Source organism: Serratia sp. TSA_7, from assembly GCF_052692135.1.
In genome coordinates this window covers 56032-113702 of the sequence record NZ_JBQZFU010000008.1, presented here as the reverse complement: position 1 = coordinate 113702, position 57671 = coordinate 56032, and the positions used below count along the sequence as shown (strand labels likewise).

Here is a 57671-nt window from a genome sequence, read left to right as displayed (position 1 = left end):
TACACCCGCTAAAACTATCACTACACGGGGAACACCATCATGATGCTTTGCGATCTGCAGGACTGGGCGCGGGAAAAACACGCGTTTCATCCGATTATTCACCAGGCCATCGCGTTTATTGAACGCACTGATTTTGCCACGCTGCAACCCGGTAAAATCGACATTATTCCCGGCAAGATGTTTTGTCTGTTGCAGGAAATGAGCACCGTGCCGGCGCAGCAAATGCGCCCTGAGTCGCACTTTGACCACGTTGACGTGCAGTACCTGTTGCAGGGGGAAGAAACCATCGGCGTGGCGCGCCGCCGGGGCGATGAACCCGTGGCGGAAGAGCGGCGCCACCACGACATCGTGTTTTACCGACAGGTGCAAAATGAAATGGCGGTCCCGCTGCTGCCAGGCACCTTTGCGGTATTTTTCCCGCACGATCTGCATCGCCCTTGCTGCCAAACCCACGGTGAGTGTTTTATCCGCAAAGCCGTGATCAAAATTCACCTCAGCCTGTTTACGGAGCCGCAATCATGAAAGAGGCGACTTCTGCGCTGCATGCATCGGCCGCCGCACCGGCGGCGCCGATCTCCCGTTTGCGCTGGGGCATTATCCTGATCCTGTTGATTGCCGCAGTAGTGAACTATCTCGATCGCGCCAACCTGAGCATCGCCAATACCACTATCGCCCGGGAGTTTGGCTTTTCCTCGACCGAAATGGGCCTGCTGCTGTCGGCGTTTTTGTGGCCTTACGCGCTTGCCAACCTGCCCGCCGGCTGGCTGGTGGACAAACTGGGGCCGAAGAAAATGTTTTCCTGGGCGCTGGGGTTGTGGTCGGCATTTACCGTGATGGCGGCGTTCGTCAACAGCTACTCGATGTTCTATGGCCTGCGGATGCTGCTGGGCGTATCGGAATCCCCGTTTTTCACGTCGGGGATCAAGATCACCCATCGCTGGTTCTCGGAGAAAGAGCGTGGCCTGCCTACGTCGATCATCAACACCGGTTCGCAGATTGCCAACGCCATAGCTCCGCCGATCCTCACCGTGCTGCTGCTGACCCTGGGCTGGCGCGGCATGTTTATCGCCATTGGCCTGGCGGGCATTCCGCTGATGCTGGCCTGGCTGAAGTTTTACCGTGATCCGACTGCGCGGGAAGAGGCGATGATCCACGCCGAAAAACGTGCGGCGGCAAAAGCCGTCAGCCAGGCGCAGGGGGGGAGCTGGGGTTCGCTGTTCCGCCATAGAACGACCTGGTTCATGATTTTGGGCAACTTTTCCATCATGTTCACCATCTGGGTTTACCTGACCTGGCTGCCGAGCTACCTGGAGAATTCGCTGGGCTTTAGCCTGAAGCAGACCGGTTGGATCGCCTCGATCCCGTTCTTTGCCGGCATTCTGGGGGTATTGTGCGGCGGGGCGATTTCCGATCGTTTGATTCGCCGCGGGGTGAAAGCGATCACCGCACGCAAGATCCCGATCGTCTGCGGTGCCGCGCTGGCGGCCTGCTGCGTGGCGCCGATCGCCTTTGTCGACAGTACGCCGCTGTGCATTTTATTGCTGTCGCTGGGGTATTTCTTCTCGCAGCTGCCTTCCGGCGTGATCTGGACGCTGGCGACGGATATCGCACCGAAACAGCAGGTGGCTTCGTTGGGGGCGATTCAGAACTTTGGCGGTTTCCTCGGTGCGGCGATGGCGCCGATTGTCACCGGGGTGATCCTCGACCTGACCGGGCAGTTCACCAACGTGTTCTTGCTGGGGGCGGGTTTGCTGATGCTGGGGGCATTGAGCTACGGCCTGTTTGTCAAACGGCCGATGGCGGCGGAGTAACAAAGGAAGAGGGCGCAGGATGCGCCCTGATTTTTACGCTGAAGTTTCAACGTCCTGCGGGTACTGGCGTGCCCAGGCTTCAAAACCGCCATCAATGCTGTACACCGCATCAAACCCCTGATTCAGCAGGTATTGCGCCGCGCTGCGGCTGCTGTTGCCGTGGTAGCACATCACCATCACCGGCCGGTCAAAGTCGTTGTGCTGCATGAACGTTTGCAGGCTGGCGTTGGTGAGGTGAAAGGCACCCGGCGTGTGCCCGGCTTCAAAACTCTGCGGATCGCGGATGTCGACCAGAGCGGCGCTGTCTTCTTTCCAGCGCGCGTAGGCTTGTTCAACGTTGATCGCTTCAAACTGTTCCATGACTTCTGACTGCCTTGTAATGAGAATATGCCGCCATTGTAACCAACTCTGCGGCAATTAAGACCAGAGCAACGCTGTGGTTTTTAGGCGCCGTAACCCATCATCTTCAGCAGTTGCTGCGCCTGCTGTACCGCTTCCTGACGGTGGGCCACGCCCAGCTTCTGGTACAGATTGCGGATATGGGTTTTGATGGTGGTGGCCGCCACGTCCAGCTCGCCGGCGATCTGGTCGTTGCTGTAACCGGAATAAATCAGCCCCAGCACCTGCCATTCGCGCTGCGTCAGCGGGCTGGTACGGATCAGTTCCGGCACCTGCGGGTGCGTTAGCAGCTTATCGACGAAGTTCTCGTCAAAATGCGCGAATTTATGCCGATGATGCTGGTTGATGTCGCGCAGAATGCGCTGAGCGCGATGGTGCTCCAGCTCCGGCAGCGTATTGAGCTGAATCAGCTGACGCAGCTGCTGCGCCATCACTTCGCCCTCGATGACAAAGTGGCTGATAAATCCGGTGCGGCTGGCCAGGGACAGCGCCTCCATCAGGACCTTTTGCGCATCGCCTTTACGTTCCATCTGCCAGTAAAGCTGGTTGCTAAGCAGCAGGTTGCGGTTCAGATCGCTCACCAGCCGCAGGCGGCGGGCGTTTTCGTTCAGTTCATCCAGCACCACTTCGGCTTCTTCGTATTGGCCGAGCATGATTTGCACCCGGGCGATATTACGCCACTGGCCCTGCATAAAGTGGTTATCCGCCATGCCGGGTTTTTCGGTCTGGCGCAGCCATTGGGCGGCGGCGGCGGTGTCGCCGGTCATCTGCCAGTGGATCACCCGCGGTTTGTCGGCATTGGTCAGCCAGTCGCGATGGTATTGACTGCCGTGCAACAGCGCTTCGCAACGCTGCAGGTGCGCATGGGCGTTATCCAGATCGCCGCGCGCCAGCGAGCATTTGGCCAGCATGGCGATGCACTGCAGTTGCTGCTGAGGTTGGAAGTTGGCCAGAATTTTCAGGCCCTGACGCGCCGCGTCTTCCGCTTCGTCCAGCCGTGACCAGGACCACAGGATCTGCGAACGGATACGCAGCAGGAACTCATGCATCGGCAACTGTTCCAGATGCTGTTCGCGCACCAGCTCAAACGCCTTGTCCTGCGTCTCATAGGCGGCCTGCAGGAAACCCTGGGCAATCAGGATTTCGCTCTGTTGCAACAGCGCCCACAGCGCATAGTGATAAGCCTGATGGCGTCGCGCCATCTGCTCGGTTTGTTGCATCATCGGCAACGCGCGGGCCAGCTCGCCCTTGCAGTGATGGACTTCGCCGGTTACCGAGGTGGCGACGATGCGGCTGTAATAACTGGAAAGCGGCAGAAACTTCAGCGCCTCGGTGGCCAGGCGTTCGGCCTCTTCCGGCTTGCCGGCGTTGATCGCCACCTGTGCGCGCAGGGCGTCGAATTCGGCATGCAGGGTCCGATCGACGTCGATTTTTTGATCGCGCATCGCCTGTTCGGCGCGTTCCAAGAGGGTATTCACTTCGATGTAGCGGTGTTGGCTCTGCGCCAGCCAGGCCTGCAACAGCGCCAGCTTGGGATTTTGGATCAAGCGTTCATACGGCAGCGCATTCAGGCACTCTTCCAACAGGGCCAGCTCGCTGTGATGGAACAGCGACCAGGCGTGTTGCAGCAGGATATCGCGCAGCATGCTTACGTCGCTGGCCGCCAGCGCGTGGTGAATCGCCTCCGCCGGGTAACCCAATGCCAACCAGCCTTCGGCTGCGGCGCGGTGCAGCCCCGGCAGCTCCAGCGCCAGCTCCCATTGGCAGCGTTGGCGCAGGAAAGTGGCGAACAGCGGATGGAAGCAGAACCATTCGCCGGTGTCGTCCATGCGGTGGATAAACAGCCCCTGGCGCTCCAGCTCTTCCAGCCGTTGCTGGCCGTTATCTTCGCCGGTCAGGCGCACGATCAGCGCATCGTTCATTGAACGCAGCACCGAGCAGCGCAACAGGAAAGCGCGCGCCCCGGCATCGACGTGATCCAGCACTTCGTCCACCAGATAATCGGACAGGTGGCTGGCGTTCAGACCGGCCAGGCGTTTGGCGGATTGCTGTGCAGACGAGGTGGACTGCCGGGCAGACAGTGCAATCAGCTGCAACGCGGTGGCCCAACCTTCGACTTCATCGCACAGGCGGCTGCTGTCATGCTGTTCCATCGGCGCGGTCAGGCGGCAGTCGAAGAATTGTTTGGCTTCCTGATGGGTAAACGCCAGTTGCTGCGTGCCCATCTCCAGCAGTTGATCGCGCACGCGCAGGTTGGCGATGCCCAGCGGCGGCAGGGTACGGGACAGCAGGATCAGCGTCAGGTTTTCCGGCTGGTGACGCAGGAAGAAGCGCATGGCTTCATGGATGACGTCATTGGTGATCAGGTGGTAATCGTCAATCACCAGGTACAGCGGCTGATGCCAGTCGGACAGCTCAATGAACAACTGGGCGAACAGCGCCGACAGGCTGGCGTACTGATGTTTTTGGCTCAACGCTTCGCTCTTCACGCAGTGGCCGCCGCTGGCATGTTGCAAGGCGGCGATCAGGTAGCTGGCAAAGCGCTCGGGTTGGTTGTCGCTTTCATCCAGCGAGTACCAGCCCAAATCTGATTTGCCGGCTGCCCATTGTGCGACCAGCGTCGTTTTTCCGTATCCCGCCGGGCAATTAACCAATGTCAGGCGATAGTTTGCCGTGCCGGCTAATTTGGCCAGCAGGCGATCGCGGATCACGGTATTTTGCAGCCGTACCGGACGGCTCAGTTTTGATGGGATCAGCATAGTATTCCAGAGTGAAAATCGCGGCTCCCGTAGCCGTTGGCCTGCCCGAAGGGGTTCATCTCATCGCGACTCCTGCCGGGATCGGAGTAAAACTAATTATTTTATGGCTCGTAATTAATCACCCTCCTAACTTCTGACAACGTTAAACGTATTGCAACAAGGTTCATCTTCGGCTTGGAGTTAAATTGCTATTGATCACACTTTTTTACGTTTGCAGGCAAATCATTGCGCAATTGCGGCGTTGTGGGGCGGTTTGGTAACGCGGTTGAGGGAAAGCATTTCGATGCATGTACAAAACTTCATCAGCTGCATTAACTATGCTAATTTCATAGCGGGGATTTTCTGCTTATTCTCAGTGCTCGCGGCGTTCGTCGGCGGGCTTTTTTGCATCATGCAAGGGAGTCAAAAAGTGCCTGAGATCACAATTTTAGCTACGCCCCAATCCTCCTCCCCAGCTAATCCCCGGGCGGGATGATGCCTTCAACCTTTCTCCCCGGCACGATAACGGTAATTTGACCCACTTACTGGATAGAGAGTTTCCCTTATGTCACAGCCTATGCTTAAAAAGGATGCTTTTCTGGCGGCACTGACCCGTCAGTGGCAACGGTTTGGCCTCAGTTCTGCACAACAGATGACCCAGCACCAATGGTGGGAGGCGGTAAGCCGCGCGCTGGCCGAGCAGCTTGCTGCGCAGCCTGCGCCACGCAAAAGCGCCAAGCCGTTGCGCCATGTGAACTATATTTCGATGGAGTTTCTGATTGGCCGCCTGACGGCGAATAACCTGATTAACCTGGGCTGGTACGACACCGTCGAACAGGCGCTGGCGGAGCAGGATATCAAGCTGGCGGATCTGCTCGAGCAGGAAACCGATCCGGCACTGGGCAACGGCGGGCTGGGGCGTCTGGCGGCCTGTTTCCTGGATTCGATGGCGACGGTGGAGCAACCGGCCACCGGTTATGGCCTCAATTACCAATACGGGCTCTTCCGCCAGTCGTTCAGCGAAGGTCAGCAGCAAGAAGCGCCGGATAACTGGCAGCGCGAAAGCTACCCGTGGTTCCAGCACAATGCCGCGCTGTCGGTGGATGTGGGTATCGGCGGGAAACTGGAAAAACTGGCCGATGGCCGCGAACTGTGGCGTCCGGCGTTTACCCTGCGTGGCGAAGCCTGGGATCTGCCGGTGCTGGGCTTCCGTAATGGAGTGACCCAACCGCTGCGCCTGTGGCAGGCGACCCATCAGCACCCGTTCGATCTGGGGGATTTCAACGACGGCAAATTCCTGCAGGCGGAGAAGCAGGGCGTAGAAGCCGCCAAGCTGACCAAGGTACTGTACCCGAACGACAACCATCAGGCGGGCAAGCGTCTGCGCCTGATGCAGCAATATTTCCAGTGCGCCTGTTCGGTGGCGGATATCCTGCGCAAACACCATCAGGCCGGCCGCAAGATTGAAGACCTGCCTAAGTACGAAGTGATTCAACTCAACGACACTCACCCCACCATCGCCATCCCGGAAATGCTGCGCATTCTGCTGGATGAGCATCAGTTGGAATGGGATGCCGCCTGGGCGATCACCAGCAACACCTTTGCCTACACCAACCACACCCTGATGCCCGAGGCGCTGGAGTGCTGGGACGAGAAGCTGGTGCGCAGCCTGCTGCCGCGTCATTTCTCCATCATCAAGCAGATCAACGCCAACTTCAAAAAGCTGGTGGATAAACGCTGGCCGGGCGACAAGGCGGTGTGGGCCAAGCTGGCGGTACACCATGACAAACAGGTGCGCATGGCTAACCTGTGCGTAGTCAGCGGCTTTGCGGTCAACGGCGTAGCGCAGCTGCACTCCGACCTGGTGGTGAAAGACCTGTTCCCGGAATATCACCAGCTGTGGCCGAACAAATTCCACAACGTCACCAACGGCATCACGCCGCGCCGCTGGCTGAAACAGTGTAACCCGGCGCTGTCGGGGCTGATTGACGAGACGCTGAAGGTCGAGTGGGCCAACGATCTCGACGCGCTGAAAGGGCTGGAGAAATATGCCGACGACGCAGCGTTCCGTCAGCGTTATCGGCAAATCAAGCGCGATAACAAAGTCGCCTTGGCAAACTACGTGCACGGCGTAATGGGCCTGACGCTGAACCCGGACGCCATTTTCGATGTGCAGATCAAGCGCCTGCACGAATACAAACGCCAGCATTTGAACCTGTTGCACATTCTGTCGCTGTATCGCCAACTGCGTGACAACCCGAATCTGGACATCGTGCCTCGGGTATTCCTGTTCGGGGCCAAAGCGGCGCCGGGCTACTATCTGGCGAAGAACATCATTTATGCGATCAATCAGGCGGCTTCGGTGATCAACAACGATCCGCTGGTGAAGGATCGGCTGAAAGTGGCGTTTATTCCCGATTACCGCGTTTCCGTCGCTGAACTGATGATCCCGGCCGCGGATATCTCCGAACAGATCTCTACCGCCGGCAAAGAGGCGTCCGGCACTGGCAACATGAAGCTGGCGCTGAACGGCGCGCTGACCGTCGGTACGCTGGACGGGGCCAATGTGGAGATCGCCGAGCAGGTGGGCGAAGACAATATCTTTATCTTCGGCAATACCGTCGATCAGGTGAAGGCGCTGCTGGCCAAAGGCTACGACCCACTCAGCTACCGCAAGAAGGACAAACACCTGAAGGCGATCCTCGACGAGTTGGCGAGCGGCGCCTTCAGCCATGGCGACAAGCATGCCTTCGACATGATGTTGCACAGCTTGCTGGAAGGCGGTGACCCTTATCTGGTGCTGGCCGACTTCGCTTCGTACTGCCAGGCTCAACGGCAGGTAGACGAGCTGTATCGTGACCAGGACGAATGGACACGCCGCACTATTCTTAACACCGCGCGGGTCGGTATGTTCAGTTCGGATCGTTCGATCCGCGACTACCAACAGCGCATCTGGCAAGCCAAGCGTTAAGGAGAGCGAATGGATCGCAAGCGCATCGATCAGGCGGCCGCTCAGGCGGGTATTGCCGCTGATTATATTAACGCCCATGGGAAACAGCAGGCGATCGCGCAGGACACCAAGCGCAAACTGCTGGATGCCATGGGGCGGACTGCCGCGCCGCTGGAGGCTGCGGTGACGCCGCTGCCGGCGGTCAAGGTATTCTATCAGGGCGCGCCGGTGGCGTTGCCGCTTGCGGGCAGCGGCGAGTATCTCTGGACTCTGCTGCGTGAAGACGGTGGCCGGCAGCAGGGGCGCGCCGGCGCGCGTAAAACCCTTACCCTGCCGGGCGAGTTGCCGGTGGGTTATCACCAACTGACGCTAACCCAGGACGAACAGCAGTGGCAGTGCCGGTTGATTGTTGCGCCGAAACGCTGCTTTGAGCCGGACGCGCTGCTGACCGGACAAAAACTGTGGGGCGCTTGCGTCCAGCTTTACACCCTGCGCTCCGATCGTAACTGGGGTATCGGCGATTTTGGCGATCTGCGGCAGATGGTGGAGCAGGTTGGGGAACGGGGCGGCGCTTTTGTCGGGCTGAACCCGATCCACGCGCTGTATCCGGCGAACCCGGAAAGCGCCAGCCCGTACAGCCCGTCGTCGCGACGCTGGCTGAACGTGGTGTATATCGATGTGAACGCGGTGGAAGAGTTCCAGCGTAGCGATGCGGCGCAGAAATGGTGGCTGAAGCCGGCAACGCAAAAACAGCTGATCAAAGCGCGCAGCAGCGAACGGGTGGATTACAGCACGGTGACGCAGCTCAAGCTGGCGGCGCTGAAGCTGGCGTTCCCGTTGTTCCAGGGGCGTAAAGCCGGTGACGAACAGCGCCAGGCGTTCGAGCAGTTTGTTGCCGACGGTGGCGACAGCCTGTATCAACAGGCGGCGTTTGACGCATTGCATGCTCATCTTGCCGCCGCTGACGGCAGCCTGTGGGGTTGGCCGGCCTGGCCTGAGCAATATCGGCAGGGCGACAGCGCCGCAGTGAAGCAGTTTTGCCGGCAACAGCAAGATTCGGTGACCTTCTATCTGTGGTTGCAGTGGTTGGCCGCCAGCCAGTTCGCCGACTGTTTCCGCCGGAGCCAGCAACAGCAAATGCCGATTGGCCTGTACCGCGATTTAGCGGTAGGCGTGGCGGAGGGCGGTTCGGAAACCTGGTGCGAGCCGGATCTTTATTGCCTGAAAGCGTCGGTTGGCGCGCCGCCGGACATTCTGGGCCCGCTGGGGCAAAACTGGGGGCTGCCGCCGATGGATCCGCACGTGATGGCGGCGCGGGGCTACCAGCCGTTTATCGATCTGTTGCGCGCCAATATGACCAGTTGCGGTGCGCTGCGCATTGACCACGTAATGGCGTTGCTGCGCCTGTGGTGGATCCCCTACGGTGAAACCGCCGACCATGGCGCTTACGTGAAATACCCGGTGGATGACCTGTTGGCGGTGTTGGCGCTGGAGAGCCAGCGTCACCGCTGTATGGTGATTGGCGAAGACCTCGGGACCGTGCCGGTCGAGATTGTCGCCAAGCTGCGCGACAGCGGCGTCTATTCTTATAAGGTGCTGTATTTCGAGCGTGACGGCGAGAACCACTTCCGTGCGCCGCAGGCCTACCCGGTGCAGGCGATGGCGACCATCACCACGCATGACCTGCCGACGCTGCGCGGTTATTGGCAGAGCGGCGATCTGCAACTGGGCAACCAGCTGGGGCTGTATCCGGATGCGGAGATCCTGAAAGAATTGTTTGCCGATCGTGAGCGCGCCAAGCAGGGGTTGCTGGACGGATTGCATCATTATGGCTGCGTGCCGCAGAAGGTGGGCAAGAAGGCGGCGTTGCTGAACATGAGCCCGCTGCTCAACCGTGGCTTGCAGCGCTATGTTGCCGACAGCGCCAGCGCACTGCTGGGCCTGCAGCCGGAAGACTGGCTGGACATGGCCGAACCGGTCAATATTCCCGGCACCAGCGATCAGTACCCAAACTGGCGGCGTAAACTGAACAAAACCCTCGAGGAGATGTTTGCCGATCAGCAAGTTAACCGGTTGCTGAAGGATCTGGACAAGCGGCGGCGAACGGTGTCGGTGGGGTAATTGTCATAAAAATGCCGGAGTTGGCGAAGCCAATCCGGCATTTTTCTTTCCGTATTGCCTGGAGAGCGGGATCAGTAGTAAGAGTGCTCGCCGCGTTGATGCTCGGTCAGATCGCGCACGCCTTTCAGCTCAGGGAACTTCTGCAGCAGTTCTTTCTCGATCCCTTCTTTCAGCGTTACGTCGACCATTGAACAGCCGTTACAGCCGCCGCCGAACTGCAGGATCGCCAAACTGTCGTCGGTGATTTCCATCAGCGTTACGCGGCCGCCGTGGCCTGCCAGCTGTGGGTTGATCTGCGATTGCAGCACGTATTCGACGCGCTCCATCAGCGGGGCGTTGTCGTCGACCTTGCGCATTTTGGCGTTTGGCGCTTTCAGCGTCAGCTGCGAACCCAACTGGTCGGTGACGAAGTCGATTTCGGCGTCTTCCAGATAAGGTTTGCTCAGCTCGTCAATATAGGCGGACAGCTTTTCGAATTTCAGCTCGGTGTCTGTCGCTTCCACGGCATCCGGCGGGCAATAAGAGACACCGCATTCGGCCGTAGGCGTACCCGGGTTGATCACGAATACGCGGATTTGGGTGCCTTCTTCTTGATTTGCCAGCAGTTTGGCAAAGTGTTCCTGTGCGGTATCTGTTATACGAATCATAGCATTAGCTCAGTAGTTGACTTCTATTGTCGGTTATAATACGCCCATTGCGGTGGCACTACAATGTGCGGCAAACGCACCAGATTTGTATCGATGCCGCCCCTTGACGCAGCAAGAGCCTGGTGATTTCCGCCACCGTGCTGCCGGTCGTCACCACATCATCCAACAGGGCAACGTGTCGGCCTGCCAGCGGCTCATGGCAACGAAAGGCGCCACGCAGGTTGCGCCTGCGCATACGGGCAGGCAGCCGCTGCTGTGGAGCGGTTTTTCGTACCCGCCTCAGGGCGGCAGGGCGATAATCGCAACCCAGCCAGTGCGCCAGCGGCCGCGCCAGCAGATCGCTCTGGTTATAGCCGCGTCGCCAGCAGCGTTTAGCCTGCAAGGGTACCGCTAAAATCATATCGGGTCTGTTCAGATACTGCTCTCTGTGCGCCCGTTGCCAGTTTAGCAATATCAGCCGTGCCAGCAGCGGCGCCAGTTCCGGTGCGTGCTGAAACTTGAATTTTTTGATCAGTTGACGAAGCGGCGCGACGTAGTCGCCGACGAACACCAACGCCTGCCAGGGCGGCGGCCGTTGCAGGCAGCGGCCGCAGGGGCGTGCGGCGTCGCCGGCGGGCAGGCCGCAGCAGGGGCAGCACAGCGGTTTGGCCGGCAGATGGCGCAGGCAGTAACTACAGATGCCGTGGCGGCTGAGGCATAATGGCTGCCGGCATAGCCAACAGCGGCTGTGGATTGATAGCATGGCCGTCCTCCCTGACGGATGAGAATGAAAGGACAATAACTGATGGCAGCGCTGTACTGGCAAACAATAGGTGAAGGCGAACACGATCTTGTGCTGCTGCACGGATGGGGACTGAATGCGGAGGTATGGGGTTGCACGCTCGAGCGGCTGACGCCGCATTTTCGCCTGCATCTGGTCGATCTGCCGGGCTATGGCCGCAGTCAGGGATTTGGCGGCATGTCGCTCGCGCAGATGGCGGAGATCGTGCTGGCCGCCGCACCGCCACAGGCCTGGTGGTTGGGCTGGTCACTCGGCGGGCTGGTGGCCGGCCAGATTGCGCTGACGCAGCCTCAGCGGGTACGCGGATTGATCACCGTGGCTTCCTCGCCGTGCTTTGCCGCGCAGGACGACTGGCCGGGGATTCGCCCAGAGGTGCTGAGCGGTTTTCAGCATCAGTTGAGTCAGGACTTCCAGCGCACCGTAGAACGCTTTCTGGCATTACAAACCCTGGGTACGGCAAGCGCACGGCAGGACGCACGCCTGCTGAAATCGGTGGTGTTGAATCAGCCGATGCCGAGCGTCGAGGTGCTGAACGGCGGCCTGGAGATGCTGCGCACCACGGATTTACGCCTGCCGATGGCGGAACTGACCCTGCCGCTGCTGCGTATATACGGTTATCTGGACGGGGTGGTGCCGCGCAAGGTCGCCGGGCTGTTGGATGTCAGTTGGCCGCATTCATCGTCGGTGGTCATGGCGAAAGCCGCTCATGCGCCCTTCATTTCTCACCCTGATGAATTTGCCGAGATTATTCGTACCTTTGTGACCGAAGGTGGCATTCCGCGCTAAAACGCACAATAAAGCGCTAAAGAAATGGCCGCTCAGTGGATAAAAAAGAAACCTGTTCGATACTTAGTGGGGTAGATGCGTTGGCTGAAAACTGAAAAACCGCTCGCGGATTTTTTCGCTTTGACGTTTCGTCTCTGGGAAAAGGATTCTCGTCAGGGAAAGCAACGAGGTCTGAAGATGTCACGGCAGCCGGTGTTATTACGCATGTACCCCTGGACGGCTTTCATAACAAATAAATGTTCCCTTGAGAGGTATGGTAATGAAATCTTTGAAAATGATTATTGCAGCGTTGGTCGTCGGTTCCGTGTCTTTCAGCTCCCTGGCGGCAACCTTGCTGACCAAAGAAGATCTGGACAAGAATCCGGGTAAATACGAGAAGATCGGTACGGTTACCACCACCGCGCAAACCACATCACCGATGGATGCGAAAGAAGAACTGTCGAAGAAGGCCGATGAAAAAGGTGGTCAGTATTATGTGATTATCTCCGGCCGCGAACACGGTAAGTTCAGCGCAACAGCCGAAGTGTATAAAGACAAGTAATCATTCTTGATTTAAGCAGGGGCGCATTTCGTACCGCGCCCCGGTTTTTAGCGCTTTAACCGATACACCACCGTATCGCACCCCTTGCCCTCCGGGCAGCTTTTGCAACTGCCGCTCAGGCAGGCGCTGTTGTCCTGCTCAACCCGCTCCACTTTTCCCATCGCCGTTAAACGTTCCAGCATCGCCAGCACCAGCGGCAGTGGGGTCGCCAACTGGCGGCTGAGTTGTTGCGCCTGAGCGCTGCCATGCAGCGCCAACGCATCGCGGATCTGCAGCAGGCCGGCCATCAGTGGCAGTTACCCTGAGCACCCTGGCAACAGGCGGCAGGCGTAGCCTTGCCCAGACGTACCGTTACCCGGCTGCGCGCCCGGCGCAGGCAGAACAGGATCAGCAGATTAAACAGCGCCACGATGGCGATGGCCGTCAGGCTGTACCGCGGATGCTGGCTGAAGGTGGCTGTCTGGTAAAACAGCGTGGCCAACGAGTAGGCGACGTTCAGCCCCCAGAGAATGGAGAAAGTCATCCATCCGCGGCTGGATTCACGGGCGATTGCGCCCATCACCGAGACGCAGGGCACGTACAGCAGCACAAAGATCAGGTAACTGTAGGCGGAGATGCCGGAACCGAATTTGCTGCTCATCATGCCCATGGAACTGACGCCCATTTCCCCGTCGCCCTTGCTGGCCTCGATGGGGTTGGACAGCACGCTCAGGCTGAAGGTGCCTTTCAGTCCTTGCCAGGTGGCTTCCACAGCACCGCTCAGCTCGTCCAAAAGGTTAAAGTTGGCGGCATCAAACTCGGTGTTATTGATGTGTTCAGCGGTGTACAGGGTGTTCAGCGTGCCGACCACCACTTCTTTCGCCATGGCCCCGGTTACCAGCCCGACGGTGGCTTGCCAGTTGTCGCTGTGCACGCCCATGGGTTGCAGCAGCGGCGTCAGCATTTTGGACACCGACGCCAGCGCGGAATCGTTGATGTTATCGACCGGTTTGCCGCTGAACGTAAAACTGTTCAGGCCGCCGATGAAGATGCTGGCGATCACGATCACTTTCCCGGCGCGCAGCACAAAGCCTTTCAGCCGCTGCCAGGTTTGCAGCAGCAGGCTTTTCAGGTGCGGCACGTGATAAACCGGCAATTCCATGACGAACGGCGAAGCTTCGCCGCGCATGATGGTGTATTTCAGCACCAGCCCGGTGAGGATCGCCACCACGATGCCGAGCATATACAGCGAGAACACCACGCCTGCACCGTCCTGGCCGAAGAAGGCGGCGGCAAAGACGGCGAAGATCGCCAACCGGGCACCGCAGGACATGAACGGCGCCATCATGATGGTAATCAAGCGTTCACGCGGGGCATCCAGCGTGCGGGCGCCCATGATGGAGGGGACGTTGCAGCCGAAGCCGACAATCAACGGCACGAAGGATTTACCGGGCAGCCCGAGTGCCTGCATCAGGCGGTCCATGACAAATGCCGCACGCGCCATGTAGCCGGAGTCTTCGAGAAAGGACAAAAACAGGTACATCATGCCGATTTGCGGCACCAGCGGCAGCACGGTGTTGATGCCGCCGCCGACGCCCTGCGCCAGGAAAATCGTCAGCCATTCAGGGATGTGCAGGCTGTAGCCCAGCCATTGAATGCCCTGGATAAAGATCGCCGCCGAACCGATATCAAATATCGGTTGCAGCGCGCCGCCGAGGTTAATCGCCAGCAAGAACATCAGGTACATCACCAGCAAAAAGATGGGCACCCCCAGCCAGCGGTTGAGGATCACCTTGTCCAGCGCTTCGGTCAGGCGGTTTGGCATCGCCTGCTGCGAGTTGCTGACCGCATCACACAGGGTGGCTATCGACTGATAGCGCGCATCGGCAATCACCAACGCAGGATCTTCTTGTTGCTGCCGTTGCAGCGCTAGCCTGGCGGCAGGCAGCAGGGCGGTGGCGTTGCCGGCCAATTGGTGGCCGTAGATGTCGCCTTCCAGCATTTGCAGCGCCAGCCAGCGGCGTTGTTCCGTCGGCAGATCCTCCGGCATGGCATCGCTCAGGGTGGCCATTTCCTTCAACAGTACCGGTGGATAGTCCACCAACGCTTTCAGATCGTTAAACCGGTGATGGTCGATTATTTGCTTCAATGCGCCGATACCGTCGGCCTTGGTGGAGACCAGGGGCACCACCGGGCAGCCGAGGCGTGCCGACAGCGCAGCGATATCAATGTCGATTTGCTGGCTTCTGGCGATATCCAGCATGTTCAGCGCGATGATGCAGGGGATACCCAGTTCCAGCAGTTGCAGCGTCAGGTAGAGGTTGCGCTCGAGGTTGGAGGCGTCGACGACGTTGATCAGCAGATCGGCATCGCCGCTCAGGATGTAGTGGCAGGCGATTTGCTCGTCGAGCGAGGTTTGCTCCGAGATGGTGGTCAGCGAGTAGGTGCCGGGCAGATCGACCAGTTTGACCTGGGATTGCGGCGTGGTGAACTGGCCTTCTTTACGCTCTACCGTCACGCCTGCCCAGTTGCCGACCCGCTGGCGAGCCCCGGTCAACTGATTGAACAGCGTGGTTTTACCGGAATTGGGGTTGCCTATTAAGCCAATAGTGAGTTTTTTCATCGTTTCGCGTGATATCAGTCAATGGACATTGAGCCGGGCGGTGGGGCGCGGCCGGGGCAAGAGGGCGCAGAGTCAGGATTGGCCGTCGAGCAGGATCAGGGCCAAATCTTTCCTGCGCAGCACCAGGCTGACGCGGCGGGTTTTTATTTCTATCGGGTCCCCCAGCGGCGCGACGCGCACCACTTCGAACGAAGAGCCGGGCAGCATGCCGAGCGATAACAGTTTCTGGCGATAGGCCGGGCCGATGTCGTTGGAGAAACCGGCAATCTTGTAAGAGCGTTTAGGTTGAAGATGCATATAACCTTCTCAGAGCCCCTGGTCTTGGGCCGATGACGATAAAAGAACGTTCCAGACGAAGCGCCGCGATGAGGATCGCAGGCTGCCGACGTTTTCAATCCATGAGGTAATGCAGTGAACACGCAACGCAATAATAGTGAGAATAGTTATCGTATTCAATACAAAAAGTAGGGGTATTGGTAACCAAAGGTTATGGCACCGACACTTAACGATCGGGTTGCCTGATGCCTTTATTTCTATCACCGGGTCTGCAGGGGTGCAAATGCGAATGGCGAGTTAAATCAGTTACGTAATTGCGGCGATTTTTTCCGGTTTGCAAAACTTAGCGACAGATTGAGAGGTTTTTAGAGGGTATGGCAGCGAGCCGGCGTTTATTCGGCAACATCTTGTCTGCGGAATACGAGCGCTAACCATTTGTGTTTCGCCAGGAAATGCCAAAATGAAAACGCCATGTTAATAACGGTGTTAATGAAGCGGGATTCGACGTTATTTTCAGGCTTAAAAACCGGGCGTTTATCGCTCAGGAAAAATAAGCGGGTTTATTGAGGCGGGTCAAAAAATAGCGACGCTATTTTTTGAGAAAGGACGGAGCCGGCTCCACCCTGTGTACTTTTGGCCTTTCAGTATGCAGCACTGCGCCAGTGACCGGGGCGAATGTATTCGCCCCGGCCATGCCGGGTACCTGCTATTTCTTACCGAATGCCGCAGCCAGCGCATCACCCATGGCGCTGTTGCCGGCCGGTGAACTGTTGCGCGGTTTAGCCTTATTGGCCGGCGCGCGGGAGGGGGCATCCTTCGCCGGTGCATTGCCGCCGCCGCGACGTGGCGAACCTTCACCCGGTTGCTCGTCCAGACGCATGCTCAGTGCGATGCGCTTGCGCTGCAGATCCACTTCCATCACCTTCACTTTGACGATGTCGCCGGCTTTCACCACGGTGTGCGGATCTTCGACGAATTTGTCCGCCAGCGAGGAGATATGCACCAGGCCGTCCTGATGTACGCCGATATCCACAAAGGCGCCGAAGTTGGTGACGTTAGTGACCGAACCTTCCAAAACCATGCCCGGTTGCAGATCGTTGAGGGTTTCCACACCCTCGGCAAAGGTGGCGGTTTTGAATTCCGGGCGCGGATCGCGGCCCGGTTTCTCCAGCTCTTTCAGGATGTCGGTGACCGTCGGTACGCCGAATTTGTCGTCGGTGAAGTCGCTGGCCTTCAGGCTGCGCACCGCCGCCGGGTTGCCCATCAAATCCTGCAGCGCCTGCCGGGTGGCGGCCAGAATGCGTTCGACCACCGGGTAGGTTTCCGGGTGAACGGTAGAGGCATCCAGCGGGTTGTCGCCGTGGTTGATGCGCAGGAAGCCGGCGCACTGTTCAAAGGCTTTCGGCCCCAGGCGGCTGACTTTCAGCAGTTGTTCGCGGTTGCTGAAGCGCCCGTTCTCATCACGCCAGGTGACGATGTTCTGCGCCATCATGCGCGTCAGGCCGGCCACGCGGGTCAGCAACGGCACTGAGGCGGTGTTCAGATCGACGCCGACGGCGTTTACGCAGTCTTCCACCACCGAGTCCAGCTTCTTCGCCAGTTGGCTTTGGCTGACGTCGTGCTGGTACTGGCCGACGCCGATGGATTTCGGGTCGATTTTGACCAGCTCGGCCAGCGGATCCTGCAAACGGCGGGCGATGGAAACGGCCCCGCGCAGCGAGACGTCGAGGTTCGGGAATTCCAGCGCCGCCAGTTCGGAGGCGGAATACACCGAGGCGCCCGCTTCGCTGACGATCACCTTCTGCGCTTTGACTTCGCTGAACTGCTGCTGCAATTCAAGGTAAAAACGCTCCGTCTCACGCGATGCTGTGCCGTTGCCGATAGCGACCAGCTCCACTTTGTGTTTGATGCACAGTGCGGCGACGATGGCGGCGGCTTTCGCGGCCTGGCCGGTGTGCGGGTAGACGGTATCGGTGGCAACCAGCTTGCCGGTTGCATCCACTACCGCCACCTTGACCCCGGTGCGCAGACCGGGGTCCAGGCCCATGGTGGCGCGCATGCCGGCCGGTGCGGCCATCAGCAGATCCTGCATGTTACGGGCGAAAACGTTGATGGCTTCGTCTTCCGCGCGTTCGCGCACCGTGCCCATCAATTCGGTTTCCAGATGCAACAGCACCTTGATGCGCCAGGTCCAGTTGACCACCGCTTTGCGCCAGGCGTCGGCCGGGGCGTTATTCAGGCGCAGATCGAGGTGGCTGATGATGATTTGCTCCGCCTGGCTTTCGCGCGGGGCTTCTTCAAACTGCGGATCGGCGTTCAGCGCCAGCTGCAGCACGCCTTCGTTGCGGCCACGGAACATCGCCAACGCACGGTGTGAAGGCACCTGGGCAATAGGCTCATGGTGATCAAAGTAATCGCGGAACTTGGCGCCGGCTTCTTCTTTGCCTTCCACCACTTTGGACACCAGGTGGGCATGCTTCCACAGGTAGTTACGTACCTTGGCCAGCAGCGCGGCGTCTTCGGCGAAGCGCTCCATCAGGATGTAACGCGCGCCGTCGAGGGCGGCTTTGACATCCGCCACGCCCTTGTCGGCGTCAACGTAGCCTTCGGCCAGCTGTTCCGGCTGTTGCTGCGGATCCTGCCACAGGGTGTCGGCCAATGGTTCCAGACCGGCTTCGATAGCGATTTGGCCACGGGTACGACGTTTGGGTTTGTACGGCAGGTAGAGGTCTTCGAGCTCGGTTTTGCTTTGCGTGGCGTTGATCGCCCCCGCCAGCTGTTCGCTCAGTTTGCCCTGCTCGTCGATCGATTTGAGGATGGTCTGACGGCGGTCTTCCAGTTCACGCAGATAACCCAGGCGGGTTTCCAGCTGGCGCAGTTGGGTGTCGTCCAGGCCCCCGGTGACTTCCTTACGATAGCGTGCGATAAAAGGCACGGTATTACCTTCATCCAGCAGACGGATGGCGGAGTCAACTTGCTCCGGCCGGGCCTGCAGTTCTGTTGCAATAATGCGGCTCAGTGGGTCATTCATAGGTCTGGTATCTGTTGAGAACGGTTAGGAAACAGGGGGACAGTTATACGGATTGATCGGCAAAAATGCCAGTGGCGCTGCCCCTCTTTGCCCGATGCGCCGAGGTTACGCGGGTGGCCGTTGCCGCAAGCTCCGCGGGACAGCGGCCACCTGCGCGGCCGCTCGGAAAAAACCGAATCTTACTTCACGTACTCGATCTCATTCACATACCACAGCGCATCGCCCACCGGGGTGTTGACGGTGGCGGCATCCCCCACCTCTTTTTTAAGCAGGGCGCGGGCCATCGGCGAATCGATGGAGATGTAGTCCCGGCGGCCAAAAATTTCGTCGTAGCCCACGATGCGGAAGCGCTTACACTCGCCATTCTCATTTTCCACTTCCACCCAGGCGCCGAAGAACACCTTGCCTTCCTGTTGCGGCGAATAGTCGACAATCTTCAACTGCTCGAGGCATTTGGTCAGGTAGCGGACGCGGCGATCGATTTCCCGCAATCGTTTTTTGTTGTACTGGTAATCGGCATTTTCACTTCTGTCGCCGAGACTGGCGGCCCAGGTCACTTTCTTGGTGACTTCCGGTCGTTCTTCACGCCAGAGAAAGTCCAGCTCTTGCTTGAGATTGTCGTAACCCTCGCGGGTTATCAGCTGCGTTCTCATTGTTTTCTGCCTTTATGGGGATATCAAAGGTTGCATGACGGTGCTTTGGCTTGGCGTTGCTGGATGCAATAAGCGCTCAATAAAGCATTGGCTCGCAAAATTGCCGACCGCTGACGTTTTTTATCGCCTCGCCTGAGTTACACTGCCGAACCAGCCGCCCGGCTGCAACTTGAAATTCATGGGGCATCGCCCTTGGTCGATTAACGGCGTTATCCCAAATTCAGTCTAAAAATATCGGGATTTTGACGAATGGTCGCCGGCATTTTGATGAAAATTGTTGATAAATGGGCAAAAGAATAAGCTTTGTAACAATTTCGTCTAGAATATATACCATTAAACGCTGTCCGAAATGACAGGGTTTTTTAACAATATTCACGTCAGGCAATAAAGCCTTTGGGAGTAATACAATGCAAGAGAATCATAAGATTCTGGTCGTCGATGATGACATGCGCCTGCGTGCGCTTTTAGAGCGTTATTTAACCGAACAGGGTTTTCAGGTTCGCAGCGTCGCCAACGCTGAGCAAATGGATCGCTTGCTGACTCGTGAATCTTTCCACCTGATGGTGTTGGACCTGATGTTGCCGGGTGAAGATGGGCTGTCCATCTGCCGCCGTCTGCGTAGCCAGAGCAACCCGATGCCGATCATCATGGTGACCGCCAAAGGCGAAGAAGTCGACCGTATCGTTGGGCTGGAAATCGGCGCCGACGACTACATCCCAAAACCTTTCAACCCGCGTGAACTGCTGGCCCGCATCCGTGCGGTATTGCGCCGCCAGGCCAACGAACTGCCAGGCGCCCCTTCGCAGGAAGAAGCGGTGATTGCCTTCGGCAAATTCAAACTGAATCTGGGCACCCGTGAAATGTTCCGCGAAGATGAGCCTATGCCATTGACCAGCGGTGAGTTTGCGGTGCTGAAGGCGTTGGTGAGCCACCCGCGTGAACCGCTTTCGCGCGACAAGCTGATGAACCTGGCGCGCGGCCGTGAATACAGCGCGATGGAACGCTCCATCGACGTGCAAATTTCCCGTCTTCGCCGCATGGTTGAAGAAGATCCGGCACATCCACGCTATATCCAGACCGTTTGGGGTCTTGGCTACGTCTTCGTCCCGGACGGCAGCAAGGCATGAGACGATTGCGCTTTTCACCGCGTAGCTCGTTTGCCCGAACCCTGCTGTTGATCGTCACCTTGCTGTTCGTCAGCCTGGTGACGACCTATCTGGTGGTGCTGAACTTCGCCATCCTGCCCAGCTTGCAGCAGTTCAACAAGGTATTGGCCTACGAAGTCCGTATGCTGATGACCGATCGGTTGCAGTTGGAAGATGGCACGTTGTTGGAAGTGCCGCCGGCGTTTCGCCGTGAAATTTACCGCGAGTTGGGGATTTCTCTGTACACCAACTCGGCGGCGGAGGAGAGCGGCCTGCGCTGGGCGCAGCACTACCAATTCCTCAGCCAACAGATGGCGCAGCAGCTCGGCGGGCCGACCGACGTACGGGTGGAAGTGAACAAGAACTCACCGGTGGTGTGGCTGAAAACCTGGCTGCAACCTGATATCTGGGTGCGGGTTCCGCTAACTGAAATTCACCAGGGCGATTTCTCGCCGTTGTTCCGCTATACCCTGGCGATTATGCTGTTGGCTATCGGCGGCGCCTGGCTGTTTATCCGCATCCAGAACCGGCCGCTGGTGGAGCTGGAGCACGCGGCCTTGCAGGTCGGTAAAGGCATTATCCCGCCGCCGCTGCGTGAATACGGCGCTTCGGAAGTGCGTTCGGTGACGCGGGCCTTTAATCAGATGGCATCGGGCGTCAAGCAACTGGCCGACGACCGCACGCTGCTGATGGCCGGCGTTAGCCACGATCTTCGCACGCCGCTGACGCGTATCCGCTTGGCGACCGAGATGATGAGCGCCGAAGATGGCTATCTGGCGGAGTCGATCAATAAAGATATCGAAGAGTGCAACGCCATCATCGAGCAGTTTATCGACTATCTGCGCACCGGCCAGGAGATGCAAACCGAGCTCAGCGATCTGAACTCGATTCTGGGCGAAGTCGTGGCGGCCGAGAGCGGCTATGAGCGGGTGATCGAAACCGCCATTGCGCCGGGTGAACTGATGATGAATGTGCATCCGCTGTCGATTAAGCGTGCGGCGGTGAACATGGTGGTGAATGCGGCGCGTTACGGTAACGGCTGGATCAAGGTCAGTAGCGGGCGTGAACTGCAACGCGGCTGGTTCCAGGTGGAGGACGACGGCCCGGGCATCAAGCCTGAAGAACTGAAACACCTGCTGCAGCCGTTTGTCCGCGGCGACAGTGCGCGCAGCACCAGCGGAACCGGGCTTGGTCTGGCTATCGTACAGCGCATTATCGACGGCCATCACGGCGCGTTGGATATCGGCACCAGCGAACGCGGCGGGTTGTTGATCAGGGCTTATATTCCGTTGCCGATGGAGAAAAAAGAGTCGGCCAATGGGCATCAGGCGGCGAAAGAGAACGCATGATACCTGCTGACAGAGGGCCGCCTCGCTGCGGCCTCGTCAGGGTTTTCTGCTCATCACGTAGTATTCCGCCGCTTCTTCATGCAGGCGACGGCCGGTAGCGGCCTGCCAAGGATCAATCAACTCAATTCCGCAATGGGCGAAGCCTTTGGTGTTACGAGTAGCTAATGTGGCGCCATAATGCAGGCAAGTGGCAGCTATTTGCGTATCGGGTGTGCTCATTACCCTTCCCAAACGCTGGTTTCTACCCATCAATTCCCCATATCGCATGGCGCAAAGCGCATCAAATGGCAGAATTTGTTCGTCAAACCTTATCTGCATTGCTTCGGTCAGTTTATGTTTTAACTCAAGCTGCCGTTTCCCATCAGGCATGCAGGCGACGCCGCTGAACAGCTCGGCAACGACAATTGCACTCAGATAAAGCTCGTCGTTGTCTTTTTCATTCAGCCATTTGATCACGTTGTAATGTGGGCCGGGACGCAGTGTCTCCGAAATCACGTTAGTGTCGAGAATGATCATGGTTGGTCATCTTCATCGTCAAAGGTGACAATGCGCGGCGGTGTTTTATCACGCGGTGGGATCACCAGCTCAACGCCACCCAACTCGGCGAAATGTTGATGCATCCAGGTGCCCAGCCCATAGCGAGGCGGTTTTTTCACCAGAGCCTGTTTCAAAATCATGCGTGCTTCCTCCTCCATGGAGTGGCCGTTTTTCGCTGCCGAAATACGCAGCAATTCCTTTATGTCATCGTCCAGATTTCTGACGGTTATGGTAGCCATTGAAATCTCCTTTGCTGTCAATGATTGCACTGCATTATCATCGCGCTTATCTGGATAAAAAACAACCGTTAAAAATAAAAAAAGGCGTGGAATCCACGCCTTAGCTGAAGCTGTAAAAAGAGAAGGTTACAGTTTTGGACCGGCGCTGACCAGCGCTGCGCCCGCAGGCGTATCGGTATATTTGTCGAAGTTGGTGATAAACCGCTCGGCCAGATCCTGCGCTTTTTCCTGCCACTGCTCAGGGTTGGCGTAGGTAGCGCGTGGATCCAGAATCGCCGGGTTGACGCCCGGCAGTGAGGTCGGCATCGCCAGATCGAAGATTGGCAGAGTAATGGTTTCCGCCTTATCGATTTCACCGTTGAGGATGGCGTCAATAATGCCGCGGGTATCCTTGATGGAGATGCGTTTGCCGGTGCCGTTCCAGCCGGTGTTCACCAGGTAGGCTTGCGCGCCGGCGGCCAGCATGCGTTTTACCAGCACTTCAGCATACTGCGTTGGGTGCAGCGTCAGGAAGGCTGCGCCGAAGCAGGAGGAGAAGGTCGGGGTTGGCTCGGTCACGCCGCGCTCGGTACCGGCCAGTTTGGCGGTGAAACCGGACAGGAAGTGGTACTGAGTCTGGTTCGCGGTCAGGCGAGAGACCGGCGGCAACACGCCGAAGGCGTCCGCAGTCAGGAAGATCACCTTGGTGGCATGACCTGCTTTGGAAACCGGCTTGACGATGTTGTGGATGTGGTAGATCGGGTAGGAAACGCGGGTGTTCTCGGTTTTCGAACCGTCGTTGAAGTCTATGGTGCCGTCTGCCAGCACGGCAACGTTTTCCAGCAACGCATCGCGCTTGATGGCGTGATAGATTTCCGGCTCGGCTTCTTCAGACAGCTTGATGGTTTTGGCGTAGCAGCCACCTTCGAAGTTAAATACGCCATCGTCATCCCAGCCGTGTTCGTCATCGCCAATCAACTGGCGTTTTGGATCGGTGGACAGGGTGGTTTTGCCGGTGCCGGACAGGCCGAAGAACACGGCCACGTCGCCTTTCTCGCCCACGTTGGCCGAGCAGTGCATGGAAGCGATGCCTTTCAACGGCAGCAGGTAGTTCATTATCGAGAACATACCCTTTTTCATTTCGCCGCCGTACCAGGTGCCGCCAATCAGCTGCATGCGTTCGGTCAGGTTGAAAGCGACGAAGTTTTCCGAGTTCAGACCCTGCTGCTGCCAGTTCGGGTTGGTGCACTTGGCGCCGTTCATCACCACGAAGTCCGGCTCGAAATCCTGCAACTCTTCGTCAGACGGGCGGATGAACATGTTTTTCACGAAGTGTGCCTGCCAGGCTACTTCAGTGATAAAGCGTACTTTCAGGCGGGAGTCGGCGTTGGCGCCGCAGAAAGTATCTACAACAAACAGACGTTTGCCGGAGAGCTGCGTGGTGACCAGCTGTTTCAGGTCTGCCCAGATTTCAGGGCTGAGGGGTTTGTTGTCGTTTTTGCCTTTACCTTGATCGGCCCACCAGACGGTGTCGCGGGTGATGTCGTCACGGACGATGTATTTATCTTTCGGGGAACGGCCGGTAAAAATACCGGTGTCGACGGATACGGCGCCCAACTTGGTCACGACCCCACGTTCAAAACCTTCCAGAGACGGGTCTGTTTCTTCCTTGAACAGCAGTTCATAACTCGGGTTGTAAACGATTTCGCCGACGTTATGAATGCCATAAGCGGCCAGCTCCTGAGGGGTTATACCTTTAACACGCATGTCACTACTCCTTGGTCACAGAATTTCTGGCGCCAATTGTAGGGATTCAGCAGTGCGTAACCGCGATAGGTATCAAATAATTAACGTTTTAGGCGGTTTTTCGTTACGATCTGAGAGATAGTCCACGGAAAAAAGCAAGCGTGCAAACGGGGAAAACCGGCAGGTGCAGGGTGCACCCGCCGATACGAGGTATTACTTAGTGCAACTGTTCGCTTTCGCCGGTGTTACCGGTGTACAGCGCTGCAACATCCACGGCGTCAAAGACATAGTGATTGCCGCAGTAGTCACAGTGCATATCGATATTGCCGTCCTGCTCCAGCATTTGAGCCACTTCTTCGGCCGGCAGCGTAATCAGGGCGTCAGCGCAGCGCTGGCGTGAACAGGTGCAACGGAAGATCACGTCCTGCGGTTCGTAGAGGGTGACTTCTTCCTGATGGTACAGGCGATACAGCACCTCATTGGCCGGCAGGCCGAACAGTTCTTCGCTTTTCACCGTGTTGGTCAGTTGCACCAGATGATCGAAATCATCGGCATTGCCGTCTTGCGCCGGCAGTACCTGCAACAGCATACCGCCCGCAGCCGGTTTGCCTTCTGACTCGCCGGTACGAATGAACAGGCGGGTTGGCAACTGCTCGGACTGACGGAAGTAGGCTTCAAGGCACTCGGCCAGAGTTTCGCCTTCCAGCGCGACCACGCCCTGATAGCGTTCGCCTTCGGTAGGCGCGATGGTGATCACCATGACGCCGTTGCCAATCATCTGATGCAGCGTGCTGTCGTCGGCAATGTCGCTTTGCACGCGCGCCACGCCCCGCATTTCCTGGCGATTGTTGCCGTTAATCACCGCCAGCTTCAGTGGACCGTCGCCCTGCACTTGCACGGTGATGTCGCCGTCGAACTTCAGGGTTGCCGTCAGCAGGCTGGTGGCGACCAGCAGTTCACCCAACAGCTTTTGTACCGGCGCCGGGTAGTCGTGATTGTTCAGAACCTGCTGATAGGTTTCGCTGACGGTAACCAGCTCACCGCGCACCGCGTAGTTTTCAAACAGGTAACGGTGCAATTGGTCATGGTTGGACATAGTTTTCTCTCATTGCGGCGAGGGGTTATTCCTGCTCACCAAATTTAAATTTAATCAGGTCGCGCCGCTCTTTCTTGTCCGGACGGCGGTCCGGGTGCGGCATGGTCAACGCATTCATCTTGCGCGCGATCGCCATTTTCTCTCGGTTGGCGATACTGGCCTCGGTTTCCTGATACATTTGCTGCGCCTCGTCGGCGCCGCGCCGTTGGCCGGTGAGGGCCAGCACGATCACCGTGCGTTCTTCATTGCCCTGGCGCAGTCTGATCTCTGCATCGATCTCGACAATTTTGCTCGGCTTGCCGCGCTGTCCGTTGTAGTGCACCTTGCCGCCGTCGATCATGTCCCGCGCCAGCGCGCGGGTCTTATAGAAACGAGCCGCCCAGAGCCATTTGTCCAGCCGGACCGCGTCGTCCCGCGTTGCTTTTTCTTTCATCGTTTGCCCTTTTCCAGCGCCGGTATCAACAGGCGGTAGTCGCGCATCGACGGATAGTGCCGGAAGGTTTTCTCCGCCATGCTGGAATCCGGGTTCTGTACGCCCAGGCAGTAGCGAATGCCAAAACTGCGGGCGGCGTCCAAAATAGGCTCGCCGTCATCGATAAACAGCGTGCGCTGCGGATCAAAACCGGTGTGCTGCTGAACGGCCTGCCACAAACGCTGATCTTCTTTCGGATAACCAAATGTGTGGGTGGAAAGCAATAAATCAAGGTGCTTATCCAAACCGGTATGCTCGATTTTTACCGCCAGGCTGTGCGGATGGGCATTGGTCAGCAAAATAGTCTGATGGCCGGCCGCGCGTAAGGCCTGTAAAAAGGGCTCGGTATCCTCGCGCAGACGAGCGCGGTTGCCCACTTCGCTGGTCATGCGATAAATGTCCAGATCGAGCCGTTCGCTCCAGTAATCGAAGCAGTACCAATTCATGGTGTGCTGCACCGCCACATATTCCTGATGAATAATCTGGCTTGCTTCGTCGAGCGGGATAGCGCGTTGTTCGCTTAATGCCTGTGGCACGAGACGCAACCAAAAATGGCTGTCGAACTCCAGATCGAGCAGGGTGCCGTCCATATCCAGCAGGACGGTGTCGATCTCATGCCAGTCAAACTCGGGAACCATGAAAACTCCATAGGCGAACCGTCGGCGGTCCGCAGGATAAGGATAATAGCGTTAGCGTAGCATAAGCTGATGACAGGGCCGAAATCGGCGAGTGACTCAGGCCATCGGCCGCAATGACATTGGGGTAAGCTGCGGGTTAAAGCAACTTTCGTAGTAGCGCTGGATATCGGCGATGCGGTGCTGGTTGAGACGATAGCGCTGCGCGAACCGCCAGGCGTTGTAACCCAGAATGACCGTGACCGCCAGCAACAGCAGGCTGGTGCCCAGATAGCGCCACAGGGTGATCATATCCGGTTCGCTATGCAGCGCGATGTGGCGGGTGCCGTTGGCGTCGACGCTGATGTTGGTGATGACGCCCTGGGCTTCGAATGGCGTATGCAACAACATGCCGGCAAGGCGTTGCAGTTCATTCCACTGCTCAAGCGCATTGTATTCGTTTAACGGCACTGCCGGCTGCGGGTGGTTCACCAACTGTTTGCCTTCATCGCTGCTGATCAGGAAACCGCCCGGTGGCGGGCTGTTAAGCGCCGCTGCGGCCTGCCGGGTTTCGTTGTACACGAACGAGGAGGCGGCAACTTTGGTCAGACTTTCCAGCGATTCGGCGCTCACCGGCCGCAGCAGGACGTTAACCCCTTGCAGCGAGCCTGATTTGGCGCGTTTCACCAGGGTATTCCAGTTTTTGACGTTGCCCAGGTTCACCAGCGCATTCTTGAGCCGGACACAGTCATTTTCCGCTTGGCACAGATCCTGCGTTTTCAGCACGATACCGGAAAAATCATCCAGCAGTATCATGCCCGACTTTTCAATTGCGCTGGCCAGTTGCGGGTTGAGCTTCTGTTCGGCAACTTCAGGATGCAACTGGGTATTCACCGCCGCCAGCAACGCCGAGGCCTTGTCGATGACTTCCGACTCCGGTTGCGGCAGCGGTGCGGCGGTGTTCCAGTAAATCCCCGAGCAGTCGAAAGGCATAAAGTTGGAGGCGTTTGTGCCGTTGGCCAGCGGTGGCACATAACACATACCGTTACCCTGGGCTTTCAATTGGTCCCCGATGCGCAAGGTTGTGCCTTCCAACGCTTGCACATTGGTCACCTCAATTTTTTGCGCGCCTTGCAGCCAGGCCGTACTCAGCTTCAGCGGCAGGCTCAGCGGGATGTAGGTCAGCAGTAACACCAGTATCAGCAACGAACTGGCCATCAGAACCGCGTTTTTGCCCCATTGCTGCAGCGGGAAGTTTTTCACCTCATCGTGCAGCGAAAGGAAGCGCCCCTGACGCACCACCTGACGGTTAAGGTAGATATCTACGTCGGTGGTTTTCCCCAGATCCTGGGTGATGTAAGGCTGCCAATGCGGCGGGTAAATCAGATCGATGATACCGAGCGAGATGTTGCTTATCTGCCCCTGATTGGATTCGCCAAACAGTCCCCAACGTTTTGGGGTGCCGCGCAGGCAGTGCACTTCTTTCAGTTCACGCGCGGCCGGCTGGCGGAACAGGTTCCAGCAACCCCAGGCGATGGTCAGCACGGCGACGAAAATCATCCAGGGGATGACCAACACCGGGCTTATCAGGCTGAAAAACAGCAATAGCAGGGCGGCGGAGATGATGCCGGCTTCCTTGATGCCGTTCGGGCGATTCAGCGTGTGTTCTTCGGGGGTTTCCTTGCGGATGTTCACCAACTCGACGTGTTCGCTTTCTTCCTTGCGGATCGAGGCGTTTTTGGTTGGCGTTGCCGTCACTACCGGCGGTTGCGGCCGATCGTGGATATGATCTTTCAGCGAATGCCCATTGAGTGAAATGACCAGTGGCAGAGTCTGGGTTTTTATCACTTCCACGTGGTTATCGGCGCTGATGTATTGTTCCCAGAACGGCGGCAGATGCACTTCTTCGGCATCGAGATAATAGCGCCACTTATTGGGTTCATCGCTGGCCAGCCCATAACGGGTAATGGCGTGGGTGACGGGATAAACGTTATCGCTCTGCGGGGTCAGCGCCAGTTTGGCGGACGGCAGCGACGGGCTGCTGCCGGGCAACAGCTTGTTGCTGAGCATATTCTGCAGGCTGAGGTAGTGCTCAACAGCCATGCGTTCTTCGCCGGACAGTTTGCGGTGCGTGGGTTTGATAAAGGGCAGGGCTCGTGTCAGCATCGGCTGATTGCGGGCTTTAAACCAAAGATACAGGCCGGCGGCAATCAGGCAGGCAAGCACTAAGGCCAATATCAACACTATTGTGCTCATGCTATCCCCATCTTGCACCCGTGAACCTCACCAACCTGATGAAACGTTGAATATTATACGGAGTAAACGGCCGGCAGGCACTTAGAACAATGAGGGAGGAACAGATTTTCTGTCGCGATCTCATTTATCGATGCAATATATCTGCTCAGTTGCCGTGTCTCCTCTACGCGATGATAGCAACCGGGGGGGGCAGTCGATATCGGCATTATCCTATTTTAATGCTCTCTTTTTGCTGAATGGGTACAGAAAATCGGCGGGTAGCTGGCTAGGTTTGTTAAAAAAAAGTAAATTACAGCTTGTGCTCGTTGCGACAAAGGTTCTCATTAACGCACAATGTGATCAAGATCGAATTTGGTCAGCGTTTGAGCGCATCTGCGCCACGCCAATCATTATTCTGGGTATCCGCGTCATCATCTCTGATGCTGTGGCGCACCGCCGGATAACTCATTTGAGGCAATCATGGATAAACACCTGCAAAAACCTAAAATTCTGAAAGTGGAAACGGTCGCACGTTCGCGTTTATTTAACGTTGAGTCGGTCGATCTGGAGTTCAGTAACGGTGTACGGCGGGTGTATGAGCGGATGCGGCCTTCGGAAAGGGAAGCCGTTATGATTGTCCCGGTGATTGGCGACGACCTGTTGCTGATTCGCGAATATGCGGTGGGCACCGAATCTTACGAGCTGGGTTTCCCCAAAGGGTTGATCGACCCGGGTGAAGGCGTGCTGGAGGCGGCCAACCGCGAACTGATGGAAGAGGTGGGTTTTGGCGCCAAACGCTTCGATTTCCTCAGCCAACTGACCATGGCGCCGTCCTATTTTTCCAGCAAAATGAATATCGTGCTGGCGAACGATCTCTATCTGCAGAGCCTGGAAGGTGACGAGCCTGAGCCGTTGCCGCAGGTGCGTTGGCCGATAGCCGACATGATGTCATTGCTGGCGGAGCCGGATTTCCGCGAGGCGCGCAATGTCAGTGCGCTGTTCCTCACCGAGGCATTTCTGCGCGGCTCGCGTTAGGCATCAATCCCCTATCTTCTCGATAAAAAAAGGGCCAGATTTCTCTGGCCCTTCTCTATTAGAACAGTTCGTGGCTTTCGCCGCCGGGGTCCGTCAACGTAGTGCCGGTATCCCGCGTCGGGTAGCTTGTCGGCTGAGTACCTTCGATAAAGTATTCAGAGCGACTGCCGCCGCCGCCGCCGGAAAGCTTGCCGCTGCTTTTGTCGATGGTGACGCTGATAATACCCGGCGGTGGGGTGACCTTTTGCTCCGGAATGCCTTCCAGCGCGACCTTCATAAAATCATCCCATGCCGGTTGCGCGCTCTTCGCACCGCCTTCACCGCCGGAGATTTGATCTTCGATGGCGCCGGAAGCCGTTGCACGGCCGAGGTCGCGGCGATGATCATCGAAACCAATCCATACCGACGTGACGGTATCGGGGCCATAGCCGGAGAACCAGGCGTCTTTTGAACTGTTGGTAGTCCCGGTTTTGCCGCCGATATCATGCCGCTTCAAATCGCGTCCGGCGCGCCAGGCGGTCCCCATCCAACCCGGTTCGCCAAAGATGTTGCTGTTCAGCGCATCGTGCATCAGGAACGCCAACTGGGTACTGATGACATGCGGCGCATACTGCTGATCGCCATCCTGCTGAACCTGAGCCGGCGTAACCTGTTCCAGTTGCGGCATCGGTACGTTACCGTTACCACCTTCCTGCGACGTCGCGACGTTTTCGACGTTATCGTCGGAAAGCACGGCGGAACGATGGGTATCGCCATAAATCACCGGCAGATTGCAGCTGTCGCAGACCACTTTGGGTCTGGTTTCAAACACGGTATTGCCGGTTTCATCTTCGATTTTGGTGATGAAATACGGGTCGACCAGATAACCGCCGTTCGCCAGTACCGCATAACCGCGCACCAGTTGCATTGGGGTGAACGAAGCCGAACCCAGCGCCAGCGATTCGGTGTGCACGATGTTTTGCGCCGGGAAACCGAAACGTTGCAGATATTCCGCCGCGTAGTCGACACCCATTGCACGCATGGCGCGCACCATCACTACGTTCTTCGACTGTCCCAACCCCTGACGCAGGCGAATAGGGCCGTCGTAGGTTGGCGGTGAGTTCTTCGGCCGCCAGTCAGTACCGGCACCGGCGTCCCAGCGGGTGACCGGCAGATCGTTCAGGATAGTGGCCAGGGTCAGGCCTTTGTCCATCGCCGCGGTGTACAGGAACGGCTTGATGTTGGAGCCGACCTGACGCAGCGCCTGGGTAACGCGGTTGAACTTGCTCTGATTGAAGTCAAACCCGCCGACCAACGCTTTCACGGCGCCATCATTCGGGTTGATCGACACCAACGCCGAGTTGACGTCCGGCACCTGCGACAGCCACCAGCTTTCGTTCACCTTGCGTACCCACACCTGCTGGCCGGCCTGCACCACGTCGGTCACGCGTTTTGGCGTTGGGCCTTGCTGCGTATCGGACTTGAACGGCCGCGCCCAGCGCATGGTGGCCAGTGGCAAGGCAACATTGCTGCCATCGGCCAGCATGGCCGTCGCTTCATCGGCGGTCGCTTTGGTAATCACCGCAGGCGCCAGCGGGCCATAATTCGGCAGGTTTTTCAGTGAATCGACGATCTGTTTTTGATCCCAGGCCGCCTCACCCACTTTCCACAGCACGTTGGACGGGCCGCGGTAGCCGTGACGCATGTCATACGCCAGCACGTTGTTGCGTACCGACTCCTGCGCCGCCAACTGCAGCTTTTTGGTGACGGTGGTATAGACCTTGTAACCGTCGGTATAGGCGTTCTCACCGTAACGCTTGATCATCTCCTGACGCACCATCTCGGAGAGATAGGGTGCGGAGAAGTTGATTTCCGGCGCATGGTAGTTGGCCACCAGATCTTCGCTACGGGCCTGATCGTACTGAGCCTGGGTGATGTAATGCTCATCCAGCATGCGCGACAGCACCACATTGCGGCGAGCCACGGCGCGATCGTGCGAGTAAAGCGGGTTGAAGGTTGATGGCGCCTTAGGCAAGCCGGCGATGGTCGCCATTTCGCTCAAGGTCAGTTGGCCGACGTCCTTGCCGAAGTAGACCTGCGCTGCAGCGCCTACGCCGTAAGCGCGGTAACCCAGGTAGATCTTGTTCAGATACAGCTCGAGGATTTCGTCTTTGGTCAGCATCTGTTCGATGCGTACCGCCAGGAAGGCTTCCTTGATCTTGCGCATCAGGGTGCGTTCCGGGCTTAAAAAGAAGTTTCTCGCCAACTGTTGGGTAATGGTACTCGCCCCCTGTGACGCATGGCCGGAGACCAGTGCAATAGAGGCGGCACGGAAGATACCGACCGGATCGACGCCGTGATGTTCATAGAAACGGCTGTCTTCGGTGGCGATAAACGCATGCACCATGACCGGCGGAATTTGGTTCAGCTTCAGCGGAATACGACGTTTTTCGCCGTATTGGGCGATCAGTTCGCCATCGGCGCTGTAAACCTGCATCGGTATCTGCAGCCGTACGTCTTTCAGCGTTGCAACGTCAGGCAGCTGCGGCTCGACATATTTGTACAAGCCAAAAATCGAGGCTGCCCCCAACACGATGCAACACACTGCAAGGATTAGTAAATACTTTACGAACTTCACCTGAGATTTCCCATTTTCATGTCATTTGGGCAGTTTATAAACAACCGCGCGGTAGTATAAAGGCAAGCCTGCAACATGGATATGTTCTTTTATCATCTGACGATATGGAGGTCGGGCGAAATATGTTATCTCAAGCATGGCAGGTGGGGCTGGATATACAAAGTAACCGCATTTGCGCCCTGGCGGCACAGCGCCGCCGCAACGGTTGGCAACTGCGTCACTGGTGGCAGCAAACGCTGCCGCAAGCGGTGCTGCGCGAGGGGTGTCTCGAACAACCCGAGGTGCTGACTCACGCACTGCGGCAATGGCGGGTCCAGTTGCCAAGACATATTTGCTTACGCATTGCTTTGCCTGCCCAGCGAGTTTTGCAGCATCTGATGCCGATGCCGGATGCCCGGCTGAAAGAGCCGGCGCGCGGTGATTATATTACCCGTCATGGCCTGAAGCAGTTCCCGCTGGATAGCCAGACATTGGCGCTGGACTACCGCCAATCTCCGCCTGACTCTGCCGCTTTGTTGCTCACCGCCGCGCGCCAGCAAGAGTTGCAGCAGTGGCTGCATTGTTTGCGTCAGGCCAATTTACGGCCGCAGGTGGTCGACATCACTCCTTGTGCCTTGCACATGATGGCATTTGCCGCAGGCGTACCGGCTGAAGCCGGTTTGCTGCACCGCCTCGATCGGGAGTGGCTGTGGACCGCCCCGCGCCGCGCGGCCTTTGCCTATGGCATTTTGCCGGAGGGCGAGGCAAGCCAGGCGTTGGCGGCGATGCATGCAGCCTGCCCGTCAATCGGTGAGCGGCCGATTTATTACAGCAGCGTGGTGGACGAGCCGCCTCCTCAGGGGTGTTTGCCATGGTCACCGTTCAGCGCGTTCAACCAATTGCGGCCCCCGTTACCCCGATTGCCGGGGGCATTTGTGTTGGCCGGGGGGCTGGCGCTGCGCAGCGGGGATAACTGATGTATCAGGTCAACCTTCTGCCCTGGCGCAGGCTGGCCCAGCGCCGCCGCTGTGCCTTCTGGTTACGAATTTTCGTCTTGCAACTGGCGTTGATGCTGGCGGCAATGGCGGTTGTTTTTGCCCTGATGAGTCATCAACAAACACAGCGGCATGAGGCTTTGTCGACGCTGTCCCGGCAACAGGCGGCGTTGGCGGAACACTATCAGCAACTCCAGCAGGCGATGGCGCGTTTGGCTCGCTTAACCGCGCAAGCGGATCAGCAGAAGAAGAACCAGGCGCACAACCGGCGTTATCTGCAGCTGTTACAGCAGTTCGCGGTCATTCTTCCAGCGCCGATGTGGCTTACCTCGTTGGAAAGCAACGCACAACATATCACGCTGCGGGGCCTCAGCCGCCGATATGGGGCTGTCGTCCAGTTTGAGCGGCAATTGGCGGCACTGCCGCTATTGCAGCGCTGCCGGTTGGCGGACGTGGCACAGCGCCAGGATGGCCTGTTCTCATTCACTCTGATGGCGCAATGGGGGCTGAATGGATAAGCCGTTGCCACTCTGGACAAGGCACTGGCTGAACCTGCCGGGTTGGAAGCTGCTGGTTGCGCAGGGGATGGTGTTGGGCTGCCTGGCTTTGCTGCTCGGCATGCTTTTTCTGCACGGGAAATGGCAGCAGCGGGAGCGCACATTGGCGGAGCAACAGCGTCTGATTGAGCAGATTGAGCCGTTAAGACAGCAGTTGGCCCAGATGCCAACGTTGGAGGAGATTAATCTTCGCCTGCAGCAGAACGCGCTCAAGCCCGTCGCCCATGGCGATTTGGCGCAAGTGCTGCCGTTGGCGGGCGCTGCAGTGCAACGCTGGCAGCAGCAGGAGAAATCGCAGCGTCAAACCCTGAGCCTGAACATTCATTACGGCGGTTTATTGCGGCTGCTGGAGGCGTTGCCTCCCGCATTTCGCCTCGATCAAATAACCCTTGAAGCACAGGCTGACGATCTGACGGTGCACTTCGTTTTACACGACGCGCCGGCAGACGCCGCTCCGGTAAATGCGGATGAATAAAGGTTATGGGGTTTGGTGGCTGTTGCTGCCGTGGGCGTTGATGGCGCAACCGCGCAATCCCTTTATGCCGCCACCCGTGTCTGACTGCCTGACGCAGAGAGAATCGCCGGCAAACTGGCTTTTGAAGGGGACCGTCGGGCAGGCAGCGTCGCGCCATGCCTGGGTGGTCACGCCCGCAGGGCAGTGGCTGCGTTTAGCGTCTCGGCAAAGCCTGCTGGGGGGGCGCTGGCGAGTGGAACAGGTATTTGAGGGGCGGCTGGTGTTGAAAGCGGGTCCTGAAGATCCGGCTTGTCCGGCGGCTGACAATACCCTGGTGCTGACATTGGGAAACCATAAGGAAGAAAAAAAATGAAAGGAGGCATTTGGCTGGGCGCGGTGCTGTGGGGTATTGCTGCCTCCGGCATGGCGACACAGAACAAGGAACCGATATCGATGGCGTTTCAGGACGCGCCGGTAACCCTGGTATTGCAGGCGCTGGCGGATTATCAGCAACTCAATGTGGTCACCGCGACTGGCGTGGGCGGCAACCTGACGTTGCGGTTGGATAACGTGTCCTGGCAGCAAGCGCTGGCGGTGATCCTGCGTATGGGAAAGCTGTCGATGACGCTGGAAGGCAACGTCATGATGGTGTTTCCCGAACCGGATGAACAGGAGAAACAACGGCAACAGTTGGCTTTGGCGCAAAAACAGCCGCTGGAAAGCGTAACCCTGACGTTAAATCATGCCGATGCGGTTGAGATTGCCGAAAATCTGAATGCCCAGGGCAGTATTTTGCTGAGCGAGCGCGGCAGCGTGGTGGCGGATAAACGCACTAACGCGCTGCTGATACGCGATACGGCCCCAATCGTGGCGTTATTAACCAAGCGCATTGCGGAAATGGATGCGCCGTTGGCGCAGGTACAGCTGGCGGCGCATATTGTCACCATTAACAGTGAAAGTTTGCGCGAGCTCGGCGTGCGTTGGGGCTTGGCCCCGGATGAAGGTGCTGCAAAGCCATTGCGGATGGGGGATTTTAACGTGAGCTTGCCGCTGGAACGCAGCGCGGTCAGCGCCGGTTTCCACCTGGCGCGCATCGGCGGACGGCTGCTGGATCTGGAGCTAATGGCACTGGAGCAGGAGAACCGGGTTGAAATCATCGCCAGCCCGCGCTTGCTGACCGCGCATCAGCAAACCGCCAGCATTAAGCAGGGTACGGAAATTCCGTATGAGGTGAAGAGCGGCAGCAGCGGGGCGACATCGATGGAGTTCAAGGAGGCTGTATTGGGCATGGAGGTGACGCCGAAAATTTTGCCGAACGGCCGCATTACGCTGACGCTGCAAATCAGCCAGAACATGCCCGGGCGTTCCATCAGCCGGGCGGATGGCGAGGCGCTGGCGATCGATAAGCAGGAGATCAAAACCCAGGTGACGGTGAAAGACGGTGAAACCATTGTATTGGGCGGCGTATTTCAGCGCCAGAGCGCTCAGGGGGCGGACAAGGTACCGGGGCTCGGGGACATTCCTCTGCTGGGTTCCTTGTTCAAACAGAGCACCAAACAGCATAAACGACGCGAGCTGGTGATATTCATTACTCCGACATTGATTAAGGCATGAGCAGCAAGCTGTCAGGTTCGGTGGAAATCACCTAAAGTTGATGAGCAGATGCACTTTTTTCTCACCTTGGGGGCATCTGCGTTTGACGCTGCGGCCGATTTAGCTTACAAGGGTTACCGAATTGAGCACCGAGGTTTTTTGTTAACGCCAAGACGCCGTTAAAAACGTATGGTTTCCCTCCTGCGGCGTGGATTGCGATTTATTCGGTTGCCAAACTACCAAGAGTGTTGAGATAATTTTCCGTCTGATCTCGCACTATCGCTCATGAGGTTTCAGTTTAGGTCCCGCCGCTGATTTGATTGGCGGGGCGGGTTAACATTAACGAATAGTCTTAGTAATACCAAAAACATGGCAGAGAAACGCAATATCTTTCTGGTTGGGCCTATGGGTGCCGGCAAAAGCACTATTGGCCGTCAGTTAGCTCAGCAACTCAATATGGAGTTCTTCGACTCCGATCAAGAAATTGAGCGACGTACCGGAGCTGACGTGGGCTGGGTATTCGACGTGGAAGGTGAAGAAGGTTTCCGCGATCGTGAAGAAAAAGTCATTAATGAACTGACGGAAAAGCAAGGGATTGTGCTGGCTACCGGCGGTGGTTCGGTTAAATCGCGTGAAACGCGTAACCGTCTGTCGGCGCGTGGTGTCGTGGTTTATTTGGAAACCACCATCGAGAAGCAGTTGGCCCGCACTCAGCGCGACAAAAAGCGTCCGTTGTTGCAGGTTGATTCTCCTCCGCGCGAAGTGCTGGAAGCGTTGGCGAAAGAGCGCAATCCGTTATACGAAGAAATTGCAGATGTCACCATCCGCACCGACGATCAAAGCGCTAAAGTGGTTGCCAACCAGATTATCAATATGCTGGAAAGCAACTGATTGCGGTTTCCGTGTTCGCCACGGCAAATGCGGAAAGACTGATTGTGTTCCCCGCAACAGCGGGGATAAACCACACATTGAGAACTGAGCGCGACATGGAGAGAATTACCGTAACGCTTGGGGAGCGCAGCTACCCGATTACCATAGCCGCCGGATTGTTTAACGATCCGGCTTCTTTTATGCCGCTAAAGGCGGGTGAACAGGTCATGCTGGTCACCAACCAGACCTTGGCGCCGCTCTATCTGGACCGGGTCCGGAAGGTGCTTGAGCAGGCGGGCGTAATGGTGGATCAGGTGATTTTGCCTGATGGCGAACAGTATAAATCCCTTGCCGTGCTTGAGCAGGTGTTCTCGGCGCTGCTGCAAAAGCCTCACGGTCGCGATACCACATTGATCGCGCTCGGCGGCGGCGTGGTGGGCGATCTTACCGGTTTTGCCGCGGCTTGCTATCAGCGCGGTGTCCGCTTTATTCAGGTTCCTACCACCTTGCTTTCGCAGGTGGACTCTTCCGTTGGCGGCAAAACCGCCGTCAATCATCCGCTCGGTAAAAACATGATCGGCGCATTCTATCAGCCTGCTTCAGTGGTGGTTGATCTGGACTGCCTGAAAACCTTACCGGCGCGTGAGCTCTCCTCTGGTCTGGCTGAAGTGATCAAGTACGGGATCATTCTCGACAGTGATTTCTTCGTCTGGCTGGAAAACAACATCGATGCTTTGGTTGCGCTGGATATGAATGCCCTGGGCTATTGTATCCGCCGTTGCTGTGAACTGAAGGCCGAGGTGGTTGCCGCTGATGAACGCGAAAGCGGTCTGCGCGCGCTGCTGAATCTGGGCCATACTTATGGCCATGCGATTGAAGCAGAAATGGGCTATGGTGTATGGCTGCACGGCGAAGCCGTTGCCGCCGGCATGATGATGGCGGCGGAAACCGCGCATCGTCTCGGCCAGTTCTCCGCCGAGGATATTGAACGCATTAAAACACTGTTGTTGCGCGCGGGTTTACCGGTGTGCGGGCCGCAGGAAATGGCGCCGGAATCTTATTTGCCGCACATGATGCGCGACAAGAAAGTGTTGGCCGGCGAACTGCGTCTGGTACTGCCGACGGCCATTGGTCAGGCGGAAGTTCGTGGCGGAGTCGGGCATGATGTGGTGCTTGCTTCTATCGCGGCTTGCTTGCCTGAACGGAACGCCTGAGTAAATCGGACGAAGTAACAGTGGCTTAGCCGCTGTTTACATCTATATTAATAATGTGCAAAGCATGACTGATGTCGCTTTGCCATCATCGGGTTAATCTGCTCGTACCACGGTAGGTCTACGGTGGTGGGCTTTTGCCTCTAGTTGGAGGGTTTCAGATGGATGAGTTTAAACCGGAAGACGATCTCAGACCTGATAGCAGCGATCGTCGCCCTGCACGTTCGCGTAAACCGGCTCCGGGACCACGCTTTGCCGTTTCGCGTCAGCACTTGATGATTGGCATCGGTATTCTGGTGCTGCTGTTGCTGATTGTCGGTATCGGCTCGGCGTTGAAGGCGCCTACCAAGCATGAAGCGGCACAGGAAGGCGCGCAAAACGGCGCGGCCAAAGACATCAACCTGTCCGGTTCTTCGTCGCTGACCACCGGCAATACCGGTGTTCCAGGCGGCACGACCGATACCAATGACAATAACGGCGTGAGCAGCACTTCCGCGCAACAGCCGCAAAACGTCAGCGTTCCACCGATCTCCAGCACTCCGACAGAAGCGCAACCGCAGCCGGTGCAGGATGGCGCGCAGCAGCGTGTCGATCTGCCGGGCAATATGTCGGATGCGTTATCCGCCCAGCAGGGCCAGGTTGATGCGGCGACGCAGGGCATGAGTGGCCCGGCTTCAACGCTGCCTACGGCTCCGGCCACCCTGATGAACGGCGCCGCCGCTACCGTGGCTAAAGAAGCAACGCGCCCGGTTCAGGGCTCTGGGTCACAGCAACATAAGACACCGGCAAAAACCGTCAGTAAACCGGCGACGACGCAGCAGCATAAAGCGCCAACCACGGTGTATACCCCGGCTCCTTCCGCTAAACCGGGAGCGGCAAGCAGCAAAACGGGCACGACGAGCGCCAAAGCGGACACGACGAGTGCCAAGGCGGGCGTTGTTAGCGGCAGCGGCAGTTCGCTGCAGTCTGCCCCGGCCAGCCACTATACCCTGCAGTTGAGCAGCGCTTCGCGTTCCGATACGTTGAACGCCTACGCCAAGCAGCAGAAACTGCAGAATTATCAGGTGTACGCGACCCAGCGTGACGGTAAAGCATGGTATGTGCTGGTGAGCGGTAATTACGCTTCTGCGGCTGAAGCCAAGCGCGCAATCGCGACGCTGCCGGCGGATGTTCAGGCGAAAAAACCGTGGGCCAAGCCTGTACGTCAGGTTCAGCAGGACCTGAAAAAGTAACCCAATAGATTTCAAGCTGCAGTCAGGGCATGGATTTCATGCATTGTAGGGATGTAGATGCTGCGGCCGTAGTAAGCGGGGCGAAGATTTTTGCCCCTACGGTGATGGGGGGCAAGTGTGCCGTGAGCAGATTTGCCCGCCCCCTGCGGTGGCTCCGAGAGGGGTAGGCTCATGGACAGGCCAAATAACTGCACGCAGTCGACATTGCTGCAGCTTGAAAGATGAAGGGTATAATCATTTAAATTTGTGCGCTGATGTGCTGTCTGAAACAGAGTACAATCCGCCGCTCTGAATTGTATAAGTAGCTAACTGACGGCATGAAGAAAAACCGCGCTTTTTTAAAATGGGCTGGTGGAAAATACCCGCTGGTTGACGAGATTCGTCGTCATCTGCCGGCGGGCGACTGCTTAATCGAACCCTTCGTGGGTGCGGGTTCAGTCTTCCTGAACACGGAGTACGACGCCTATATTCTCGCCGACATCAACAGCGATCTTATCAACCTGTATAACATCGTTAAGCTGCGTACGGATGATTTCGTGCGCGATGCCCGCCTTCTTTTCACCGATGAGTTCAATCAATCGGATCGCTTTTACCTGCTGCGCGAAGAGTTTAATACCAGTGCCGATGCTTATCGCCGCGCGCTGCTGTTTCTCTATCTGAACCGCCACTGTTATAACGGCCTGTGCCGGTATAATCTGCGTGGAGAGTTCAACGTCCCGTTCGGACGTTACAAGAAACCGTACTTCCCGGAAGAAGAGCTGTACTGGTTCGCTGAAAAATCCCGCAACGCCACTTTTGTCTGCGAGCATTACCGCGATACCATGGCAAAAGCCGAGCGCGGGACGGTGATATATTGCGATCCGCCGTATGCGCCATTATCGGCGACGGCGAATTTTACCGCTTACCACACCAACAGCTTCAGCATTGCCGATCAGCAAAGCCTGGCGTTAATGGCGCATCAGCTTTCTGTGGAAAGCCAGGTGCCGGTATTGATTTCCAACCATGACACCGAGCTGACGCGTGACTGGTACCAGCATGCCGCGTTGTACGTGGTGAAAGCGCGCCGCACCATCAGCCGTAATATTCTTGGTCGCAGTAAAGTGAACGAGCTTTTGGCGCTCTATCGTTAAACCGGGGTACGCCCCGGCGTATATGCCCGGCGGATTTCAGGTGCAGCCAACCACGCTGCGGCTTGAAACGCGAAGGGTATAACAATTCGAACCCTACGTTTGGAGATTGCGGATGAAAAAGTTTTTAATAGCCCCGTCCATTCTGTCGGCAGATTTTGCCCGGTTAGGTGAAGATACCGCTAACGTGCTGGCCGCAGGCGGCGACGTGGTGCACTTCGACGTGATGGATAACCACTACGTTCCCAATCTGACCATCGGGCCGATGGTTTGCCAGGCGCTGCGCGACTATGGCATCACCGCGCCGATTGACGTGCATCTGATGGTGAAGCCGGTCGATCGCATCGTCCCGGATTTCGCTGCGGCGGGCGCCAATTATATCTCTTTCCATCCGGAAGCCTCCGAACACGTCGATCGCACCATTCAACTGATTAAAGAGCACGGCTGCAAGGCCGGCCTGGTATTCAACCCGGCGACGCCGTTGAGCTACCTGGATTACGTCATGGATAAAGTCGACGTGATCCTGCTGATGTCGGTCAACCCGGGCTTTGGCGGCCAGTCGTTTATCCACGGTACGCTGGATAAGCTGCGCCAGGTGCGCAAGCTGATTGACGACAGTGGCCGTGATATCCGTCTGGAAGTCGATGGCGGCGTGAAAGTAGACAATATCGCCGAGATTGCGGCGGCGGGCGCGGACATGTTTGTCGCCGGTTCAGCGATCTTCGGCAAGCCGGATTACCGCAAGGTGATCGACGAAATGCGCAGCGAACTGGCGAAAGTGACTCATGGCTGATTTCAGCGCGATCCGCGCTCTGGCCTTCGATCTCGACGGCACGCTGGTAGACAGCGCACCGGGGTTGGCGGCAGCCATCGATCTGGCGCTGGCCGAAATGGGCCTGCCGCAGGCCGGCGAAGCCCGCGTGGGGACCTGGATTGGCAATGGCGCCGACGTGCTGGTGCAGCGTGCGCTGCGTTGGGCTGAAGTGGAAGCCACGCCGGAACACAACAGTCAGTTGCGTGAGCGCTTCGATCACTTCTACGCGCAAACCGTCGACAGCGGCAGCCGCCTGTTCCCACAGGTGAAAGAAACGCTGGCCCGCCTGGCCGCACAGGGTTATCCGATGGCGCTGGTGACCAACAAACCGACGCCGTTTGTTGCGCCGTTACTGACCGCGTTGGGCATTATCGATTATTTCTCGCTGATCATCGGCGGTGACGACGTGGTGGAAAAGAAACCGCATCCGGCGCCGCTGTATCTGGTGCTCGGCAAGCTTGGTCTGCGCGCCAATGAGTTGTTGTTCGTCGGCGATTCGCGCAACGATATTCAGGCGGCACAGGGGGCGGGTTGCCCAAGCGCTGCGCTGACCTACGGTTATAACTACGGCGAGGCTATTGCCCTGAGCCATCCCGACCGCGTGTTGGAGCGCTTTGCCGATTTGTTGCCCTCTCTTGGGCTGTCATCTTTAGAGAATCAGGAAATTTAAACATGAGTAAGCCCATCGTATTTAGCGGCGCGCAGCCGTCCGGTGAACTGAGCATTGGCAACTACATGGGTGCGCTGCGTCAGTGGGTTAAGCTGCAGGACGATTACGACTGCATCTACTGCATCGTCGATCTGCACGCCATCACCGTACGTCAGGACGCGGAAAAACTGCGCAAGGCTACGCTGGATACGCTGGCGCTGTACCTGGCCTGCGGCATCGATCCGCAAAAGAGCACCATCTTTGTGCAGTCGCACGTGCCGGAACACACTCAACTGAGCTGGGTGCTGAACTGCTACACCTATTTCGGCGAGCTGAGCCGCATGACCCAGTTCAAAGACAAATCCGCGCGCTATGCGGAAAACATCAATGCCGGTCTGTTCAGCTACCCGGTGCTGATGGCGGCGGACATTCTGCTGTATCAGACCAACCAGGTGCCGGTCGGCGAAGACCAGAAGCAGCATCTGGAATTGAGCCGTGACATCGGCCAGCGTTTCAACGCGCTGTATGGCGATGTGTTCAAGGTGCCTGAGCCGTTCATTCCCAAGTCTGGCGCGCGCGTGATGTCGTTGCAGGATCCGACCAAGAAGATGTCCAAGTCGGACGATAACCGTAATAACGTGATCGGCCTGTTGGAAGATCCGAAAGCGGTGGCCAAGAAAATCAAGCGCGCGATGACCGACTCCGAAGAGCCGCCGGTGATTCGTTACGACGTGGCGAACAAGCCGGGCGTGTCCAACCTGCTGGATATTCTCTCGGGTGTGACCGGCAAAAGCATCGCTCAGTTGGAAGCCGAATTTGAAGGCCAGATGTACGGCCACCTGAAAGGCGCGGTTGCCGACGCGGTATCCGGTATGCTGGGTGAGTTGCAGGAGCGTTATCACAACTTCCGCAATGACGAGGCCTTGCTGCAGCAGGTCATGCGCGACGGTGCGGCCAAGGCGCGCGCGCGTGCTCAGGAAACGCTGGCGAAGGTTTATCAGGCAGTAGGCTTCGTATCGCAGCCGTAATGCTTTACGCAGAGAGAAAAGCGGCCATGAGCCGCTTTTTTTACGTCGGTATCAGGCCATTTGAGCCAGCTTTTGCGGCGTTTCCTGGCTGGCGAACCAGTTCAGCTTGCTGCGCAGGCTCACCACGCTGCCGACGATAATCAGGCTCGGGCTGGCAGCCTGTTGGGCCAGCGCCCCCAGTTGATTCAGCTCGCCTTCGATCACCCGCTGACGGCATGAAGTGCCGTTTTCCACCAGCGCCACCGGCGTGCTCGCGGGCATGCCGTGGGCAATCAGCTGGCGCTGGATGTCCGCGGCCTGCGTCAGGCCCATGTAAAACACCAGCGTTTGCTGCCCGGCGGCCAGCGTCGTCCAGTCCAACCCGCCGCCGCTCTTGGCGTGGCCGGTCACCAGCCGCACGCTCTGCGCATGATCGCGATGGGTGAGGGGAATGCCGCTGTAGGCAGAACAACCGGAAGCGGCGGTAATGCCCGGCACCACCGAGAACGGGATATTGGCATCGGCCAGCGTTTCCAGCTCTTCGCCGCCGCGGCCGAAAATAAACGGGTCACCGCCTTTCAGCCGCACAACGCGTTTACCCTGTTGCGCTTGCTCCAGCAGGATGCGGTTGATCTGCTCCTGCGGTACGCAATGATGGCCCGCGCGTTTGCCGACGAAGATACGCTCGGCATCGCGGCGCACCAGCGTCATGATCTCGTCGGACACCAGCCGATCGTAAACCACCACGTCGGCCTGCTGGATCTGTTGCAAACCCTTGAGCGTCAGCAAGCCGGCGTCCCCCGGCCCTGCGCCCACCAGCACCACTTCGCCGGACTCCTCCGCAGGGCAGTCGAACAACTGTTCGATCTGCCGTTGCGCCAGCGCCTGGTCATCATTGGCCAGCGACTGCGCCAGCCGGTCATGGGCAAACAACTTCTCCCAAAAACGACGGCGGGCACCTGCACCGGTAAAGTGCCGTTTCACCCGTTGGCGCAATGAGCCGCCCAGTTGCGCCAGCTTGCCAAGATGCTGCGGCAATACGGCTTCCAGCTTTTCACGCAGCAGCCGCGCCAGCACCGGCGCCTTGCCGCCGGAGGACACCGCGACCATGATCGGCGAGCGATCGATAATCGACGGCATGATAAAACTGGCGCGTTTGGGATCGTCGACAACGTTGCAGAATACCCGTTGCTGGTTGGCGCACTGATAGACCAGCGCGTTGACTTCGAGCCGATCGGTTGCGGCGATGACCAGCCATTTTTCCGCCAGCAATGCCGCGCTGAATTCCCCTTCCACCAACGTAACCCGGCCAAGGGCCGCCCACTCGTGGAACTGGGGGCTGAATGCGCAGGCGTTGACGGTCAGCAACGCGCCGGCGTCCAGCAGCAGGCGCGCCTTGCGTTCGGCGACCTCGCCGCCGCCGACCAGCAGGCAGGCTTTGTGTTGCAGTTGGCAGAAAATCGGCAGGTAATCCATCGGCAAACCTCGAGCAATTGGCAACGGGGGCGCAGTGCGCCCCGAAATATTATGCAGCCTGGCGCGCTGCGGTTTTCTCGGCCTGCGGACGTTCGGCACGCGGGGTGGCGTACCAGTAACCCAGGCCCATCAGGACCGAGCCGGACAGGATATTGCCCAGCGTCACCCACAACAGGTTATGGCCGATCCCGCTCAGCGTGTAGGCTTCGCTGTGATGGCCGAACCAGGACAGGGCGAACAGCGTCATGTTGGCGACGGAGTGTTCGTAGCCGGAGGCGATAAAGGCCAGCAGGCACCACCAGATGGCGATGAACTTGGCGGCGCCCTCGACGCGAATCGCCATCCAAATCGCCAGGCAAACCAGCCAGTTGCACAGTACGCCTTTGAAGAACAGCACCTCGGCGGGGGCGGTGGTTTTCGCCAGCGCGGCAGTATGTATCAGGCTGGTGTCCACCGGCAGCAGGCTGCCGCCGCCGTAGTAATACATCAGCGCCACCAGCACCGACCCCAGCAAGTTGCCCAACCAGGTTTGCGGCAGGACTGCCCACATCTGGCTCTGGCGGATGGTACCGGCTTTGACGCCCAGCGTCAGGAACATTGTATGGCCGGTAAACAGCTCGGAACCGGCGATGATCACCAGCGTCAGCGCGATGCCGAAGGTGGCGCCCATCACTAATGGCCGAAGGGACGGATCGACCAGATTGCCAAGGGTGAAGATCAAAATGATGCCGAGGCCGACGTAAGCCCCGGCCATCGCCGAGCTGATCCAAAAGCCCAGCGGGCTGTATTTCGACAGCCTGACGATGCGCGCCGCGTTGGCGGCGCATTTGTTGATGGTATCGGTGAACATGCTGCTTCCCCTGAGGTTAAAATGAAAATGTCAGGCCGCGACCTGCACCATGCCATCGACTACGCGGCTGGTGAAATGCGCAACTGAGCGGCTGCCGTCTTCCAGGCAGTAGCCGTCGTGCAGGCGGAAATGCTGTTTTTTCAGCGGGCTGGCGACCCACAGTTCCCCCTGATGTTCGGCGATCAGGCCACGTGACAGCACGCTGGCCTGGGCGAAGGGATCGATATTGCTGATAGCGAAGACCTGCTCATCGGCATGGGGGCGGAATACCGCCACCTGCTGTTCGCCGATCAGGGCGCACACGCCGGTGCCGGGCAGGATATCAGTGACGGGGCAAAGGGTGATCCACTGGCTCATACGTTGCTCTCCTCTGCGTCCAGCAGGGTGACGGGAATGCGTTCATCCGGGCGCGCCGGCCGATGCTGTTCGCGCTCGGCGACGATCTGTACGTTAGGATCGCGCAGGCTGCTGTTGATAAAGTGGGCGAAACGGACCTGGGCCTGCGGATCTTCGACGGCTTCTTTCCACTCGCAGATAACCGCATCGCGCAGGCGGGCGATTTCGGTTTCCAACTGATCGTTGATGCCCAGTTTGTCGTCAATGATCACCTTGCGCAGATAATCGATGCCGCCTTCAAGGCTCTCCAGCCACACCGAGGTGCGTTGCAGCTTATCGGCGGTGCGGATGTAGAACATCATGAAACGGTCCAGATAGCGTTCCAGCGTAGCGCTGTCGAGATCCGCCGCCAGCAGGTCGGCGTGGCGAGGTTTCATGCCGCCGTTACCGCATACGTACAGGTTCCAGCCGTTCTCGGTGGCGATGATGCCGACGTCCTTGCCCTGCGCTTCAGCGCATTCGCGGGTACAGCCGGAAACCCCGAACTTCATTTTGTGTGGCGTGCGGATGCCTTTGTAGCGGTGTTCCAGTTTGACGCCAAACCCGACGCTGTCACCCACGCCAAAGCGACACCAGGTGCTGCCGACACAGGTTTTCGACATGCGCAACGCCTTGGCGTAGGCATGGCCGGTTTCAAAACCGGCGGCAATCAGCTTGCTCCAGATAGCCGGCAGGTCGTCTTTCTGCGCACCGAACATGCCGATGCGCTGAGAACCGGTCATCTTGGTATACAGATTGTATTCCTTGGCAATCTGGCCGACCGCCATCAGCCCGTCCGGCGTAATTTCACCGCCGGCGGAGCGTGGGATCACCGAATAAGTGCCGTCTTTCTGGATATTGCCGAGGAAGTTGTCGTTGGTGTCCTGCAGCGGCGTGTGCTGCGGTTTGAGCACGAATTCATTCCAGCAGGAAGCCAGCAGCGAGCCGACGGTCGGTTTACAGACTTCACAACCGTAACCTTTGCCGTATTTGGCCAGCAGTGCGTCGAAGGACTTGATGCCTTCAACGCGGATCAGGTGGTACAGCTCCTGGCGCGAATAGGCAAAGTGTTCGCACAGATGGTGGTTAACCTCGATGCCCTGTTTGCTCAGCTCGGCGTTCAGCACCTGGGTGATCAGCGGAATACAGCCGCCGCAGCCGGTACCGGCCTTGGTTTCCGATTTTATCGCCGCGACGGTGTGGCAGCCCATGCCGACCGCCTTGACGATGTCGCCCTTGGTGACGTCGAAGCAAGAGCAGATTTGCGCGGTGTCCGGCAGGGAATCCACCCCGATGGCCGGTTTGCTGCCCGCGTGCGCCGGCAGGATCAAGCCGTCCGGGTTTTCCGGCAGTTCAATGGCGTTCAGCGTCAGTTGCAACAAATTGCCGTAGTCGCTGGTATCGCCCACCAACACGGCGCCGAGCAGGGTTTTATTGTCGGCGCTGACGATGATGCGCTTATAGACTTCTTTGCTTTCATCCAGATAAACGTAGCTGCGCGCGCCTTCAGTGCGACCGTGGGCATCGCCAATGCCGCCAACGTCTACGCCCAGCAGCTTCAGCTTGGCGCTCATGTCGGCACCCTGGAAGGCATTTTCACGGCCCAGCAGATGATCGGCCGTGACCTGCGCCATTTTATAGCCCGGCGCCACCAGACCGAAGGTGCGCTCATGCCAGGAGGCGCACTCGCCGATGGCGTAAACGTCCGGATCGGAGGTTTGGCAACTGTCGTTAATTACGATACCGCCACGGCGGGCGGTCGCCAGACCACACTGGTGAGCCAGCTTGTCCTGGGCGCGGATACCGGTTGAAAACACGATAAAGTCCACTTCCAGCTCGGTGCCGTCGGCGAACTGCATGGTTTTGCGCGCCTGTTCCCCGCCGTTGACGATCTCTTTCGTATTTTTACCGGTATGCACTTTGACGCCCATGCGTTCGATCTTGCGGCGCAACTGATCGCCGCCCATAGGATCGAGCTGTTCGGCCATCAGCATTGGGGCGAATTCAATGACGTGGGTTTCGACGCCCAGGCTTTTCAGCGCACCGGCGGCTTCCAGCCCCAGCAGGCCGCCGCCAACCACCGCACCGCGTTTGCTGCGGCGTGCGCAGGCTTCGATGGCGTTCAGATCTTCAATGGTGCGGTAGACGAAGCAATCCTGGCTTTCCGAGCCTTTAATCGGCGGGATCCACGGGTAGGAGCCGGTGGCCATGATCAGCTTGTCGTAGTAAAGGGTGCGGCCGGTATTGGAGTGAATGACCTTCTCACTGCGGTTGATGGTAATGGCGCGCTCGCCAACCAATACCTTCACCCCCTGTTTTTCGTAAAAGCCTTCGCGTACCAGCGAAAGTTCTTCGGCAGTATGGTGGGCGAAATAAGAAGACAGGTGCACACGGTCATAGGCGATGCGCGGTTCTTCACAAAACACGGTGATCTCAAACTGGTCTTTGTCCGCTTTTTCCAGCAGATCTTCGATAAACCGGTGGCCGACCATGCCATTCCCGATGACAGCAAGTTTGACTCTGCTCATTATTGCCTCAAAATTCTGATTTCCTAGGCTTACCTTATGCCTCCCCACGGGCAATTTATTGATGCAAATCAAGTGCACCTTCATATACCTCGAATGTGGTATATGAATGATTTTTCTCGATATTTGATAAGTTGCGGTTTTTATTCATCTTTAGCTGAAACGAGCCAGTTGCTGCGAACCTTACCCCTTCGGGAGTAGCGGAGGGAGTAATAAACTTTTTGCGGCTTTGTCAGCCGGATCCTCTGCCAGTATGATGAATAAAACGAGCCGTAACAGCAGAGGTGAAGGGTGGCCCAGAGTCCATTGAAGTTTATCGACAACCTGCGTTTGAGCGGGCATGAAGGGTTGTGGCAACTGGCCATTGAGCAGGGGCGCATTGCTCATCTGGTGCCGCAACCTGAGGGGCAGGAATGGCGCAGCGACGTGCTTGATGCGCAAGGCGGGCTGGCGCTGCCGGCGTTTGTCGAGCCGCATATCCATTTGGACACCACCCAGACCGCCGGACAGCCGGCCTGGAACCAGTCCGGTACCCTGTTTGAAGGCATTGAGCGCTGGGCGGAGCGCAAGGCATTGCTGACCCATGAGGACGTCAAACAACGCGCCTGGCAGACGCTGAAATGGCAGATCGCCAACGGCGTGCAGTACGTGCGTACCCATGTCGACGTCTCAGATCCGACCCTGACCGCGCTGCGCGCCATGCTGGAGGTGAAGCAGGAGGTTGCGCCCTGGGTGACGCTGCAAATCGTCGCTTTCCCGCAGGAAGGCATTATGTCCTATCCCAACGGCGAGGCATTGCTGGAAGAGGCGCTGCGGCTGGGGGCTGACGTGGTGGGGGCCATTCCGCACTTCGAGTTCACGCGCGAATACGGCGTAGAGTCGCTGCACAAAGCCTTTGCGCTGGCGCAAAAATACGATCGGCTGGTGGACGTACACTGCGATGAGATTGACGATGAGCAGTCGCGCTTTGTCGAAACCGTGGCGGCGCTGGCGCTGAAGCTGAATATGGGCGCCAAGGTGACCGCCAGCCATACCACCGCGATGCACTCCTATAACGGCGCTTACACTTCGCGGCTGTTCCGCCTGTTGAAAATGTCCGGCATCAACTTTGTCGCTAACCCGCTGGTCAATATTCACCTGCAGGGGCGCTTCGACAGTTACCCGAAACGGCGCGGCATCACGCGGGTGAAAGAAATGCTGGAAGCGGAGATTAACGTCTGCTTTGGCCACGACGATGTCTTCGATCCCTGGTATCCGCTGGGGACCGCCAATATGCTGCAAGTCCTGCACATGGGGCTGCACGTCTGCCAACTGATGGGATACGGCCAGATTGACGACGGGCTGAAACTGATCACCAGCCACAGCGCGCGCACCCTGCACCTGACCGATTATGGCCTGGCGGCGGGCAACAGCGCCAACCTGGTGATCCTGCCGGCGGAAAGCGGCTTTGACGCGGTGCGCCGTCAGACTCCGGTGCGCTATTCGATCCGGCAGGGGGCGGTGATTGCCGAGACCCGGCCGGCGGAAACCACGCTGTATCTGGCGCAGGATGAGAAGGTGGATTTTCGGCGCTAAGGCGTGGGCATTTCCATAAAAAAAGGCGCCTGAGGCGCCTTTTTTGATGTCACTGACGGCAGATTAGTGCGTCACGTGACCGTGGCTGCGGTGCTTGGTAACGAAACCGAGCAGCAGACACATGACGAACACCGCCAGGTACAGGCCGTTGGCGGTGGTCAGCGCAGCGTGTGCACCGCCTTTAGCCACGATCGGGCCGGTGACCACGAAGGTCAGCATGGTGCCGATGGTGCCGCAGGTCAGGATGAAGTTAACCAGTTTCGGCGAGGATACCTTGGTTTGCAGCGAGCCGAGGGTGATAAGCGTGGTGTAGATCGCGCTGGATACGAAGCCCAAAGCCATAATGTAGTAGCCCAGGTGTTCCGGATTGTCGGTGCTGACGAACAGGTACATCGCGCCGGTCGCCAGAGCGGCCAGCACGGTGACGATACGCTGCAAGTCAAAGAAGCGCAGGATAAAGCTGAACACCCACATGCCAACCATGTACGAAGTCCAGAAATCGCTCACCAGCTTACCGGCCTGGCCAAGGTCCATACCGAAGGATTTGGTGGCGTATTCCGGCACCCATTGGATAAAGCCCAACTGACCGAGGATATAGCACAGAGCGGCGATCGACAGGAACAGCACGCCGATACCCCATTTCTCTTTCGCTACCGGCTGGCCGGCATTGGCGCCTTTGTTGCCCAGCACCGGGAACTCGGAGAACAGGGTCAGCACAAAGATGCCTACGTACAGCAGACCGATGCAGGCATACACCCAGTACCAGCCGATCTGACGCGCCAGCAGCATCGCGGCGACAATCGGGAAGATCATCCCGGCCATGCTGAAGAAAGAGTCAGTGAACAGCAGGCGCGAACCGCGCTGGCGGCCGGCGTACATATGGGTGATCAGGAAGGTGCCTATCGACATGGTGATACCGCTGACCACGCCAAGGATAAACATGCACAGGGAGAACATCGTCAGGCTCTTGGTCACCATCAGCCCGGCGACAGCCAGCACCATCAGGATAAAGCCAAACATCAGTTGACGCTTCAGCGGAATGATTTCCATCAACCAGGCGTTGAGGAAGATCGAAATCAAGATGCCGGCGTTAAGGAAAGTGAAGGTGTTGCTCATGCTGGAAACCGGCAGATTAAAGTACTCTGCAATGTTCCCCATCACCATCCCTGTGACGATAACTAAAGCGCCGGTCAGCGCGTAAGAAAAATAGCTGATCCAGGTAAGCCGTAGACGGTTGCTGTCATTCATTATAAAGGCCTGATTATGTCTGTTAGGATTATTCCCGTCGCCTTTCAAACCGCAACCGGGCGTCCAGCTGCAATTTGAAATTCATAGGGTATAACGCTGGATTAAGGCCGCTGGCTTTTCCTGGTAAAAACGGAAAAGTCCCGATCAGGCCACCAGGGAGCGGATCCTAGCACAGACAACGGGAGTTTTTGTGATGGCTGTCGATTTTTTGATGCAATCAATGAAAGGTTGTGAAATTTTTTTGTGATCTATTTGCTTATCGTCACGATCGAGTCTCGGCTGACGATCGTCGGCGCGAAGCTGATGCGCGGGGTGGCCGGATCAATCAGCAGCCGCGTGGCGTATTGCGCCATCTCGGTAATAGGGAAATGTACGCTGGTCAGCGCCGGTCGCACGAAGGGCGCGCGCTCGCCGCTGTCGTAACAGATCAGCGAGATATCCTGCGGTACTCGCAAGCGGTGCTCGTTGAGCGCCAGCAGCGCGCCGATGGCCATTTCTTCGTTACAGCAGTAAATGGCGGTGGGCAGGGTTTCCAGTTGCAGCAGCCGGTCGGCGCAGCGGTAGCCGCTTTCTAGGTCGTAAACCCCTTCCACGCAGGCCAGCGGTTTGATATGCGCGGCCTGCATCGCCTGTTCGAAACCCTGCAGCCGCAGCCGGCTGGAAATCCGCTCGCTTGGGCCGCTGATGCAGGCGATACGCCGGTGACCGGCCTCGATCAACTGTTGCGTTGCCATACGGCTGGCTAGCGGGTGATCAAAGGTGACGCAGCGGTCTTCCAGACCGGGCACCAGGCGATCGAGCAGCACAAAGCTGCGTTGCTCCGCCGCCAGTTGGCGCAGTTGGTCGTCGCTGAGGAAACGCACGTGCAGGATCACCCCGTCACAGCGCAGGTTGAACAGCCGCTGGATTGCCCGCCATTCGTTTTCCGCGCTGCTGCGGCCTTGGGTCACCAGCAGCTGTTTACCCTGGGATTCGGCTTCGGTTTGCACAAAATCCATCAGCGCGCCGAAGAAACCGCCGCGATACGAGGTGGTGACCAGGCCCAGCGTATTGCTGTGGCTGGAGGCCAGCGCGCGGGCGGCGGGGTTGGGGGTATAACCGAGCTGGGCTACCGCCCGTTCAACCTTCTCGCGGGTCGGGGCTTTAACGTTGGTATCGCCATTCACTACGCGTGACACGGTGGCGCGAGACACGCCCGCCAATGCTGCGACATCTTCCAGTGTCACCATCATCCGACTCCTGATTACGGCTAAAACCGGGTTCGGCGAACCGAACCCCTGCATAGTAGGTATAGCAATGTATCAGCAACCACGTCCCGCCAGGTGGTTATTTAAACTGCGGCAGATAAGGCGCATTCACCGCCAGCACCTCTTCCAGCAGCGGCTGCGCCACGTTGGCATTGGCCACCAGCGGATTGGTGACCAGCGCCAGCAGCCCGCTGCGACGATCGCCATGCACTGCGGCTTCGATGGTCAGGCGCTCGTAGGCCTTCATCTGCTGGGTCAGCGCGTGCATGGAATCCGGCAGCGTGCCGAAGGTCAGCGGGTGCGCGCCCTGCGCATCGACGATGCAGTTGGTTTCTATCACGGCATCGTCCGGTAAGCCGCGAATGGCGCCCCGGTTTGCGGTATTGACGACTAATTGCGTACCGAGATTATTATGGATCGCACGAATTAGCTCCAGCGCCACTTCCGAATAGTATGATCCACCGCGAAAACTCAGTTGTTCAGGCTTGCTGTCGAGCTGAGGATCGGCATACAGCTCAAACAGTTCTTTCTCCACCTTCATCACCTGCTCGGCGCGGGTGCCGCGCTCGGCCGCCGCGGCCACTTCTTCGGCCAGCATCTCTTTGGTCTGGTAGAAATAGCGATGATACGGGCAGGGGATGGCGCCTACGGCGCGCAGGAAGTCGGGCTGCCACGGCTCTTCCTTGATGTTGTTCATGGTCAGCGCCGCGCCGTCGCACAGCATGTCGATCACCTTGTCGGTCACGTCATGGCCGTTTTGCAGCACCTGATGCACCCACACCATGTGGTTCAACCCGGCGAACTGCAACTGCACGTCTTCATAGACGCTTTTTAACATAGTGGCGATCATGTGGTGCATGCTGATCGGCACGTTGCACAAGCCGATAATTTTCGCTTTGGTGTAGCGGGAAACCGCTTCGGTGACGATGCCGGCCGGGTTGGTGAAGTTAATGATCCAGGCGTCCGGCGCCAGCTTTTCCACTCTGCGCGCAATATCCAGCATGACCGGGATGGTGCGCAGCGCTTTGGCGAAGCCGCCCACGCCGGTAGTTTCCTGGCCGATCAAATCGTATTTCAGGCCGAGACGCTCGTCGGCGGCACGTGCCGGCAACTGGCCGACGCGGAACTGGGTCAGGACGAAGTGGGCACCGCGAATGGCGTCATCCAGCTCGAAATGCACGCTGACTTTCACCTGCTCCAGCCCATTGCGCGCCAGCATGCGCCGGGTCAGCGCGGCGATGATCTCTACCTTTTCGCGGCCCGGTTCAACGTCTACCAGCGCCAATTCGGTCACCGGCAGTTCTTCGATACGTTGGATCAACCCATCGACCAATTCTGGCGTGTAGCTGCTGCCGCCGCCGATAACGGCGATTTTCAACGAATTCATGCGCGAGTCTCCAACAGGGCCTGACGGCGGTAAAGTTCAATCATGTCGTCTGCCAGATCCTGAATCACCATGGCGTTCATCAGGTGGTCCTGCGCATGAACGGTAATCAGGTTGATGGCCAGTTTGCCGCAGCCTTCATCCAGGCCGATCAATTGAGTCTGGATAAGGTGCGCCTTTTTCACCGACTGTTTCGATTCGGCCATGTGTTTGGCTGACGCGGTAAAGTCCCCGGCACGCGCCTGTTGCAGCGCCATCAGGGCACTGCTGCGGGCGCCACCGGAGAACACCAGCAGTTCCATGATGGTGCTTTCAAAATCGGGGCTGATTTCAGTCATCAATTCACTCACGTTATTTCTCCTGTTATCGCGCGACAGCGGTGCCGGCGGGCATGCGTTAATCTCGGTCTCTCAAAAATGAGAGCGCTCTCATTTATGTAGAGTAACGGGAATCGAGAACTAAACCGGGAGTTGCGTCGCAAAAAGCGACGAAGGTGTGAAAAGGGCAAAAAATGCGTGATGCAGTTGGCAAAAAGGGTATCGGCGATCATACTTTCGGCAGTAAAAACGGCGACCGGCCAAGATATGCCCCTTCAATTGCGTAAATATAGGTAAATGGCTGGCACTCGCAGGTACAGCTCTTTAGAATCAAAGCGCTTTTCCGTTGTTTGTCTCTCAGAGAAAGGACCCGTTAATGTTCAAACGTACTTTAGTGACCTTCGTTGCGCTGTGTTCCCTGACAGCAATGACACCCGCAGCGTTTGCCGCCGGTGAAACTCATGTCATGCTGACCACCTCGGCAGGGAATATCGAATTGGCGCTCGACAGTCAGAAGGCTCCGGTTTCCGCCAAGAACTTCGTCGACTACGTGAACAGCGGCTATTACAACAACACCATTTTCCACCGCGTGATCCCGGGCTTTATGGTTCAGGGCGGCGGTTTTACTGCGGATATGCAGCAAAAAACCACTAACGCGCCAATCAAGAACGAAGCCGATAACGGTCTGCGCAACCTGCGCGGCACCATCTCGATGGCACGTACCGCCGATAAAGACAGCGCCACCAGCCAGTTTTTCCTGAACGTGGCGGATAACGCCTTCCTGGATCACGGTCAGCGCGACTTCGGTTACGCGGTGTTCGGCAAAGTGGTGAAAGGCATGGACGTGGTGGACAAAATTTCCCAGGCGCCGACCGGCAATGTTGGCCCGTACCAGAATGTCCCAAGCAAGCCTATCGTCATTCTGTCAGCCAAAGTGCTGCCATAAATTTTCTGTGCCGATCCCGCCGGGGTCGGCCGTTCCTTCGTTCCGAAGCTGTGCCTGCATCACTGTTTTCTTCCCCGCCGCATGTTTTAATAGCCCGCTTATAATCAGACCGGAAACCCGGCGTTGTGCCTTTGTTTTCTCTCGGAATGAGCGGCTGCCATGTTTGAATTTAACCAGGTTCTGCTGTTGTTGCAGCAGATGTGCGTTTATCTTGTCATTGCTTACTTATTGAGCAAAACTCCGCTGTTCATTCCTCTGACGCAGGTGACCATCCGGTTGCCGCATAAGCTGTTGTGCTACCTCATCTTCTCGGTGTTCTGCATCATGGGCACCTATTTCGGCTTGCACGTCGAAGGCTCGATAGCCAATACCCGCGCCATCGGCGCCGTGCTGGGGGGCCTGCTGGGCGGGCCTTCGGTCGGTTTTCTGGTGGGGCTGACCGGTGGCCTGCACCGTTACACGCTGGGCGGCATGACCGACATCGCTTGTGCGGTATCCACGGTGGCGGAAGGGCTGGTAGGCGGGCTGGTGCATAGCATCGCCATGCGCCGCAGGCGTATCGACTTGCTGTTTAATCCCTTGTTTGTCGCCGGCGTGGCGTTGGTCACCGAAGTGCTGCAGATGGCGATCATCCTGGCGATTGCGCGGCCCTTCGACGAGGCGCTGCGGCTGGTCGAACACATTGCCTTGCCGATGTTGATCGCCAACACCCTGGGGGCGGCGATGTTCATGCAAATCCTGCTGGACCGGCGGGCGATGTTCGAGAAATACACCAGCGCGTTTTCCGCCAAGGCGCTGAAGATCGCCGAACGTACCGAGGGCATCTTGCGGCAGGGGTTCGATCAGGAAAACAGCATGAAGGTGGCGCGGGTGATCTATCAGGAGTTGGGCATCGGCGCGGTGGCGATAACCGATCGCGAGAAGCTGCTGGCGTTTATCGGCATTGGCGATGATCACCATCTGGCGGGTACGCCGATCTCATCGGGGCATTCGCACCGCGCTATCGACAACAACGAAGTGGTGTACGCCGACGGTAACGAGCTTTCCTACTGCTGCTCGATCAACCCCAACTGCAAGCTGGGTTCGACGCTGGTGATCCCGCTGCGCGGCGAGAATCAGCGGGTGATCGGCACCATCAAGCTGTACGAACCGAAAAGCCGGTTGTTCAGCACCATCAATCGCACGCTGGGCGAGGGTATCGCCAGCCTGTTGTCCGCGCAGATTATGGCCGGGCAGTATGAGCGTCATAAACAGCTGCTGGCGCAGTCCGAAATCAAACTGCTGCATGCGCAGGTTAACCCGCACTTCCTGTTTAACGCCCTGAATACGCTGGTGGCGGTGATCCGCCGTGATGGCGACCGGGCTTGTGAGCTGGTGCAGTACCTTTCCACCTTTTTCCGCAAAAACCTGAAACGTTCGGACGACGAGGTCAGCCTGGCTGACGAGCTGGAACATGTGAACGCCTATCTGCAAATCGAGCAGGCGCGTTTTGCCGATCGGCTGGAGATCGCGGTTTCGCTGCCGGCAGAACTGTTGGCGGTGCGATTGCCGGCCTTTTCGCTGCAACCGATCGTCGAGAACGCCATCAAGCACGGTACTTCGCAACTGTTGGGCGTGGGGCGGATTGATATCGGCGCACGGCTTGAGGGCGAGTGCCTGCTGCTGCAAGTGACCGATAACGCCGGCTTGTTTCAGCCGCAGCCGAACAACAGCGGGCTGGGGATGAACCTGGTGGATAAGCGCATTCGCGTACGCTACGGCGAGGGCTATGGCGTGCAGGTGGCCTGCGAACCGCAAACATTTACCCGCATTACGCTCAACGTGCCGCTGGCGAGGGCTGCCTGATGTTAAACGTACTGATTGTCGATGACGAACCTTCCGCACGCGATAACCTGCGGCATTTACTGGAGGCGGAAGAGGGTATCTGCATCGTCGGCGAATGCGCCAACGCGATAGAAGCCATCAGCGGGATCCACCGCCTGCAGCCGGACGTGGTGTTCCTGGATATTCAGATGCCGCGCATCACCGGGCTGGAGATGGTGGGTATGCTCGATCCCAACCGCATGCCGCATATCGTGTTCCTGACCGCCTACGACGAGTACGCGGTACAGGCCTTTGAAGAACACGCGTTTGATTATCTGCTGAAACCGGCGGAGCCGAAGCGGTTGAGCAAAACGCTGCAGCGCCTGCAGCAGCACCGTGGGCAGCAGAATATCGGCGCATTGGATGAGAGCGCCGGCTATCTGAAATACATCCCCTGCACCGGCCACAGCCGCATTTACCTGTTGCGTTTTGACGAGGTGGTGGCTGTCCGTTCGCGGTTGAGCGGGGTGTTCGTGGTGCGTAATGACGGCATGGAGTGTTTCACCGAACTGACGTTGCGGACGCTGGAGCTTCGCACGCCGCTGGTACGTTGCCACCGCCAGTATTTGGTCAACCTGGAGCAGGTACGCGAAATTCGCTTCGAGGACAGCGGCGCGGCGGAGATGATCATGCCGGCAGGAGAACCGGTGCCGGTCAGTCGCCGCTACCTGAAAGCGCTGAAGGAAGAGCTGGGGCTGCGGGGATGATTAATTGGCGGGCCACTGACGGCGGGCATGAACTACGGCCAGCATAATGATTAACCCGTTGATTAATTCATAAACCAGAAAATAGGAATGATGAATAACCATTTCACGTGTACCGGGCACTCGACCTGGTTTTCCACTGGACGGGTTTTGTGAGAGTCGTGTCGCAGTTGCTGAAATCAAGCTATCAATTTCTATAGCTGTGGCCGGATTCTTTGTTTCCAGGTAGTCATAAATTGCCATACGATCGGCAATCGCGGGTTCCGTCCACTT

51 protein-coding genes (1 of these 51 running past the window's edge) are annotated in these 57671 nt (G+C 57.8%); 25 read left to right on the top strand and 26 right to left on the bottom strand.

The window, feature by feature from the left end:
- Window positions 1-39 precede the first annotated feature (39 nt).
- Window positions 40-522, top strand: coding sequence for a YhcH/YjgK/YiaL family protein (locus ACUTQW_RS20900; protein WP_006328576.1), 483 nt, complete (start codon window positions 40-42; stop codon window positions 520-522).
- The gene (locus ACUTQW_RS20895) at window positions 519-1811 is read left to right on the top strand and encodes an MFS transporter (RefSeq protein ID WP_020439935.1); all 1293 of its coding nucleotides are present in this window, start codon (window positions 519-521) and stop codon (window positions 1809-1811) included. The genes ACUTQW_RS20900 and ACUTQW_RS20895 overlap by 4 nt, the downstream gene beginning before the upstream one ends.
- A gap of 33 nt (window positions 1812-1844) precedes the next feature.
- Here ACUTQW_RS20895 and glpE read toward each other — a convergent pair whose 3' ends face one another.
- Both glpE and malT read right to left on the bottom strand, forming a co-directional pair.
- A complete protein-coding gene (glpE, locus tag ACUTQW_RS20890; RefSeq protein WP_004951393.1) occupies window positions 1845-2171 on the bottom strand; it encodes a thiosulfate sulfurtransferase GlpE in 327 nt (108 codons plus the stop codon).
- An 83-nt stretch (window positions 2172-2254) separates the two neighbouring features.
- Window positions 2255-4969, bottom strand: coding sequence for an HTH-type transcriptional regulator MalT (gene malT, locus ACUTQW_RS20885; RefSeq protein ID WP_004951391.1), 2715 nt, complete (start codon window positions 4967-4969; stop codon window positions 2255-2257).
- 544 nt (window positions 4970-5513) lie between these two features.
- Here malT and malP point away from each other — a divergent pair.
- Window positions 5514-7919, top strand: a complete 2406-nt coding sequence (malP, locus tag ACUTQW_RS20880; RefSeq protein ID WP_445654961.1) for a maltodextrin phosphorylase — start codon at window positions 5514-5516, stop codon at window positions 7917-7919.
- A gap of 9 nt (window positions 7920-7928) precedes the next feature.
- A complete protein-coding gene (malQ, locus tag ACUTQW_RS20875; RefSeq protein WP_006328566.1) occupies window positions 7929-10019 on the top strand; it encodes a 4-alpha-glucanotransferase in 2091 nt (696 codons plus the stop codon).
- Window positions 10020-10090: 71 nt separating this feature from the next.
- On the opposite strand, the gene nfuA is transcribed toward malQ, so the two are convergent.
- Window positions 10091-10666: a Fe-S biogenesis protein NfuA gene (gene nfuA, locus ACUTQW_RS20870; RefSeq protein ID WP_006328556.1), complete on the bottom strand. Its 576-nt coding sequence runs from the start codon at window positions 10664-10666 to the stop codon at window positions 10091-10093.
- Window positions 10667-10724: 58 nt separating this feature from the next.
- Window positions 10725-11408: a DNA utilization protein GntX gene (gene gntX, locus ACUTQW_RS20865; protein WP_006328555.1), complete on the bottom strand. Its 684-nt coding sequence runs from the start codon at window positions 11406-11408 to the stop codon at window positions 10725-10727.
- A gap of 42 nt (window positions 11409-11450) precedes the next feature.
- Between gntX and bioH the strand changes: the two genes are divergently transcribed.
- Together bioH and ACUTQW_RS20855 are read left to right on the top strand one after the other, a co-directional pair.
- Window positions 11451-12233 carry a pimeloyl-ACP methyl ester esterase BioH gene (gene bioH, locus ACUTQW_RS20860; protein ID WP_064799639.1) on the top strand — a complete coding sequence of 261 codons (783 nt, stop codon included), beginning with the start codon at window positions 11451-11453 and terminating at the stop codon, window positions 12231-12233.
- Between the two features lie 259 nt (window positions 12234-12492).
- Window positions 12493-12774: a YdgH/BhsA/McbA-like domain containing protein gene (locus ACUTQW_RS20855; protein WP_004951376.1), complete on the top strand. Its 282-nt coding sequence runs from the start codon at window positions 12493-12495 to the stop codon at window positions 12772-12774.
- 47 nt (window positions 12775-12821) lie between these two features.
- On the opposite strand, the gene ACUTQW_RS20850 is transcribed toward ACUTQW_RS20855, so the two are convergent.
- The 5 genes from ACUTQW_RS20850 to greB form a co-directional block, all read right to left on the bottom strand.
- The gene (locus ACUTQW_RS20850; RefSeq protein ID WP_006328553.1) at window positions 12822-13061 is read right to left on the bottom strand and encodes a FeoC-like transcriptional regulator; all 240 of its coding nucleotides are present in this window, start codon (window positions 13059-13061) and stop codon (window positions 12822-12824) included.
- Entirely contained in the window at window positions 13061-15376 is a 2316-nt protein-coding gene (gene feoB / locus ACUTQW_RS20845; protein WP_006328552.1) for a Fe(2+) transporter permease subunit FeoB, read from the bottom strand. Before feoB ends, ACUTQW_RS20850 begins: the two co-directional genes overlap by 1 nt.
- Before the next feature lie 72 nt (window positions 15377-15448).
- A complete protein-coding gene (gene feoA, locus ACUTQW_RS20840) occupies window positions 15449-15673 on the bottom strand; it encodes a ferrous iron transporter A (protein ID WP_004951370.1) in 225 nt (74 codons plus the stop codon).
- A 685-nt stretch (window positions 15674-16358) separates the two neighbouring features.
- Window positions 16359-18683: a Tex family protein gene (locus tag ACUTQW_RS20835; RefSeq protein ID WP_020439932.1), complete on the bottom strand. Its 2325-nt coding sequence runs from the start codon at window positions 18681-18683 to the stop codon at window positions 16359-16361.
- A 179-nt stretch (window positions 18684-18862) separates the two neighbouring features.
- Window positions 18863-19336 carry a transcription elongation factor GreB gene (gene greB / locus ACUTQW_RS20830; protein WP_004951363.1) on the bottom strand — a complete coding sequence of 158 codons (474 nt, stop codon included), beginning with the start codon at window positions 19334-19336 and terminating at the stop codon, window positions 18863-18865.
- A gap of 407 nt (window positions 19337-19743) precedes the next feature.
- On the opposite strand from greB, the gene ompR reads away from it, so the two are divergent.
- Together ompR and envZ are read left to right on the top strand one after the other, a co-directional pair.
- Window positions 19744-20463 (top strand): osmolarity response regulator transcription factor OmpR, encoded by a 720-nt coding sequence (ompR, locus tag ACUTQW_RS20825; RefSeq protein ID WP_004709363.1) that lies wholly within the window; start codon window positions 19744-19746, stop codon window positions 20461-20463.
- On the top strand, window positions 20460-21830 hold the full coding sequence (gene envZ, locus ACUTQW_RS20820) for a two-component system sensor histidine kinase EnvZ (protein WP_004951358.1): 1371 nt from the start codon (window positions 20460-20462) through the stop codon (window positions 21828-21830). Before ompR ends, envZ begins: the two co-directional genes overlap by 4 nt.
- A 36-nt stretch (window positions 21831-21866) precedes the next feature.
- Here the strand turns inward: envZ and ACUTQW_RS20815 are convergent, their stop codons facing one another.
- The 7 genes from ACUTQW_RS20815 to ACUTQW_RS20785 all read right to left on the bottom strand — a co-directional run bounded on the left by ACUTQW_RS20815 (window position 21867) and on the right by ACUTQW_RS20785 (window position 28769).
- The gene (locus tag ACUTQW_RS20815; protein WP_006328548.1) at window positions 21867-22346 is read right to left on the bottom strand and encodes a type II toxin-antitoxin system VapC family toxin; all 480 of its coding nucleotides are present in this window, start codon (window positions 22344-22346) and stop codon (window positions 21867-21869) included.
- Entirely contained in the window at window positions 22343-22606 is a 264-nt protein-coding gene (locus ACUTQW_RS20810) for a FitA-like ribbon-helix-helix domain-containing protein (RefSeq protein ID WP_006328547.1), read from the bottom strand. Before ACUTQW_RS20810 ends, ACUTQW_RS20815 begins: the two co-directional genes overlap by 4 nt.
- A gap of 126 nt (window positions 22607-22732) precedes the next feature.
- Entirely contained in the window at window positions 22733-24352 is a 1620-nt protein-coding gene (gene pckA, locus ACUTQW_RS20805; protein WP_006328546.1) for a phosphoenolpyruvate carboxykinase (ATP), read from the bottom strand.
- A gap of 196 nt (window positions 24353-24548) precedes the next feature.
- Entirely contained in the window at window positions 24549-25427 is an 879-nt protein-coding gene (gene hslO, locus ACUTQW_RS20800) for an Hsp33 family molecular chaperone HslO (RefSeq protein ID WP_004951344.1), read from the bottom strand.
- A 25-nt stretch (window positions 25428-25452) separates the two neighbouring features.
- Window positions 25453-25860: a ribosome-associated heat shock protein Hsp15 gene (hslR, locus tag ACUTQW_RS20795; protein WP_004951342.1), complete on the bottom strand. Its 408-nt coding sequence runs from the start codon at window positions 25858-25860 to the stop codon at window positions 25453-25455.
- Entirely contained in the window at window positions 25857-26537 is a 681-nt protein-coding gene (gene yrfG, locus ACUTQW_RS20790) for a GMP/IMP nucleotidase (RefSeq protein WP_004951339.1), read from the bottom strand. The genes hslR and yrfG overlap by 4 nt, the downstream gene beginning before the upstream one ends.
- A gap of 96 nt (window positions 26538-26633) precedes the next feature.
- Window positions 26634-28769, bottom strand: a complete 2136-nt coding sequence (locus tag ACUTQW_RS20785) for an intracellular growth attenuator family protein (RefSeq protein ID WP_004951338.1) — start codon at window positions 28767-28769, stop codon at window positions 26634-26636.
- A gap of 459 nt (window positions 28770-29228) precedes the next feature.
- On the opposite strand from ACUTQW_RS20785, the gene nudE reads away from it, so the two are divergent.
- The gene (nudE, locus tag ACUTQW_RS20780) at window positions 29229-29783 is read left to right on the top strand and encodes an ADP compounds hydrolase NudE (RefSeq protein WP_004951335.1); all 555 of its coding nucleotides are present in this window, start codon (window positions 29229-29231) and stop codon (window positions 29781-29783) included.
- Window positions 29784-29841: 58 nt separating this feature from the next.
- Here the strand turns inward: nudE and mrcA are convergent, their stop codons facing one another.
- Window positions 29842-32400 (bottom strand): peptidoglycan glycosyltransferase/peptidoglycan DD-transpeptidase MrcA, encoded by a 2559-nt coding sequence (gene mrcA / locus ACUTQW_RS20775; RefSeq protein ID WP_004951333.1) that lies wholly within the window; start codon window positions 32398-32400, stop codon window positions 29842-29844.
- 122 nt (window positions 32401-32522) lie between these two features.
- Between mrcA and pilM the strand changes: the two genes are divergently transcribed.
- The 12 genes from pilM to trpS all read left to right on the top strand — a co-directional run bounded on the left by pilM (window position 32523) and on the right by trpS (window position 42909).
- Window positions 32523-33356 (top strand): pilus assembly protein PilM, encoded by an 834-nt coding sequence (pilM, locus tag ACUTQW_RS20770; protein ID WP_006328536.1) that lies wholly within the window; start codon window positions 32523-32525, stop codon window positions 33354-33356.
- The gene (locus ACUTQW_RS20765) at window positions 33356-33892 is read left to right on the top strand and encodes a PilN domain-containing protein (RefSeq protein WP_037433765.1); all 537 of its coding nucleotides are present in this window, start codon (window positions 33356-33358) and stop codon (window positions 33890-33892) included. Before pilM ends, ACUTQW_RS20765 begins: the two co-directional genes overlap by 1 nt.
- Window positions 33885-34406: a hypothetical protein gene (locus ACUTQW_RS20760; RefSeq protein WP_006328533.1), complete on the top strand. Its 522-nt coding sequence runs from the start codon at window positions 33885-33887 to the stop codon at window positions 34404-34406. Before ACUTQW_RS20765 ends, ACUTQW_RS20760 begins: the two co-directional genes overlap by 8 nt.
- A complete protein-coding gene (locus ACUTQW_RS20755; protein ID WP_006328532.1) occupies window positions 34399-34758 on the top strand; it encodes a DNA utilization family protein in 360 nt (119 codons plus the stop codon). The genes ACUTQW_RS20760 and ACUTQW_RS20755 overlap by 8 nt, the downstream gene beginning before the upstream one ends.
- A complete protein-coding gene (hofQ, locus tag ACUTQW_RS20750; RefSeq protein ID WP_006328531.1) occupies window positions 34755-35999 on the top strand; it encodes a DNA uptake porin HofQ in 1245 nt (414 codons plus the stop codon). The genes ACUTQW_RS20755 and hofQ overlap by 4 nt, the downstream gene beginning before the upstream one ends.
- A gap of 348 nt (window positions 36000-36347) precedes the next feature.
- Entirely contained in the window at window positions 36348-36869 is a 522-nt protein-coding gene (gene aroK / locus ACUTQW_RS20745) for a shikimate kinase AroK (protein ID WP_004391482.1), read from the top strand.
- 95 nt (window positions 36870-36964) lie between these two features.
- Complete coding sequence (gene aroB / locus ACUTQW_RS20740; protein ID WP_004951314.1) at window positions 36965-38062, top strand: 3-dehydroquinate synthase; 1098 nt, start codon at window positions 36965-36967, stop codon at window positions 38060-38062.
- A 158-nt stretch (window positions 38063-38220) separates the two neighbouring features.
- On the top strand, window positions 38221-39291 hold the full coding sequence (locus tag ACUTQW_RS20735) for an SPOR domain-containing protein (RefSeq protein WP_004951310.1): 1071 nt from the start codon (window positions 38221-38223) through the stop codon (window positions 39289-39291).
- A 317-nt stretch (window positions 39292-39608) separates the two neighbouring features.
- A complete protein-coding gene (dam, locus tag ACUTQW_RS20730; protein WP_004951307.1) occupies window positions 39609-40421 on the top strand; it encodes an adenine-specific DNA-methyltransferase in 813 nt (270 codons plus the stop codon).
- A 112-nt stretch (window positions 40422-40533) separates the two neighbouring features.
- Window positions 40534-41211: a ribulose-phosphate 3-epimerase gene (gene rpe, locus ACUTQW_RS20725; RefSeq protein ID WP_004951304.1), complete on the top strand. Its 678-nt coding sequence runs from the start codon at window positions 40534-40536 to the stop codon at window positions 41209-41211.
- Complete coding sequence (locus tag ACUTQW_RS20720) at window positions 41204-41902, top strand: phosphoglycolate phosphatase (protein ID WP_004951303.1); 699 nt, start codon at window positions 41204-41206, stop codon at window positions 41900-41902. Before rpe ends, ACUTQW_RS20720 begins: the two co-directional genes overlap by 8 nt.
- A 2-nt stretch (window positions 41903-41904) precedes the next feature.
- Complete coding sequence (gene trpS, locus ACUTQW_RS20715; RefSeq protein ID WP_004951301.1) at window positions 41905-42909, top strand: tryptophan--tRNA ligase; 1005 nt, start codon at window positions 41905-41907, stop codon at window positions 42907-42909.
- A gap of 51 nt (window positions 42910-42960) precedes the next feature.
- On the opposite strand, the gene cysG is transcribed toward trpS, so the two are convergent.
- From cysG to nirB, 4 genes are read right to left on the bottom strand one after another with little or no spacing between them, the layout of a single operon-like run.
- A complete protein-coding gene (cysG, locus tag ACUTQW_RS20710) occupies window positions 42961-44364 on the bottom strand; it encodes a siroheme synthase CysG (RefSeq protein WP_445654960.1) in 1404 nt (467 codons plus the stop codon).
- A gap of 49 nt (window positions 44365-44413) precedes the next feature.
- Window positions 44414-45214, bottom strand: a complete 801-nt coding sequence (nirC, locus tag ACUTQW_RS20705) for a nitrite transporter NirC (RefSeq protein ID WP_020439921.1) — start codon at window positions 45212-45214, stop codon at window positions 44414-44416.
- A 30-nt stretch (window positions 45215-45244) separates the two neighbouring features.
- Window positions 45245-45571 carry a nitrite reductase small subunit NirD gene (gene nirD / locus ACUTQW_RS20700; RefSeq protein WP_004951296.1) on the bottom strand — a complete coding sequence of 109 codons (327 nt, stop codon included), beginning with the start codon at window positions 45569-45571 and terminating at the stop codon, window positions 45245-45247.
- The gene (gene nirB, locus ACUTQW_RS20695) at window positions 45568-48117 is read right to left on the bottom strand and encodes a nitrite reductase large subunit NirB (protein WP_004951294.1); all 2550 of its coding nucleotides are present in this window, start codon (window positions 48115-48117) and stop codon (window positions 45568-45570) included. Before nirB ends, nirD begins: the two co-directional genes overlap by 4 nt.
- A gap of 303 nt (window positions 48118-48420) precedes the next feature.
- Here nirB and ACUTQW_RS20690 point away from each other — a divergent pair, with 303 nt between their 5' ends.
- Complete coding sequence (locus ACUTQW_RS20690) at window positions 48421-49689, top strand: cytosine deaminase (RefSeq protein ID WP_004951293.1); 1269 nt, start codon at window positions 48421-48423, stop codon at window positions 49687-49689.
- 63 nt (window positions 49690-49752) lie between these two features.
- Here ACUTQW_RS20690 and tsgA read toward each other — a convergent pair whose 3' ends face one another.
- The 4 genes from tsgA to ACUTQW_RS20670 form a co-directional block, all read right to left on the bottom strand.
- On the bottom strand, window positions 49753-50937 hold the full coding sequence (tsgA, locus tag ACUTQW_RS20685; protein ID WP_004951290.1) for an MFS transporter TsgA: 1185 nt from the start codon (window positions 50935-50937) through the stop codon (window positions 49753-49755).
- 248 nt (window positions 50938-51185) lie between these two features.
- Window positions 51186-52166 carry a LacI family DNA-binding transcriptional regulator gene (locus ACUTQW_RS20680; protein WP_037434034.1) on the bottom strand — a complete coding sequence of 327 codons (981 nt, stop codon included), beginning with the start codon at window positions 52164-52166 and terminating at the stop codon, window positions 51186-51188.
- A gap of 97 nt (window positions 52167-52263) precedes the next feature.
- A complete protein-coding gene (locus tag ACUTQW_RS20675) occupies window positions 52264-53571 on the bottom strand; it encodes a 6-phospho-beta-glucosidase (protein ID WP_020439917.1) in 1308 nt (435 codons plus the stop codon).
- Window positions 53568-53906: a PTS lactose/cellobiose transporter subunit IIA gene (locus ACUTQW_RS20670; protein WP_006328508.1), complete on the bottom strand. Its 339-nt coding sequence runs from the start codon at window positions 53904-53906 to the stop codon at window positions 53568-53570. Before ACUTQW_RS20670 ends, ACUTQW_RS20675 begins: the two co-directional genes overlap by 4 nt.
- A gap of 355 nt (window positions 53907-54261) precedes the next feature.
- On the opposite strand from ACUTQW_RS20670, the gene ppiA reads away from it, so the two are divergent.
- The 3 genes from ppiA to btsR all read left to right on the top strand — a co-directional run bounded on the left by ppiA (window position 54262) and on the right by btsR (window position 57401).
- Window positions 54262-54831, top strand: coding sequence for a peptidylprolyl isomerase A (ppiA, locus tag ACUTQW_RS20665; RefSeq protein ID WP_006328507.1), 570 nt, complete (start codon window positions 54262-54264; stop codon window positions 54829-54831).
- 159 nt (window positions 54832-54990) lie between these two features.
- The gene (locus tag ACUTQW_RS20660; RefSeq protein ID WP_006328506.1) at window positions 54991-56676 is read left to right on the top strand and encodes a sensor histidine kinase; all 1686 of its coding nucleotides are present in this window, start codon (window positions 54991-54993) and stop codon (window positions 56674-56676) included.
- On the top strand, window positions 56676-57401 hold the full coding sequence (btsR, locus tag ACUTQW_RS20655) for a two-component system response regulator BtsR (protein WP_004951264.1): 726 nt from the start codon (window positions 56676-56678) through the stop codon (window positions 57399-57401). The genes ACUTQW_RS20660 and btsR overlap by 1 nt, the downstream gene beginning before the upstream one ends.
- On the opposite strand, the gene ACUTQW_RS20650 is transcribed toward btsR, so the two are convergent.
- A protein-coding gene (locus ACUTQW_RS20650) for a type II toxin-antitoxin system RelE/ParE family toxin (protein WP_037433752.1) crosses the window boundary here: on the bottom strand, window positions 57402-57671 show its 3' portion. The gene runs 9 nt beyond the window's last position; only the last 270 of its 279 coding nucleotides appear in the window; its start codon lies off the right edge, out of view; its stop codon occupies window positions 57402-57404. It lies immediately after the preceding gene.

Coding starts and splice junctions, on each gene's coding strand:
- ACUTQW_RS20900 (WP_006328576.1), top strand. CDS start 40: ATGATGCTTTGCGATCTGCAGGACTGGGCGCGGGAAAAACACGCGTTT.
- ACUTQW_RS20895 (WP_020439935.1), top strand. CDS start 519: ATGAAAGAGGCGACTTCTGCGCTGCATGCATCGGCCGCCGCACCGGCG.
- glpE (WP_004951393.1), bottom strand. CDS start 2,171: ATGGAACAGTTTGAAGCGATCAACGTTGAACAAGCCTACGCGCGCTGG.
- malT (WP_004951391.1), bottom strand. CDS start 4,969: ATGCTGATCCCATCAAAACTGAGCCGTCCGGTACGGCTGCAAAATACC.
- malP (WP_445654961.1), top strand. CDS start 5,514: ATGTCACAGCCTATGCTTAAAAAGGATGCTTTTCTGGCGGCACTGACC.
- malQ (WP_006328566.1), top strand. CDS start 7,929: ATGGATCGCAAGCGCATCGATCAGGCGGCCGCTCAGGCGGGTATTGCC.
- nfuA (WP_006328556.1), bottom strand. CDS start 10,666: ATGATTCGTATAACAGATACCGCACAGGAACACTTTGCCAAACTGCTG.
- gntX (WP_006328555.1), bottom strand. CDS start 11,408: ATGCTATCAATCCACAGCCGCTGTTGGCTATGCCGGCAGCCATTATGC.
- bioH (WP_064799639.1), top strand. CDS start 11,451: ATGGCAGCGCTGTACTGGCAAACAATAGGTGAAGGCGAACACGATCTT.
- ACUTQW_RS20855 (WP_004951376.1), top strand. CDS start 12,493: ATGAAATCTTTGAAAATGATTATTGCAGCGTTGGTCGTCGGTTCCGTG.
- ACUTQW_RS20850 (WP_006328553.1), bottom strand. CDS start 13,061: ATGGCCGGCCTGCTGCAGATCCGCGATGCGTTGGCGCTGCATGGCAGC.
- feoB (WP_006328552.1), bottom strand. CDS start 15,376: ATGAAAAAACTCACTATTGGCTTAATAGGCAACCCCAATTCCGGTAAA.
- feoA (WP_004951370.1), bottom strand. CDS start 15,673: ATGCATCTTCAACCTAAACGCTCTTACAAGATTGCCGGTTTCTCCAAC.
- ACUTQW_RS20835 (WP_020439932.1), bottom strand. CDS start 18,683: ATGAATGACCCACTGAGCCGCATTATTGCAACAGAACTGCAGGCCCGG.
- greB (WP_004951363.1), bottom strand. CDS start 19,336: ATGAGAACGCAGCTGATAACCCGCGAGGGTTACGACAATCTCAAGCAA.
- ompR (WP_004709363.1), top strand. CDS start 19,744: ATGCAAGAGAATCATAAGATTCTGGTCGTCGATGATGACATGCGCCTG.
- envZ (WP_004951358.1), top strand. CDS start 20,460: ATGAGACGATTGCGCTTTTCACCGCGTAGCTCGTTTGCCCGAACCCTG.
- ACUTQW_RS20815 (WP_006328548.1), bottom strand. CDS start 22,346: ATGATCATTCTCGACACTAACGTGATTTCGGAGACACTGCGTCCCGGC.
- ACUTQW_RS20810 (WP_006328547.1), bottom strand. CDS start 22,606: ATGGCTACCATAACCGTCAGAAATCTGGACGATGACATAAAGGAATTG.
- pckA (WP_006328546.1), bottom strand. CDS start 24,352: ATGCGTGTTAAAGGTATAACCCCTCAGGAGCTGGCCGCTTATGGCATT.
- hslO (WP_004951344.1), bottom strand. CDS start 25,427: ATGTCCAACCATGACCAATTGCACCGTTACCTGTTTGAAAACTACGCG.
- hslR (WP_004951342.1), bottom strand. CDS start 25,860: ATGAAAGAAAAAGCAACGCGGGACGACGCGGTCCGGCTGGACAAATGG.
- yrfG (WP_004951339.1), bottom strand. CDS start 26,537: ATGGTTCCCGAGTTTGACTGGCATGAGATCGACACCGTCCTGCTGGAT.
- ACUTQW_RS20785 (WP_004951338.1), bottom strand. CDS start 28,769: ATGAGCACAATAGTGTTGATATTGGCCTTAGTGCTTGCCTGCCTGATT.
- nudE (WP_004951335.1), top strand. CDS start 29,229: ATGGATAAACACCTGCAAAAACCTAAAATTCTGAAAGTGGAAACGGTC.
- pilM (WP_006328536.1), top strand. CDS start 32,523: ATGTTATCTCAAGCATGGCAGGTGGGGCTGGATATACAAAGTAACCGC.
- ACUTQW_RS20765 (WP_037433765.1), top strand. CDS start 33,356: ATGTATCAGGTCAACCTTCTGCCCTGGCGCAGGCTGGCCCAGCGCCGC.
- ACUTQW_RS20760 (WP_006328533.1), top strand. CDS start 33,885: ATGGATAAGCCGTTGCCACTCTGGACAAGGCACTGGCTGAACCTGCCG.
- ACUTQW_RS20755 (WP_006328532.1), top strand. CDS start 34,399: ATGAATAAAGGTTATGGGGTTTGGTGGCTGTTGCTGCCGTGGGCGTTG.
- hofQ (WP_006328531.1), top strand. CDS start 34,755: ATGAAAGGAGGCATTTGGCTGGGCGCGGTGCTGTGGGGTATTGCTGCC.
- aroK (WP_004391482.1), top strand. CDS start 36,348: ATGGCAGAGAAACGCAATATCTTTCTGGTTGGGCCTATGGGTGCCGGC.
- aroB (WP_004951314.1), top strand. CDS start 36,965: ATGGAGAGAATTACCGTAACGCTTGGGGAGCGCAGCTACCCGATTACC.
- ACUTQW_RS20735 (WP_004951310.1), top strand. CDS start 38,221: ATGGATGAGTTTAAACCGGAAGACGATCTCAGACCTGATAGCAGCGAT.
- dam (WP_004951307.1), top strand. CDS start 39,609: ATGAAGAAAAACCGCGCTTTTTTAAAATGGGCTGGTGGAAAATACCCG.
- rpe (WP_004951304.1), top strand. CDS start 40,534: ATGAAAAAGTTTTTAATAGCCCCGTCCATTCTGTCGGCAGATTTTGCC.
- ACUTQW_RS20720 (WP_004951303.1), top strand. CDS start 41,204: ATGGCTGATTTCAGCGCGATCCGCGCTCTGGCCTTCGATCTCGACGGC.
- trpS (WP_004951301.1), top strand. CDS start 41,905: ATGAGTAAGCCCATCGTATTTAGCGGCGCGCAGCCGTCCGGTGAACTG.
- cysG (WP_445654960.1), bottom strand. CDS start 44,364: ATGGATTACCTGCCGATTTTCTGCCAACTGCAACACAAAGCCTGCCTG.
- nirC (WP_020439921.1), bottom strand. CDS start 45,214: ATGTTCACCGATACCATCAACAAATGCGCCGCCAACGCGGCGCGCATC.
- nirD (WP_004951296.1), bottom strand. CDS start 45,571: ATGAGCCAGTGGATCACCCTTTGCCCCGTCACTGATATCCTGCCCGGC.
- nirB (WP_004951294.1), bottom strand. CDS start 48,117: ATGAGCAGAGTCAAACTTGCTGTCATCGGGAATGGCATGGTCGGCCAC.
- tsgA (WP_004951290.1), bottom strand. CDS start 50,937: ATGAATGACAGCAACCGTCTACGGCTTACCTGGATCAGCTATTTTTCT.
- ACUTQW_RS20680 (WP_037434034.1), bottom strand. CDS start 52,166: ATGGTGACACTGGAAGATGTCGCAGCATTGGCGGGCGTGTCTCGCGCC.
- ACUTQW_RS20675 (WP_020439917.1), bottom strand. CDS start 53,571: ATGAATTCGTTGAAAATCGCCGTTATCGGCGGCGGCAGCAGCTACACG.
- ACUTQW_RS20670 (WP_006328508.1), bottom strand. CDS start 53,906: ATGACTGAAATCAGCCCCGATTTTGAAAGCACCATCATGGAACTGCTG.
- ppiA (WP_006328507.1), top strand. CDS start 54,262: ATGTTCAAACGTACTTTAGTGACCTTCGTTGCGCTGTGTTCCCTGACA.
- ACUTQW_RS20660 (WP_006328506.1), top strand. CDS start 54,991: ATGTTTGAATTTAACCAGGTTCTGCTGTTGTTGCAGCAGATGTGCGTT.
- btsR (WP_004951264.1), top strand. CDS start 56,676: ATGTTAAACGTACTGATTGTCGATGACGAACCTTCCGCACGCGATAAC.